Consider the following 49,517-nt stretch of genomic DNA (forward strand, 5'->3'; position numbering starts at 1 on the left):
GACGCCACCAGCAGCGCGGTCGCGCCGATGAATGTCTGCTCGGCCATGAGCCGGGCATCCGCCTCGTCGAACCCCTTGCCGATGGCGGCCTTGGTGAGTTCCTCAATGAGCAGGAACACATACGCCGGACCGGATCCGGAGATCGTGGAGAGCGCGTCGATCTTCTCCTCCGGCACCTCCAGCACGGCGCCGACGAGCTCGAAGAGCTGCCGCACGAGCGCCAGGTCGTCGGCCGTCGCAGCGGCGCCCGCAGCCAGGCCCGTGACGGCCTTCCCGACCGTGGCGGGAGTGTTCGGCATCGAGCGGATGACACGAACGCCGTCTCCGAGCCCCTCGGCGAAAGTCGCGAGCGTGACGCCGGCGGCGAGGCTCACGACGATTGCATCCTCACGCAGCGACGGAGCGATCTCGCGGAGCAGGTCGGGAACCATGGCCGGCTTGACGCCGACGAGGATGATGCGGGCGGATGCCGCGGCATCCGTGTTCCCGCTGGGGGTGTCCTCCAGGGCGATCGCGGTGACGCCCTCGAGGCCGTCGAGGCTCGCGGCCTTCTGGGCTGTGCGGTTGGTGGCGACGATGCCGCCGTCGACATGGATGCCGGAGGCGACAACACCATGCAGGATGGCGCCTCCCATGGATCCGGCGCCGAGGAATGCGAGGGACGGAAGCGATTCAGCCATGCGGCAATCCTATGCGCGGCATCCGAAAGCGCCGAGGATGCCTCCTGCAGATCACAGCCGCCGGAACTAGACTCGCGGCATGAGCGGATCTGCCAGCAAACACGACCTCGACCTGATCATGGATGCCGTCCTCGGCTGCTCTGACGTCGAGAAGCTCATCAGCCTCAAGACGTTCCAGATCGCAGACGACGAGCTGCTCGTCGCCGTGAAGATCGCCCTCCCGGCGGAGAAGACGGTGCGCGACGTCGCGGACGTCATCGGCGAGATCGACGGGCAGATCCGCAAGACGGTGCCGGCCGCGCGCGCGATCTACATCCAGCCGGACATCTACCGCCCGTCGCTCGATCCCGAGCCCTCGACGGACGTGTTCGTGCTGAAGTCCGAGGACTGACGCCGCAACGGACTCAGCGCCGCTGCTCGAAGAAGGCGCGGAGCAGGGCGGTCGCGGCATCCTCCGCCACTCCCCCGACGACCTCGGCGCGGTAGGGCAGCCGGCGGTCGCGCAGCACGTCGTACATGGAGCCTGCCGCGCCCGCTTTCTCGTCCCATGCGCCGAAGACGACGCGCCCGATGCGCGCCTGCAGGATCGCGCCGGCGCACATGACGCAGGGCTCCAGCGTGACGACGAGGGTGTGCCCTTCGAGATTCCATGAGCCGATGGATGCCGCGGCCCTCCGCAGCGCGACGACCTCGGCGTGGCCGGTGGGGTCGTGGGTCTCCTCGCGAGTGTTGCGCCCCTCGGAGACGATGGCGCCGGAGGCGTCGAGGACGACGGCACCGACCGGGACCTCCCCCGCCGCAGCCGCTTCCTCGGCGAGGGCGAGTGCGCGGAGCATCCCGTCGCTGTCTGCCTGGCGCATGTTCCGAGCGTATCCGGACGCGCGGCGCATTACCCTATGTGTATGCGTGTTCACGTCGCCGACCACCCTCTCATCACTCACAAGCTCACGGTTCTGCGCGACGAGCGCACCCCGTCGCCGGTCTTCCGTCAGCTGACAGAAGAGCTCGTGACGCTGCTCGCCTACGAGGCGACGCGGAACGTCAAGGTCTCGCCGGTCGAGATCCAGACGCCGGTCACCAAGACCATGGGCGTGAAGATCTCCGAGCCGCGCCCCATCGTCGTCCCGATCCTGCGCGCAGGTCTTGGCATGCTCGAGGGTCTCGTCAAGCTGCTACCGACCGCTGAGGTGGGCTTCCTCGGCATGGTCCGCGACGAGACGACCTTCGAGCCGACCACCTACGCCGAGCGCCTCCCCGACGACCTCAGCGATCGCCAGTGCTTCGCGATCGATCCGATGCTGGCGACCGGTGGCTCGCTCGCGGCGGCGATCCAGTTCTTCTTCGACCGCGGCGCGAAGGATGTCACCGCGATCTGCCTGCTCGGCACCCCTGAGGGGCTTGAGGCGATCGAGAAGCTCGTGGGCGACCGTGATGTGACGATCGTGCTCGGCGCTCTGGACGAGGGCCTCGACGAGAACCGTTACATCGTGCCCGGTCTCGGCGACGCGGGCGACCGCCTCTACGGCACCGTCTGACCCGGGCCCTGCGCGGCTACTGCCGCGCCCAGACCCCGAGCTCGTTCCCGCTCGGATCGGCGAAGTGCAACCGCCGCCCGCCGGGGAAGGGATACGCCTCCTGGACGATCGTGCCGCCGGCGCGGACGATCGCCTGAGCGGTCGCGTCGAGGTCGTCGGAGTACAGCAGTACGAGTGGGCCGCCTGAGGGGCGACGCTCCGGCGAGACCAGCAGCCCGCCGACCTCTTCTCCGCCGCCGTCGGGAGACGCGATGCCGGCGTAATCCGGCCCATAATCCACGAAGTCCCAGCCGAAAGCCGCCTCATAGAACGCGATCGCCGCGGCCAGATCCGTCACGGTGAGTTCGGTGTAGTTGAGCGTGTGGTGCTGGGGTTCCGGTGCCATGGGCGACACGGTAGCAGCGGGGTCGGACATCACTCCTCCCCTCGGGCGGCGTCAGTCGCGGTCGGCACCGACCAGACGTGCGAAGGCGCTCATGCGCGCCACTCCCTCCGGTGTGCGCGGCAGGTCGTCGAGCAGCGCCGGCGAGTAGATCAGGTATGCGGCGACCTGCGCACGAGAGATCGCCACGTTGAGCCGGTTCTGCAGCAGCAGGAACTCCGGCCCGCGCGGCGCATCGCGTCCACTGGATGCCGCGAGCGTGGTGATCGACACCGCCGCCTCCTTGCCCTGGAAGTTGTCGACGGTTCCGACCGGCACTCCGCCGAATCCCGCCGCGGTGAGCGCATCATGGACGAGCTGCTTCTGGGCGTTGTACGGCGCGACCACGATGATGTCCGACTCGACAAGCGGACGCGGCACCTGGCCGGGCTCGGTGAACTCACGCCCGATCAGGTCGCGCACGAGCCGTACGACCTCGGCGGCCTCCTCCGGCGACTGCGTCGCGTTGCCCCGGTGACGGAGCGGGACGACGTGGAGCCCGGCCTCGACGCCGTCGATCGCGCGGTGCTCGGTGCCGGATGCCGAGGCGAGCTGCCCCGCGTACGCCAACCGCGACACCGGGCTCGCGACCGCCGGGTGCATGCGCCAGCTGCGATCCAGGAAGTAGCCGTACTCGGGCCGGACGACGGCGTCGCCGTCCATCACCCAGCCGAGCGCCGAGGTGTCGACCGGTTCGGGGTGCGCGCCCTGACTGACCTGCGGCAGCTGCTGGGGATCGCCGAGCAGCAGGAGTCGCTGCGCCCCTGCCGCGACGGCGATCGTCGAAGCGAGCGAGAACTGCCCTGCCTCGTCGATGACGATGAGGTCGAGTCCGCCGCGCTCGACGCGTGCGGTGTTGCTGAAGTCCCATGCCGTGCCGCCGACGACCACGCCCTGCCCATCGCGCTCGGAGAGGAACGAGGCCATCCCCGTCTTCGGGATCGGGGTGTAGCTCGGTTCGCTCCCCTTCTCCTTGGGAGACTTCGCGACCTGCCCCGCGGGGACTCCGGCGGCGATGACGCGCTCCAGCAGGGTCTCGATGATCGCGTGCGACTGCGCCACGACGCCGACGCGGAACCCGTACTCGTTCACGAGCCGCGCGATGACGTGCGATCCGGTGTACGTCTTGCCCGTGCCCGGAGGGCCCTGGACTGCGAGGTAACTGCGGTCGAGGTCTCGCACGGCACGGACGATCGCATCGATCACGTCGCCGTCCGCGGGCGGCAGCCCGCAGCCGGAGACCGTGCGCGGCGGCAGCCGGCGCAGGATGTCGGTGGCGGCATCCGCCGGGAACGCCGGAGCGGCGTCGTGCACGGCATCCGCCCACTCATCGATCGCGCCCTGCAGGGAAACGACCCGCGGCGGGGCGGGCGGGGTGAGGGCGAGCGGGAACTCGTCCCAGGTCTGCCCGCCCACCGCGTTCTCGGCGATGACGTAGCCGTCGTCGAGCACCTCGACGATCGTCACCGTGCGCGGCACGTGCACCGCCCGCGACGGTGCTTCGACGTCGAACGGCGCGGGGAACGGGTACAGCGCGAACGGACTGGCGCCCTCGCCGAGCGTCGTCCCCGGTGAGATCTCGCCGCGGATCTCGATCTCGCGCGATGTGACTCTGCGGCCCTCTTCCACGCTCCAGTCGCGGCGCAGCACGGACGTGGCCGCATCCACTCGCACGACATCGCGCGTCTGATCCCACATCGAGACGGGTTCGCGCAGCCGCTGGAAGTGCCCGACCCAGAAGCTCTTCGCCTCTCGCGGGTAGTAGTCGATAGCCGCAGCCGCGACCCGGTGCGCCTCTCCGTCGCCGCCTGCCGTCACGTCGCGCTCGGCGTCGGCGAGCAGCGCCACGGAACGCGGAGACGGCTCGTAGATGAGCTCATCGGGCTGGTCGGGCGGCGCAGGGTTGACGCCCTTCGCCTTCGCGATCTCGATCAGCCAGTTGCGCAGTCGCCGCGTCGAGACGCAGTCGTAGCGGTTGTAGTCGGCGAGGTCGGCCAGCACGGCATCCGCCTCTGCGGTCTCGCCGGCGGCCGCGAGCTGGCGGGCGGCGACGTACTGCACGATCGAGTCGTCGCCCTTCTGCACGTCGCTCGTGCGCACCTCTTCGCCCATGTAGAGCGGCTCGAGCTTCTTGATCGAGTACGAGCGCGAGCCGACCCGCACGGTGCGCAGCACGAGCGGATACAGATCGACGAACACTCCTTCGCGCAACAGCCTGTCGACCTCGGCCTCGCGGACGCCGTGCCGCGACGCCATCGCCACCAGGTGCGAGGTCTCGTACGGCGCGTAGTGGTAGATGTGCATGTCGGGATGCGCCGTCCGACGCGCGTTCACGAAGTCGAGGAACAGCTCGAGCGCGCGCTTCTCGTCGGCGAACGTGTGCGCCCACAGCGGGGTGTACTGGTCGTCGTTGTCGACCCAGCCGAACAGGTAGTCGATGCCCCACTGCGCGTGACCTTCGGGCGCGGGCTCGGTGTAGAGCGGGTCGCCCTCGAAGTCGAAGAAGATGTCGCCGCGGCTCGGGCGCGGGAGCGTGTGGATCGCCTCGGGGTGGTACACGTCATAGGTCGGCTCGTCGTCGGAATCTGCACGCAGCTGCAGCCGCGCCTGTGCCCGCAGCGACTCGAACGTGTCGACGTTCATTCCGGCGGGGGCGCCGGCGGCCGCGGCGAGCGCGTCGATCGTCTCGATGCCGGCGTCGCGCAGGCGGGTGCGCTGCACCGGCCGCATGCGCGCGACCATGAGCAGGTCGCGCGCGGCATCCACCTGTTCGGTGCAGGTCGCACACCGGCCGCACGCGACGAGTCCGATATCGCCGCGCTCGTCGCCCCAGGCGAGCGGAGCGCCGGCCGGGCCGGACGTGACATCGCGATCGGCGATCAGGTTGCGCAGGCGTGCGCGGCGCACGTGGAACAGCGGGAGGAGGTCGTCGGCACGGTGCGTGCTGACGGAGCCGTCGCCGAGGATGAGGTCGACTTCGTCGGATCTCGGGATGCCGAGCCCGTCGAGCTGGTCGACATATGCCGCGAGCTGCATGAGCGCGGTTACGCGGGCGGTTCGAGCGAGCTTGGAGTCCTGCACGCGCCAGCGGCCGTCGTCTTCGCGCAGCAGGAAGTCGGCGAAGCCGACGAACTCATCGGTCGCGAACGCGGCCTGGAAAAGCAGCCGGGCGTCGGATCGCAGCGCCTGCTGGGTCTCGGCAACCACCGCGGCGAGGGCGTCGGCATCGGCTGAACTCGCCCGCACGACCTCGTGCACGGCGTCCGTCCCGAAGCGCTCGCGATACGCCGCGAGGACCTTCGCCTCGTGCACGTCACCGAGCCGTGCGGCGCGCTCGAGGGTGGCATCCGGCGGGTCTTCCACGGCCGGGACGCGGCCGAGCTTCGCGTCGATCGCCCGAGCCCAGGCGAACTCGCATTCGGCGGCCGCCTTCAGGTCGCTGGCGCTCCAGATGACGCGCTGCGCCTGAGTGTCGATCCGCATGTTTCGAGCGTAGCCGGGGGCTCGGACAGTACTGGCCGGAGGCCGACTTCGACTCGGGGACCGCCTTCGCTCAGCGCCACCAGTCGTCGTCGGGGGCGACCGGCAGGTGGCGCTTGTGCTCGGAGGCGATGTACCTCTGCTCGATGCGGGCGGCGGCGTCGGCATCCACCGGCTTGCCCTCGAGATAGTCGTCGATCTGCTCGTACGCGATCCCGAGCTCGTCCTCGTCGGAGCGTCCTGGCTGGTCGTCGAGAAGGTCGGCGGTCGGGACCTTCATCCACAGGCGATCCGGCGCGCGCAGCGCGCGCAGCAGCTGCTTGCCCTGGCGCTTGGTGAGCCCTGCGAGCGGCAGGATGTCGGCGGCTCCGTCGCCGAACTTCGTGTAGAAACCGGTGACGGCCTCGGCGGCGTGGTCGGTACCGATGACGAGGTGCCCGTCGTGACCTGCGAGCGCGTACTGCGTGACCATGCGGATGCGCGCCTTGATGTTGCCGCGGTTGAAATCCGAGATGGATGCTCCGGCGGCCTGTTCGATGTCCTTCTCGACGCCCTCCACGCCGTTCTGGATGTTGACCTCGACGACCCGGTCGGCGGCGACGAACTCGAGAGCGGCTTTCGCGTCATCCGCGTCGTGCTGCACGCGGTACGGCAGGCGGACGCCGATGAAGTCGACCGCTCCGCCACGCTCGCGCACGCGCTCGACGGCGAGCTGGGCGAGGCGTCCGGCGAGGGTGGAATCCTGGCCGCCCGAGATGCCGAGCACGAACCCCTTCGCGCGGCTCTTCTCGAGGTAGTCGACGAGGAACGTCACGCGACGTTCGATCTCTGCGGCCGGGTCGATCTCGGACTTCACACCGAGCGTCTGTGCGATCTCCTGCTGAAGTGTCATGCCTCCAGTATCGTCCCGTAACTGTTACGCCGGTATGACGCCGGGAACCGGCAGTCCGTTCGGTGGAGGCCGGCTTCGACTCGCTGCGCTCGCTCAGCCCGTTTCGGCTGCGGCGCTGCGCGCCTCCGCTCAACGACCCGCGATGGAAGCGGCACCCGGAGAGTTTGCGGGGCGTTGAGCGAGCGAAGGGAGACGAAACGGGGTGAGCGAGGAGCGAAGCGACGAGTCGAAGCCTCCGCAGCAGCCGCGCAACGCCGGAGTCGAAACCGTCAGGCCCGGATCCGACTCGGCCCCGCCGGCGTCTGCTCGACCACGAGCTGTGCGGGGATCTGCTCCTGCATCGACTCGACGTGGCTGATGACGCCGACCGTGCGGCCGCCAGAGCGCAGCTCGTCGAGCGTGCGCATGGCGACTTCGAGGGTGTCGGCGTCGAGCGAGCCGAAGCCCTCGTCGATGAAGAGCGTGTCGAGCTGGATGCCGCCCGCGCGAGCCGTGACGACCTCGGCGAGCCCGAGCGCCAGGGCGAGAGAGCTGAGGAAGGTCTCGCCGCCCGACAGCGACTGTGCGGGACGCGTCTGCCCCGTGAATGCGTCGAACACGACGATGCCGAGGCCGGATGCCGCCCCCCGCGACGCCAGCGCGTCGGAGTGCCGAAGTTGATAGCGCCCCGTCGACATGTCGCTGAGGCGACGGTTCGCTGCTTCGACGATCTCCTCGAGCTCCGCCGCCAGCACGAACGTCTCGAGGGTCATCTTGTGGGTGTTGCCTGCACGACCGGCGATGGTGTCAGCGAGCGCCCGGAGGACTTCGTGCTCAGCCTGCTGCTCTGCGCTGCGCGCGTGCTCGGATGCCGCGGATTCGATCAGGCTCGCGAGCTGCTCTGCGGTGGATTTTGCGCGGCCGGCGACATCCAATGCCGCCTTCCAGGCCGCACGCGCCTCGGCGGCCGCCGTCTCGGCAGGAGCGAGATCGATCGGCTCCTCAGGCAGGGTGCGCAGTTCGAGATCGAGGAGTGTGGAACGCTCCTTCTCCCGCTGCACGGCGTGGGCACTGATGCGCGATTCGAGCGCTTCCTGCTCGGCCGATGGGCGCATCGCCTCGCGCGCCGCCGCGACATCATCGAAGTCGGATGCCGCCAGCGCCGCATCCTGCTCGTCCTTCGCCGCGGCGTACGAGGTCTCGCTGCGCGCGCGCTCGGCGAGCGCGGCCGCGAATGCGCGAGCGACCGCGGCGCGCCCGACGACCTCTGCGATCCGCTGCGCGACCGTCTCGAACGTGCCTCTGGCCTCACTGATCTGGGCGGCCGCCTGCTGCTCCCGCTGCGTGGCGAGCGCCAGCGTCTCACGTGCTGCCGCCAGCATTGCCTCCGATTCCGCACGCTTCTCGGCAAGAGCGGCGATGGCTTCGCTGACCTGTCCGACCTGTGTCTCGAGGGCGGTGAGTTCGGAGGATGCCGCGGCAGCGTCGGCGTGCGCGCGCACGGCGGCGGCGAGCTCCTCCTCCGAGATCTCGGCCGTCCGGCCGTCCGCCACGGCCGCCGCAGCAGCCCGCTCGGCCTGCACGTTCGCCACTCGCTCCTGTGCCGCACGCTCGGCGAGCTGCGCGGCGTCGCGCACGGCCTCGGCATCGTCGATGTCGTCGGCCGACACCGGATCGCTGTGCTCGGCGGGCGCCGGGTGGTCGGTCGATCCGCACACGGCGCACGGCTGCCCGGTGACCAGGGCGGTCGCGAGCTCGCCGGCGAAACCGTCCAGACGGCGCTTGCGCAGCTGTGCGAGCGCGGTCTGCGCCTCGGCGAGCGTCGCGCTCGCATCGACGAGGCCGCGTTCCGCAGTGGCGAGCTCATCGTCGATCTTCGCGACGGCGACGGCGGCGTCGCGGCGGGACGTCGCCGCGACGAGAGCGCGTGCGAGGTCGTCGCCGCGATCGGCGTTCCGTCGGGCGTCATCCCGCTCGGCTATGAGCGCGTTCAGACGGTTCGGCAGTTCCGCGCGCTCGGCCTCGCCCGCATCGACGAGAGCGGATGCCGCCTCCACCTGCCCTCGCGCGTCTTCGACCTCTGCCCGCAGCCCGGACAGTCCCCTCTCCAGCTCCGCAGCACGCTCCCAGGCGCCGGCGTCGCGGGTGCGCGCGACGGCCCACGCCTCGAGCGCCTCGGTGGACAGCTCGTCGAGTTCGACACCCGTCGCGTCCCAGTCGGCGCGTGCGGCGGCCTCGGCCGTCACGGACGCATCGCGCACCTGCTCAGCGCGCGCCGTCGCCCCGAGGCTCGCGCGCAGCGCCTCGGCGGCACGCGCCCGCTGCAGGGTTGCCCTGGCCGCGTCGATCTCGGGCTGTTCGGCGTCCAGCTGTGCCATCGCGGCGCGCGCCCGGTCGCGCTCCTGCTGCGCCTTCCGCTCTTCTCTGAGGCCCGTCAGCGCGGCTTCGGCTGCGGCCAGGAGGTTCTCGGCATCGTCTCGCTCTGCCCCGCGACGCTCGACCCGGTACTCGGCGCGGGTGAGGGCCGCTCGCAACGCGTCGATGCGGTCCTGCGTCGAGGCGGTGGTCGGCTCGTCGCCGTGCTCGCCCCACAGTTCGGCGGCGGTCACGACGCGCTCCGCCTCGTCGAGCCGCGCGTCGACGGTGGCGTGGACGCCGGTGAGCGCGTTCTCGGAGGCGCGGCGGCGTTCATCGAACCGTGCCTGCACGTCTTCGAATCGCTCGGTGCTGAACAGCCGACGCAGCAGCACCTGCCGCTCCTTGCTGTCGGCGAGCAGGAATCGCGCGAACCGGTTCTGGGCGAGCAGGATCACCTGCAGGAATTGCTCTTTGCTCAGCTGCAGGATCTCGTCGAGCTCGTCGGCGACCCGCTTCTCCTTGGCCGCGAGCGTGACCCAGTCGACGCCCGGCGCGTCGAGGGTGTCCAGCTGCACGCCCGAGGCTTGCTTCGTCAGCCCTCCGCCGCGTTTGGCCGGGCGCAGGTACTCCGGCGAGCGCGTCACCCGGTATCGCCCGGAGCCGGTGCTGAACTCGACGACGACCTCGCTGCGGTCATCGGGCTCGCAGTGGTCGCTTCGCAGTCGCTTCTCACCGCCCTCGTACCGCGGCACAGAGCCGTACAGGGCGAAGCAGACGGCATCCAGGATGCTGGACTTGCCGGTGCCGGTGCGCCCGGCGATCAGGAAGATGCCGTCTTCGGCGAACCGATCGAAGTCGACGGTCTGCCGGTCGAGGAACGGACCGAACCCCTCGATCTCGAGACGGTGAAGGCGCACTAGACGAGCGCCTCGGCGACCACGCGCTCGTCGAGCACCTCGCGAATCAGTTCGCTCTCGCGCTCACTCGGCCCCTGACCCGCCCGGACGTGCTCGAGGAACGCCTCGATGCGCTCGGTGTCGGTCACAGCGGACTTCAGCCGGGCTGCGTACGAACGCTCCTCGCTCTCGGCGGTCAGGGTCGGCGCGTGCTGCACCATCGCACAGTGCGGGAGGCGTTCCTTGAGCCGGCGCATCGGCTCGGCCTGCGGCAGCGCATCGGTGTACACGGCGCACACCCAGTCGTCGGCGTGTGCTGCGACGTTCGCGGCTGCGAGGATCTCATCGAGAGTGCCCGTGAGCGTCACGAGTCGACGCGGCACCGGCAGCGCCAGCCACTCGACGTTCGCTAGCCCCGACGCATCGAGGTCGACGAGCCAGGAGCCGCGCTCCTTGTGCTGCTCGCCGAAGCTGTAGTGCAGCGGAGCGCCCGCGTAACGCACGCGCTCGCTGATGTTCTGCCGGCCGTGGATGTGCCCGAGGGCCACGTAGTCTGGCCCGTCGAACACCTCGAGCGGCACGACGTCGAGGCCGCCCTGGCGCACCTCGCGCTCGAGCCCGACGGTGGCGTCCACGCCCGCAGCGAAGCAGTGCGCGATCGCGACCGAGCGCCCGTCGTGCGACGCCATTCCGGCGCGCACCAGGCCCATGGCGTGGGCCATGGTCTGCGCCTGCGTGCGCAGCGCCACGCCTTCCCAGTGCTGGCGGACGATGGCCGGCTCGAGGTAGGGGATGCCGTAGAAGTGCACGGGACCGTCGGCGTCGTCGACGGTGATGGGCTCGCCGATCGATAGCGGGTCGGTGACCACGTGGATGCCGTCGCGCAGGAGCCGCGCCTGGAACCCGAGCCGGGCGGCCGAATCGTGGTTGCCGCTGGTCACGATGACGCGGGCACCGGTGTCATGCAGAGCTGCGAGCGTGTCGCCGAGCAACGTATAGGCCGGACCCGCCGGGGTCGCGGAGTCGAACACGTCACCGGCGACGATGACGACGTCCACCGAATGCTCCTGCACCTGGGCGGTGAGCGCACCGAAGACGTCGGCCAGCGCATCCATGGTCGAGTTGCCATGGAAGGTGCGGCCGATGTGCCAGTCGGAGGTGTGCAGGATTCGCATATTCACACCGTACGGACGCCCACCGACATTGCCTCCGAGGCGTGCCGCAGCACGCCTCGGAGAGCAAAGTTCAGTGCGCCAGGACCGGCGTCTCCGGCTCCGTCGAGCCCTGCGGCAGCAGGTCTTCCTTGCGTCCGCGCACCATCGTGATCGCGATCACGGAGGCGATCAGCATCCCGATCGCGGCGGCGATGAAGGTGGCGCTGTATCCGTTCGCCAGCACGTCGAGCGAGACGCTGCCCTGGGCGTGCGCCCCGACGACCGCCGCGTACACGGCGGTGAACACGGACAGGCCGATCGAGCCGCCGATCTGCATCGCCGAGTTCGTCACGGCCGAGGCGACACCGGCGTCGTGCGGCTTAACGCCGGTGAGCGCCACGTTCTGCAGCGGGATGAAGACGAAAGCCATGCCGAAGCCCATCACCAGCAGCGCGGGGGCGACCTGTACGAAGTAGTTGCCGCCCGGCGTGATGAGCGACATGTAGAACAGGCCCGCTGCGACGACGAGGGGGCCGCCGATCAGCATCGGACGCGGGCCGATCGAGCCGAGCAGCTTGGTCGCCAGCGGAGCGAGCAGCATGGTGCCCAGCGGCAGCGGAAGGCTCGCGATGCCCGATTCCAGAGCGCCCTGGCCGAGCACGATCTGCAGGTGGAAGGTGAGGTAGAGCGTGGCGCCGATCATGACGCTGCCAGCGACGGCCTGGATGAGGAACGCCCCGGCGCGGACCCGGTGGGTGACCACGCGCAGCGGCAGCAGGGGGTTCTCGACCTTCGTCTCGACCCACACGAAGACGGCCAGCAGGATGACGCCGAGGGCGAGGAACCCGACGGTGAGCGGGTTGCCCCAGCCGGTCTCGGCGAGGCTGAAGCCGTAGACGAGCGAGCCGAGTCCGAGGGTCACGAGCAGTGCGCCCCACATGTCGTAGCGGTTGTCGCCGCCCGCCTTGCTCTCGGTGAGGAACAGCGCGCCGCCGATCAGGCCGATCGCCACGAAGAAGAGGTTGACCAGCAGGCACCAGCGCCAGTCGAAGAACTCGGTCAGGAAGCCGCCGAGCACGAGGCCGACGGCGGCGCCCGCACCCGCGACCGTGCCGAACACGGCGAAGGCGGTGTTGCGCTCCTTGCCGGAGGGGAACAGCGTCGTCAGCAGCGCGAGCGCGGCAGGCGCCAGCATGGCGGCGAAGATGCCCTGCAGGCCGCGGCCCAGGATGAGCTCCCAGCCGGCGGTGGCGATGCCGGCATAGAGCGAGGCGAGGCCGAAGCCGATCATGCCGACCATGAAGGTGCGCTTGCGGCCCCAGTAGTCGGCGATGCGTCCGCCGAGCAGCAGCAGGGCGCCGAAGGCGAGAGCGTAGGCGGTGACGACCCACTGGCGCAGGTGGTCGTCCATCTCGAGGGCGACCTGCGCTTGCGGCAGGGCGATGTTGACGATGGTGCCGTCGAGGACGACGACGAGCTGCGTCAGCGAGATGACGAACAGCGCCCACCACTTGGCTTTGGGATGAGAACGCAGGGATGACATGGAAAAAACCTCCGGTGTCTGGTGAGGATGCCGGAGGTTTCAAGCCTCGGATCAGGCTCCGTTCAGAGGCTGACCGCCTCAGCGAACGGTGCTGAGCAGAGTTCCATTGTATCGGATCGATATCGGATGCCGTCGCCCGCAGCGTCAGCGACGGCGCAGCAGCCCCGCGTGTTCCGGGTTCTGCTCGAACCACTCCGCGACGTACCAGCACACCGGGTCGACCTTGCGGTCGCCGCGGCTCTCGATGTCCGCGACCGCGCCCTTGACCACGCACGCAGCGTAACCGTGGCCGCGGAAAGTCGGGATCGTGAAGGCCCTCGTGAGGGCGATCGTCTTGCCGTCGTCGCGGTAGTCCAGCGCGCTGACGAGGACTCCGTCGCGCGTGAGGGTATAGCGCGAAGCATCCTTCTCGTCAGTGACCAGGAACCCGTCGACCATCGTGGAATCCGTCATGTCCTCCACGGTAGGCCACGTCGTCACATCGGGACTCGTTTTGACACGAGGCGACATCATCAGACATAATCGCCCCCATGACCACCAACGCGCGCCCTTTGTCCGCCCAGGAGGCGAACAGGACTGCCGGGATGATGATGCCCGGCTGCGTTGGCATGTGTTGCCGAATGTGTCGCTGATCAATCAGCCACCCTGCCCAGCTCAGTCCTTCGCCATCTGCGAGGCGTGAGCCCCCGAGCACCTACCCGTGTGCTCGTTCTCGGCCCCCGGGTCATTCACGCAACACATCAGAGCCGTATCGGCTCACCCTTCCAAGGACTTCATCATCATGTCGAACATCGCACTCCTCGAGCGTCCCACTGCCCGCGCCCCGCACCTTCGCCCCGTTCCGCGGCTCGCCGAAACCGTCGCTCCGGCCGCACCTGCCGTGCCGGCCGATCTGCCCGCCACCCGCTCTCCTCGCGGCTTCGCCCTCTACGTCGGACTCGACGAGATCAAGGCCGCTGAGGCCGGTGTCAGCCTTCCGCTGCTCGTCGACGCCCTGCGCCGCACCCTGGCCGAGCTCGCTCCCGGCGCCGAGACGCACGCCACCGTCGCGCTCGCTCCTCATGGTTCCGGCGGACGCGACCTCGACGTCGTGCGCCTCGCCCTGCAGGAGCCAGGTGCGGTCGCCCGCGCCAAGGCCGCGACCGAAACCGAGGAGAAGGACGAGGATTACGGCGTCACGGTCGACATCTCGCGCAAGCGCGTGCTGATCGACGGCGAGTCCGCCGCGTTCACCTACAAGGAGTTCGAGCTGCTGCAGTACCTCGTGCTGCGCGAGGGTCGCACGATCGAGCGCTCCGAACTCGTCGACGCCCTGTGGCAGTCGCCCGACGACGAGACCCCGGGCGAGCGCACGATCGACGTGCACGTCCGTCGCCTCCGCGCCAAGCTCGGCCGCTACGAGGACATCGTGCGCACCGTGCGCGGTGTCGGCTACCGGTTCGACCGCCACGCCGACGTCGTCATCCGCTACGGACACGGCACGCCTTCGCCCGACCGCTTCTGAGTCGGATGCGGTTGCCTCTGCCGTCGGCAGGGGTCGCAAATGGTCGCCTGGAGCGCGGCGAAGCGACCATATGCGCCACCTCCCGAGGTCGGCACGCCGCGCCCCGTCACGCAGGCACGGGATGCCGCACGCCACTGTCAGCGCCCCGACGTAGGGTGTTCGCATGACCTTGACAGCGGATGCCGCGACCACAGCGCACACGCCGTCACCACGCACCGAACCGCTGCACGCGGTCTACCGCCCCGCGCATCCGCTGAACCTTTTCCGCACGGTCGGCATGCTCATCCGTGGGCCGAAGGATCCGACGATGCTCGTCGACGGAACCACGCTGTGGCGCGCGGCCCGCACCCCCGAAGGCATCGCAACGCTCGCGCTCAGGCAGAGCAGCGAAGGCGTGCACGCCACGGCCTGGGGACCTGGTGCCGACTGGGCGCTCACGCAGCTGCCTCGCCTGTGCGGCGCGGATGATGACCCCACCGGATTCGACGCGTCGTCGCTGACCGCTGCGGGGCATCCGCTGCTCGCCGACGTCGCCCGCCGCACGTCCGGCACGCGCCTGACCCGCACCGACCTAGTCTTCGACGCGCTCGCGAGCGCCACGATCGAGCAGAAGGTCACCTCCTACCAGGCGTTCGGTGCCTGGCGCGTCCTCATCACCCGGTTCGGCGAACGCGCCCCCGGCCCCACCCCGCGGCCCATGTTCGCACCACCGACGATCGACGGCTGGCACCGCATCCCGTCGTGGGCCTGGCATCGCGCCGGCGTCGAGCCGCCGCAGTCGCGTGCGATCGTCCGCGCCGCCGAACGCGGCCAGCGGATCGCCGACGCGGTCCTCGCCGCAGAGACCGGTGACGACCGGGAACGCGTGCTCACCAGCCTGCCCGGGATCGGCGCGTGGACGTCGGCGGAGACCCGCATCCGCGCGCTCGGCGACCCGGATGCCGTCAGCGTCGGCGACTACCACCTCGCCCATCAGGTCGGGTTCGCGCTGACCGGCTCGCGCGTCGACGACGACGGGATGCTGGAGCTCCTGGCCCCGTGGCGAGGTCACCGCCAGCGCGTCATCCGCCTCATCCTCGCCAGCGGAATCGCCGAGCCCCGCCGCGGTCCGCGCCTCGCTCCCGAAGACCACCGCCGCCGCTGAGCACCGGGCAGAGCCGGGCATCTAGGCTGGGGCCATGGCGGCATCCAAGAAGCAGCGCTGGACCTGGCTCGGCGGCACCGTGGTGCTCTTCATCCTCGGCGTCGTGATCGGACTGATCCTGCAGAACGTCTGGCTCGGGCTCCTGCTCGCGCTGATCGTCTCGGTCGTCTGGCTGATCGCGACCGAGTCGCGCAAGGGCGGCAACGCAGGCGTCAACGACGAGTCGCACGGCATCGAGCTGTAGCTCCGCGCCGCCGGCCTGCACTTCAGGTCGCACAGATCGCCGGTATGGCGCGCTCAGAACGGCAGAAATCGCGACCCGAACACCCGGGCCCCGGCGCGCGAGCTCAGTAGTACACGGCCAGCCGCCCGCGCGGACCGTCGACCACCTGCACCGGAGTCTCGAAGACGTCGCTGAGCACGGCATCCGTCATGATCTCGTCCGGCGTGCCGAACTGCACGACGCGGCCGTCCTTCACTGCGCAGATGTGATCGGCGTAGTGGCCGGCGAAATTGATGTCGTGCAGCACGATCACGATCGTCCGTCCGAGCTCGGCGGCGGCGCGGCGCAGGTGCTGCATCATCTGCACCGAGTGACGCATGTCGAGGTTGTTGAGCGGCTCGTCCAGCAGCACGTAGTCGGTGTCCTGCGCCAGCACCATGGCGACGTACGCGCGCTGGCGCTGCCCGCCGGAGAGCTCGTCGAGGTAGCGCCCCTCGAGCTCCGACAGCCCGAGGAAGTCGATCGCCTCGCTGATGACCCGCTCGTCCTCGACGTTCAGGCGTCCCTTCGAGTGCGGGAAGCGCCCGAACCCGACCAGCTGGCGCACGGTGAGGCGCGTGATGAAGTGGTTCTCCTGCCGCAGCACCGAGACGATCTTGGCGAGGTCCTTGGAGGGGGTGCGGACGACGTCGTACCCGCCGATCTCGATGGTGCCGGCATCCAGTCCGAGGAGCCGGCCGATCATGGTGAGCAGCGTCGACTTGCCGGCGCCGTTGGGCCCGACCAGCGCGGTCACTCCCCCGGCCGGGATCTGCAGGTCCACGGGTCCGATCGCGACCGTGTCGCTGTAGTCCTTGCGCACATCGGTGAGGTGGATCACAGCCGGCCCTTTCTGAGGATGACGATGAGGAAGAGCGTGCCGCCCACGAGCTCGATGATGATCGAGACGACACCCTGCGCGTAGAACAGGTTCTTCATGACGAAGTAGGCGCCGGCGAGGACGACGAAGCCGGTCAGCACCGCGATCGGAAAGATGTACCGGTGGTCGTATGTGTCGGCGAACTGATAGGCGAGCGTCGCCACCAGGAACCCGAGGAACGTCATCGGCCCGACCAGCGCGGTCGACACCGCCATCAGGACCGACACGAGCAGGAGCACGCGGATGAGCTCACGGCGGTGGTTCACGCCGAGCCCCGAGGTGATGTCCTTGCCGAGTGAGAGAAGGTTCAGCCGGCGGGCGTTCGCCCACAGCAGGATGCCGGCGGCGAGAGCCAGTGGGATCGCGATCGGCAGTTGATCGGGGTCGGCGTTCGAGACGCTGCCGAACATCTGCGCGGTGAGCACGTCGAACTCGCTCGGTGTCAGCAGGCGCTGCATGAACGCGGAGACCGACGCGAGGCCTCCGCCGATGATGATGCCGATGAGCAGCATGATCTGCAGGTTCGCGTAGCGCCCCGACAGCAGCCAGCCGTACAGCAGCACCGACAGACCGACCATGATCGCGATCTGCAGCACGAACTGGGCGTCGCCCTGCATCGCGACGATACCGGCGATGCCGAAGAAGTAGACCGATGCGGTCTGCACCGCCACGTAGAGCGCCTCGAACCCCATGATCGACGGGGTGATGATGCGGTTCTCGGTGACGGTCTGGAAACTCACGGTGGCGATGGCCTGACAGAACGCGACGACCGCCATCACGACGACGCTGATGCCGCGCATCTGCGCGATGCGCCAGAACCCGTCGGTGCCGACCGGCATCGGGTTGTCCCATGCGAGCAGACCGAACGCGAAGCCGACGGCGAGCACGATCAGGATGCCGAGGATGATGAAGTACTTCCGCCGCGCGGCACGCGTCGGAAGCGCACCTGCCCGGCGTTCGGCCGCGTGCGGCACGGGCTGCGCGAGAGACCTAAGCACGACGACGCTGCCTGAGCAGAAGGAGGATGAAGACGACGGCGCCGACGACTCCGAGGATCAGCGACACGGGCACCTCGAAGGGCATGATGATGGTGCGGCCGACGATGTCGCAGACCGTGACGATCGCGATGCCGAGCAGGCACACCCACGGCAGGTTGCTGCGCAGGTCGTCGCCGCGGATCATCGAGACGATGTTGGGCACGATGAGGCCGAGGAACGGCAGGTTGCCGACGATCACGGTGACGACGCCGGTCGCGACGGCGATCAGCCCCGTGCCCAGCAGCACGACTCGGTTGTAGTTGAGGCCGACGTTGGTGGAGATCTCCTCGCCGAGCCCGGCGACCGTGAACCGGTCGGCGACGATGAAGATCACGACGCCCACGATCGCGACGATCCACAGCGCCTCGTACTGTCCGCGCAGCACCGAGGTGAAGCTGCCCGCGAACCAGACGCCGAGGCTCTGCAGGGTGTCGGTCTGCAGGGCGAGGAAGGTGGAGATGGAGCCGACGACCGCGCCGAGCATGATGCCCACGATGGGGACGATGAGCGAGGAGCGCAGCGACACCCGCCGAAGGAACAGGAAGAAGACCATGGTGCCGATGAAGGCGGCGATGATCGCGCCGGTCATCTTGGGCACGATGCCCGCTGTGGGCGCGACGATCATGACGGCCAGCAGACCGAGCCCCGCCCATTCGGTGGTGCCGGTGGTGGTCGGCTCGACGAATCGGTTCTGCGTCAGCAGCTGCATGACGAGTCCCGACATCGCCATGGCGGCGCCGGCGAGCATGAGTGCGACCGTTCGCGGGATGCGCGTGATCGCGAACATCTGCGCGCCGTCGTCGGCGCCGAAGATGTCGTAGACGCCGACGAACAGCGAGGCGATCAGCAGGAGCACCGTGACGACGATCCCGATGATCAGCGCGGGGTCGAACAGTCGCCCCCGCGTGCGCGGCGGTGCTGTCGGGATCGTGCGTGTCATCTCAATTCATTCTTCCGCATGGATGGGGCCGGCCCGTCAGACCAGCCCCATCGCGACCGCTGTCAGCTGCGTGCTTCGAGCGCGTCGGCGAATGCGTTGAGGAACTCGGTGTAGGTCTGGATGCCCTCGTTCGTGTACGTGTCGGCGGGCATGTAGACGATGTTGCCCTCGGAGACGGCGGTGACGCCTGCGAGCGCCTCGGAGTTCTCCAGGATGTCAGCGGCGGGCGAGTAGCTCGGGTCGTCGGCGGCGACCGCGGCGTCACGGTCCATCACGAGGATCCAGTCCGGGTTCGAGTCGGCGATCGCCTCGACGGCGATGTCGTCGCCCTGGTGGTCGTCGGTGGCGTCCGAGACCTCGAGCGCCGGGGTGAGCTCGGCGAAGTCGAACACCGGGCCGAGCGTCCGGCCGACGGTCGGGGCGATGTAGCCGATCTCTCCGCCGGAGGTGGTGACGGCCATCACGGTCTCGCCGTCGTCGTAGGCGTCCTTGACGCGCGCGATCGCCTCGTCCAGAGCATCCGTCAGCTCCTTGGCCTCGTCCTGCTTGCCGAAGATCTCGCCGAGGACGAGCGTCTGCCGCTTGAGCTCCTCGTCGAAGGGCTCGCCGTCGCGCGGGTCGAGCTCGAGGACGAGCGCGTCCGGGGCGTAGGTGGTGAAGTCGTCGTGGTACTGGGCGAAGCGCTGACCATTGATGATGAGGTCGGGCTCGACGGCCACGACGGATTCGAGGTCGGGCTCGCGGTGGCTGCCGAGATCGATGATGGAGTCGTCCTCGGTGTACGAGATGGTGCTCGGCATCAGCGAGACGGCCGCCGCGGTCAGCTCGATGCCCCAGGAGTCGAGGGTCTCGAAGGTGCGGTTGTCGGTCGCGACGACGGAGGTCAGCGGCAGGTCGATCGTGTGGCTGCCGTTGTTGTCCTCGATCGTGACGGAGGTGGCTTCCGCCTCGGACGTGGGCTGCTCGGATTCCGCTGCGGGCGTCGACGCGCAGGACGCGAGCGCCAGTGCGGAGACGAGAACGACGGATGCTGCGGCGAACGGACGACGCGATGACATGAAGGCTCCTCGAGAGTCGGATGATGGTCGAGGTCTTTAGGTTAGGCAACCCTGACCTCGCCCTACGGAGGCTAACCTAACTTCATGGCCAATCCGAAATCGTCCTTCGCGCTGGAGCGCCAGCGACTCGACCTCCAGTTCCGCGCCGTCACGCTCACCGCGCGCGAGCAGCTCGCGCCGAACTACGTGCGGGTGCGGTTGGAGGGCGACGATCTGTTCGGCTTCACTTCGCTCGGCAGCGACGACCACATGCGACTGTTCTTCCCTGATGAGATGCCGGATTCGCTCGAAGAGCTGCGCGCCGCCCCCAGCCGCGAGTACACCCCGCTGGTGTGGGATGAGAACTGGCTCGAGGTCGAGTTCGCCGTCCACGGCGACGAAGGCATCGCAGCCCGCTGGGCGGCGACGGCACCGCTCGGTTCGCAGATCGGCGTGGGCGGACCCCGTGGTTCTGCGGTGATCACCGGGACGCCCGGCTCGTGGTTCCTCGCAGGGGACGAGACGGCGATCCCGGCGATCCGGCGCTTCGCCGCCCTGATCGGCGACCAGCCCGCGCGCATCGTCATCGAAGCGCACGGGTCCGAAGACGAGATCGAGATCGATGCGCCCGTGAAGGTCGAGTGGCTGCACCGCGGCGACGAGCCGGCCGGTTCCGCGCTGATCTCGTTCCTCGAGGGCCTCGGCGAGTCGGATGCCACAGGTTCCGACCCGTTCGTGTTCGTCGCGGCCGAGCAGTCGGTGGTCAAGCCCGGTCGCGCACTCCTCGCGCGCTGGAGCGTCAGCACCGACCAGGCGACGGTGAAGGGTTACTGGAAGCGCGGCGAGGCCGAGTACCACGCCCCGCACTGAGCGCCGGCGCGGGCCGACGACGCCCCTCGACGATCCAGCGGCCATCCGACAGACTGGTCCGCATGCCTGTCTTCGATCATCTCGGAATCACCGTCGACGACCTTCCGCGCGGTATCGCGCAGTTCGATCCCGTGATGGCAGCCCTCGGATTCGCTCGGAGCGACAGCGAGAACAGCGTCGCATGGGACCGCGACGACGAGACTGAGCTGATCCTCTTCCGTGCCCGAGAAGAGGACACCGGCCCGCATGAGCACGGCCGTGTCGGGTGGCAGCACCTCGCGTTCTCTGTCGACTCGAGGGCCGACGTGGACCGTCTGCACTCGATCGCGATGGATGCCGGCTGGACGGCCGTCCGCGAGCCCAAGGAGTATCCGCGATTCTCCGACCGGTACTACGCGTCGTTCGTCGAGGACGACTGCGGCATCCGGATCGAGTTCATGCACAACCCGCCGCGCGCGGCCGCAGGCTGAGCGGTCACATCGTCGCGGGCTGCTGCTCCGCCTCGGCCACCGTCCGGTCGGTGAAGGCCTGCTTCGGCACGAACACGAGCAGCACTGCCGCGGCCAGGGCGGTGACGCCGCACACGATCCAGACGGTGAAGTAGCCCTCCAGCGAGCCGGCGGTGCCTTCCGCTCCCCCGGCCGCAGAAGCGACGCCGTGCAGCAGCGCGATGCCGAACACGCACGAGGCGATCGCGCCGCCGACGGTCTTGACGGAGTTCGTGAGTCCTGTCGCGACGCCGGTCTGCGTCTCCGGAGCAGCGGATGCCGCAGCGGCCGGCAGCGCGGCGACGAGCGCCCCGGAGCCGATGCCGACGATCACCATGTTCGTGATCACCTGAAGGTACGCGTCGTGGAACGGCAGGAAGAGCAGGTACCCGACGGCGACGAATCCGGATGCGCCGATCAGGGTGATCCGCGGCGTCAGCACTCGCGCGATGACAGGGAACAGCAGCGCGCCCACGATCATGCCGATCAGGTAGATGCCGATGATGAGCGAGGTCGCAAAGCCGGTCGTGCCGAGCCCGTACCCGTAAACCTCCGGGTCGGTGCGCGAGAAGGTCGACAGCGGTGCCTGAGCGCCGAGCACGCTGACACCGAACAGCCCGGCGGTGAGGAACACCGGACCGAGCGCCGGCGAGCGGAACATACGCACGTCGATCAGCGGGTCGTCGTGGCGGAGCTCCCAGAGCACGAACGGCACGATCAGCAGCAGGCCGAGCGCGACAACGACCCACGACCACGGGTTGACCAGTCCGCCATCGAGGCGCAGCAGGCTGAGCCCGCCGGTGAAGCAGATCAGCGCCAGCGAGATCAGCACGAGCCCCACGGTGTCGAGCACACCGCCGGTCTGATCCGGCGACTCCTTCACCCCGAACAGGATGACGAAGAAGCACACCACGACCAGTAGGGCGGGGATCAGCAGCACGATCGTCAGCGGCAGCACGTCGATCAGTGCGCCGCCGACCAGCGCGCCGAGGATGGCGCCGGTCTCGAGAGCCGCGACGAGCAGGCCGGCAGCCCGGGCGGTGATCACGGAACGCCCCTCCATCCGCCGCGAACGCGACCAGATGAGGGCGATCTCCAGCGGCAGCCACACGACGTAGAAGCCCATCAGCGTCCACGCCACCAGGAACACCCAGAACGAATCCGTGAACGGCAGGGCGAGCGCGGCCGCTGCGGTGAGCGCCGTCGAGATCAGCAGCATCCGCTTGTGCCCGATCATGTCGCCCAGCTTCGCGAACGCCGGCACGACGAGGGCCGACAGCATCAGCTGGGTGCCCTCGAGCCAGTTCACGTCGGCGTCGTGGATCTGCAGGTGCCGCGCGATGTCCGAGAGCATCGGCGTGTAGTACCCCTGGAGCACACCACTGGTGAACTCGACGAAGGCGAGGAATCCGACGACGGCGGCGAGCGCCCCGAGGGTCGCGGTACGGGGCATCATTGCTCCATTCGGGTATGGAAATGTCGGGACGTCAGGTCAGGTGCTCGAGCAGCGCCCGATGGAACTTCTCACCCCGCTCGAGCGTAGCGATCTCGACGCTTTCATCGACGCCATGGATGGCGGCGCGTTGCGCGTTCGACATCTCCAACGGCGCGAACCGGTACACGGCAGGCGAGAACCGGTGGAAGTGGCGCGAATCCGTCGCGGCCATCATCACGTACGGCACCGGCCGGACCCCGGGAAACGCCTCTTCCAGCGCGCGACCGAGCAGCGCGAACTGCGCATTGTCGGTGGGCGACTCGGGTGAGGGCTCGCTGCCCTCCAGCACGTCGATCGACACCAGCGGATCGCGGATGCGGCGTCGCACCCGCGCGACGGCATCCTCGACCGTCTCACCCAGAGCGATGCGCAGGTTGACGGTGGCGGACGCCTGCGAGGGGATGACGTTCGCCGCCGTTCCTCCGGACTGCATGGTGGGCGCGAGCGTGGTCCGCACCATCGCCGCCGGTTCTCCCCCGAGCGCCGCGAAGACTCGAGCAGTGAGCGGCGGCGCGGCCGCGAGGACCTTCAGCAGCAGCCGCGAGGGGCCCGTCGCCTGCTCGGAGAACTGCGACAGCATCCGCGAGATGGCCTTCGGCGTGCGCAGCCGGAACGTCCCTGGGTCAAGGCGATTCACCGCTCGCGCGATGCGACGCACCGCGGTGAGGGTGGGCGGTGCCGATGCGTGGCCGCCGTCGCCGCGCGCGCTGAGCTTCAGCGTCAGCACGCCCTTCTCGCCGACGCCGATCATCGCAGCCCGCCCCTGCACGAACGAGAGCGGAGCGTCGACGACGGCACCGCCCTCGTCGACGACGAGCCACGGCACGATTCCCCGTTCCTGGAGCACTCGCGCGATCTCGACCGCGGCGGCGCCGAATGTCTCCTCGTTGCCGCCGAACGACAGATACACGTCGCGGGCGGGGGTGAATCCGGCCGCGAGCAGGTTCTCGACGGCCTCGAGAACGACGATGAGCGGACCCTTGTCGTCGAGTGCGCCGCGGCCGTACACGCGTCCGTCGGCGATCGTGCCGGAGAACGGCGGGTGCGTCCAGGGGTCGGACTCGTCGACCGGCACGACGTCGTAGTGCGCCATGAGGACCAGCGGCGCGGCATCCGAGGAGCCCTTCCAGCGGAACAGGAGCCCGAAGTCAGTGTGCCGCTCGAGCTCGAGCTGCTGATGGGTGAGCGGATAGAGCTCGGCGATGAGTGCCGTGAAGTTATCGAACGGCTGCATCCCGCGCTCTTCGAGCTCGGCGGAGACCGTCGGCAGCTGGATCATGCGGGAGAGCCGATCGGCGATACCGGGGCGTGCGACGACTGCGTCCATCGCCTCATGCTAACTCGCGCGCGGACCGCTGCCGGACCGCGGTGAACTGTGGCCGCCGCGCCCGCTCATGCACGACACTGAGAGTCGACAGCGAGAAGGGGAACACCGATGAAGATCGCCATCGCAGGAGGAACAGGTGTGGTCGGGACGCCGACCGCCGAGGCCGTCAGCCGTGCGGGACACGAGGCGGTGATCCTGACGCGATCGCGCGGTGTGGATCTCGTCACGGGCGCAGGCCTGGATGCCGCGCTCGAGGGCGTCGACGCGGTGATCGACACCGCGAACATCACCACCCTGAGCGCAGACGCCGCGACCGAGTTCTTCACGACGGCGACCGGGAACCTCGTCGGCGCCGCCGAGCGCGCAGGGGTGCGGCATGTCGTGCTGCTGTCGATCGTCGGGATCGACCGGATCCCGGTCGATTACTACGCAGGGAAGGTCGCGCAGGAGAAGGTGATGGAGGCGTCGCCGGTGCCGTGGACGATCCAGCGGGCGACGCAGTTCCATGAGTTCGCGGCGCAGATGTTCGCGCGGGCGAAGGCCGGCCCCCTGCACCTGGCGCCGCGCGCCCGCACCCAGCCGGTCGCTGCGGCCGAGGTGGGCGAGCGACTCGTCGCACTGGCCGCGTCGGAGCCGCAGGGGCGCGCCAACGACTTCGCCGGCCCGCGCGAGGAGGCGCTGGATGCCATGATCAAGACCTACGCGAAGGCGATCGGCTACCGCGGCTGGGTGCCGTCGATCAGTCTCCCGACCGCGCAGATGAAGGGCATGCGCGCGGGACTCGCGCTGCCCGACCCCGAGGCGGATCACGGTCACCAGACGTTCGCGGAGTGGGTGGCGACGCAACACCGCTGACGATTCTGCGAGAGCCCCTGATGGATTCCGCGAGAGAATGGATCAGTGAGTCTTTTCGCATTCGCCCCGTCCCGTGGTCCGCGGTGGCAGCTGGGGGTGCAGGCGGCGATCGGCATGACCGTGCCGATCACGGTGATGACTCTGTTGGGCTTCCCCATCCTGGGGTACATCGCCGCATCCGGCGCGTTCACCGTGCTGTTCGCCGGCGCCGCTCCGGTCGTGGAACGCGCCCGCGTACTGCCCTTCGTCGCGGCGGGACTCATCGCGAGTGCGACGCTGGGTGCGCTGGCCGGGGCGAATCTCGGGCTGGTCAGCATCGGCATCGTCCTGATCGCACTCGCGTCCGCCGGTCTCTCGTTCGGGTTCAAGCTCGGACCGCCCGGGCCGATCTTCTTCGTGCTCGCGTTCGGGCTGTCGGCGCAGATCCTCGGTCATGCCGCGATCGCCCCGCTGCTCTACATCGCCGCGTTCGCCTGCGGCTGCGCCTTCTCGTACGTCGTCGCGCTGTCGCCGTTGCTGATCCGCCGCGTGCGATCGCATCGGCCGCGTCCGCTGGGCGAGCTGTTCCCCGGGCCTGCATTCGATGCACCCTCGCGCTTGCTGCTGGTGCGCGTCGCGATCGTCGCGGTGATCGGCGTGCTCGTCGGACTCTTCGTCGACCCCGGCCGCAGCTACTGGATCGTCGGCGCCGCTGTCGCAGTGATCGGTGTCGCGGCCGACCGTCGAGCCGCGTTCCAGCGCGGACTGCACCGGATGGTGGGCACCATCGTCGGCGTCGGCGTCTATGCGCTGCTGACGCTGCTGCATCCGCAGGGGCTGTGGATCGCGCTGATCCTCGGCATCATGCAGTTCTCGGTCGAGCTCGTCGTGGTGCGCCACTATGCGCTCGCGCTGACGATCATCACACCGCTCGTCCTGCTGCTGACGGGAGCCGCGACCGGGCAGATCGGGTCGATGGACGTCGCGCTGGAGCGGGTGATCGACACCATCGTCGGCGCCGCCCTGGGCGCGGCATCCGGCGTCCTGCATCCCCGCAGCGACGCGGGACGATAGACCGACAAGGCCGGCCCGCGGGGGTCGCGCCTAGGACGTGGCGATGCCCACGGTGTCGGGCACCCGGTCGACGAGTTCCGCAGCGGTCGCGACGATCACCTCGCGCATCGCCGCGGCCGCGCGGGTGGGGTTGACGTCAGAGCGATGCGCGAGCCCGATCGTGCGGGCCAAGCGCGGCTCCACCAGTCGCACCGATTGGAGCCCCGGCCGATCGAGCAGCACCATCGCCGGCACGACCGCGACGCCGAGCCCGCGCTCCACGAATCGCAGCACGGCGTCCATCTCCGCCCCTTCCACGACCGGGGTCGGCGCAAGTCCCGCGGCTCGGAAGGCGGCATCCGTCGTGGCGCGAAGGTCATAGCTCTCCGCGAAGAAGACGAGCGGCAGACGAGCGAGTTCCGTCACATCGATGCCGACGCCCGCGGTCAGCGGCGGGTGCGCGGCCGACGCGACCACCACGAGATCCTCGATCAGCAGCGGAGTGCGCACCAGCGCGGAGTTCGTCACCGGCAGCTGGTCGGAGAGCGTGATCAGGGCCATGTCGAGCATCCCGCCCGCGAGTTGTTCGACGAGCACGTTGGAGCCGGCCTCGGTCAGCAGCAGCTCGACGCCGGGGTGCGCCTCGTGAAAGTCGGCCATGGCCTCGGCGACCAGGCTGATGCACAGCGTCGGGCTCGCCCCCAGGCGCACCTGCCCGCGCTGGAGTCCGGCGAGCTCCGCCATCTCGGAGCGGATCGCGTCGGCATCCGTCAGCATGCGACGCGCGCGCGGCAGCAGCGTCTCCCCGGCGGGAGTCAGCGAGATGTTGCCCCTGGCGCGGTGGAACAGCTCGGCGCCGAGCTCCTGCTCGAGGGTCGAGATCTGGCGACTCAGCGATGGCTGGGCGAGATGCAGCTTCTCGGACGCACGGGTGAAGTGCCCGAGTTCAGCCACCGCGACGAATCCTTTGAGCTGTTCCAGATTCATAGTTCCAGCGTATCGTCACGACGCCAACAATGCATTGGAGTTATCGTCGCCGGGTTCTTAGCGTGGAGATCATGCCTACTCGCGAACGACAGATCTCCACCACCGTCCTCGTCATCGGCACCGGCGGGTCGGGTCTGCGCGCCGCCATCGAGGTGGCGGAGCACGGCGTCGACGTCCTCGCCGTCGGCAAACGCCCCCGGAACGACGCGCACACGTCGCTCGCCGCCGGCGGCATCAACGCCGCGCTCGGCACGATGGATGCCGATGACACCTGGCAGCAGCACGCCGCCGACACGATCAAGGAGAGCTACTTCCTCGCCAACCCACACACGGTGGAGATCGTCACCCAGGGTGCGGAACGCGGCATCCGCGACCTGGAGCGCTGGGGCATGGACTTCGCGCGAGAGGACGACGGCCGCATCTCGCAGCGATTCTTCGGCGCGCACACGTTCCGCCGCACGGCGTTCGCCGGCGACTACACCGGGCTCGAGATCCAGCGCACCCTCGTCCGCCGAGCCGAGCAACTGAACGTGCCGATCCTCGACGGCGTCTACATCACCCGCCTGCTCGAGAAGGACAACGTCGTCTTCGGCGCCTACGGCTTCGATCAGGCCGACGGCACGCGCTACCTCATCCACGCGGATGCCGTGATCCTCGCCGCCGGCGGACACAACCGCATCTGGCGTCGCACCTCGTCGCGGCGCGACGAGAACACCGGCGACTCCTTCCGCCTCGCGGTCGAGGCCGGGGCACGGCTGCGCGACCCCGAGCTCGTGCAGTTCCACCCGTCCGGGATCATCGAGCCGGAGAACGCGGCGGGAACGCTCATCTCGGAGGCCGCGCGCGGTGAGGGCGGCATCCTGCGGAACGCGCTCGGCGAGCGCTTCATGGCGAAGTACGACCCGGAGCGGATGGAGCTGTCCACCCGCGACCGCGTCGCGCTGGCGGCCTACACGGAGATCGCCGAGGGCCGCGGAACCGAGAACGGCGGCGTCTGGCTCGACGTGTCGCACCTGCCGCGCGAGACGATCATGACCCGGTTGCCGCGCGTCTACCAGACCATGATGGAGCTGCAGATGCTCGACATCACCACCGACCCGATCGAGATAGCCCCGACCGCGCACTACTCGATGGGCGGCGTATGGGTGCGTCCGGACGATCACGGCACCGACGTCGGAGGGCTCTATGCGATCGGCGAGGCGTCCAGCGGACTGCACGGCGCGAACCGCCTCGGCGGTAACTCGCTGATCGAGCTGCTCGTGTACGGCCGCATCGTCGGGCAGGCCGCGATGGCGCACGCCGCGGGCCTCGAGGCGCAGAACCGATCCTCGGAGGCTGTGGCCGCTGCGCGCGCCGAGATCGACGAGCTGCTGGCCGCCGACGGACGGGAGAACGTCCGGGCGCTCCAGCGCGCGATCCGCAACACGATGACCGAGCACGCCGGCGTCGTGCGCTCCGAGGAGGGGCTGCGTACCGGGCTCGCCGAGCTCGAGACGATCGAGGGGCGGATGGCGGATGTCGGCATCCACCCGGACATCGCCGGATTCCAGGACCTCGCCCACGCGTTCGATCTGAAAGCCTCTGCGCTCGCGGCCCGGGCGACCCTCGAGGCCGCGCTCGAGCGGCGCGAGACCCGTGGATGCCACAACCGCAGCGACTTCCCGGACGAGGATCCGGCGCTGCAGGTGAACCTCGTGTGGTCGCCGACCGCGGGAGTGACCCGCGAGGAGATCCCGCCGATTCCGTCGGAGATTCTGGGTCTCATCCGCGACGTCTCCATCGAGGGCAAGCTCGTGGAGTAGCTCCTCCCTCGACCGAACCCATCCGGCATCGCCGAATCACGGGCACCCCATTGAGGATCGCGGCTTCGGAGCGCACACTGATTGCATTCGAGCAGCTCGACGAAGGAGTCACCGTGGCGAATCTCAACCCTTACCTGTCCTTCAGCGACTCCGCCCGCGAAGCGATGGAGTTCTACCAGAGTGTGCTCGGCGGAGATCTCGCCGTCAGCACGTTCGGCGAGATGCCCGACAGCGGCGTCGCCGAAGGCGAAGACGATCTCGTGATGCATGCGCAGCTGAACGCCCCGGGCGGGCTGGTGCTGATGGCATCCGACACCCCCACCGGCATGGAGTACGAGAAGCCGCAGGGAATCTCCGTCTCGCTCAGCGGCGGCTCGGTCGACACCGACTATCTGCACCGCGCATGGGAGGGACTGGTCGACGGCGGCACGGCCGTGATGCCGCTCGGTGAAGCGCCGTGGGGCGGCGAGTTCGGCATGCTCGTCGACCGCTTCGGCATCTCATGGATGGTCGCGATCGAGGACTCGTTCGCCTGAGCGCCGCGGCCCGGCCCGCCCGGCGCCCCGAGCAGCGATGCGGTATGAGTTCGGTCGGTCAAGGACGCTCAGAACTGGCTGAACTCATCCAGCATGCACGGGGCTACGCATCCATCCGCGCGAGCCAGTCGGTGACGAGGGCCTCGACCAGTGCGGGGCGTTCCAGGTGCACGTTGTGCCCGCCGGCATCCAGCACCGCGAAAGTGCCGCGCGTGTAGTGCGCGCGAAGCGCGAGCCCGTCCTCGAACCCGGTGACCTGATCCTGCCTGCCGAACACGTGCAGCGACGGCAGGTCGAACGGCTCCGGATGCTCCGCCTCGGGCTCGCGGTCGAGGGCGTAGTCCGATGCGATCCGTGCCATCAGATCCTCGTCCGCGGCACGGGCGGCCGGCGCGATGAGTTCCGCGTACGCGCGGGCAGAAGCAGCGGACTGCACGACGGCGATCTCCGCGTAGTCTGCGGCGGCGACTCCGGCAGCACGGCGGGCCTCTTCGTCCTCGCGCAGGATGAGACGCTCGGGAAGCGTGCGGTCGGCGGTGTACGGGACGAATGCGCCGACGAGGGTGGCGAGGCCGAGCATCTGGTCGCGCATCTCGTGCGCGACATGGCGGGCCAGCATCCCGCCGAACGAGTTGCCGAGAATCGCGAATGGCTCTTCTCCGAAGTGCCCTCGAAGCTCGGCGACCAATGCGTCGGCGATCTTCTGCGTGCTGTCCGGTGCACCCTCGGCGACCGGCGGAACCCACGGAAGGTCGACGTAGACCCGGCGCCATCCGGCGGCATCGACAGCCGCATCGAGCGGGGTCACGACCCGATGGTCGACGCCGAATCCATGGACCAGGACGAGCGCGCGACCCGAGCCGTTCTCCTGAGCGATCATCCGCTCACGCTATCGCGAGCATCGCTAAGCGGGCACCGGTCAGCGGGCGATCAGGTCGGCGGCGAGGCGGAGATCCTCCACCAGCGCGTTGAAGGCGCTCTCCCGGTCTGCCGAGTCGCGGACGCGCAGGATGCTCGACGGGTGCGCGGTGACGACCACCGGCGACGCGAATCCGGCCGGAGGTTCGAGCACCCGTCCCCGCACCTCGCCGATCTTGACGGTCCGCCCCAGCACCGATCTTGCTGCGGTCGCGCCGAGGGCGACGAGGACCTCGGGCGTGACCGCCGCCACCTCTGCCTCGAGCCAGGGATGACAGGCGACGATGTGGCCGACGGCGGGCTTGTCGTGGATGCGTCGTTTGCCCCGGCGCTCGAAGCGGAAGTGCTTGACGGCGTTGGTCATGTACACGTCGTCCTCGGCGAGATCCGCCGCGGTGATCGCTTCGACGAGGATCTGCCCGGCGGGACCGATGAACGGCTCGCCTTCGAGATCCTCGCGGTCTCCCGGCTGCTCGCCGACGAGCATGATCGCAGCTCCCGCCGGTCCGCGCGAGAAGACGACCTGGGTCGCATCCCGCCACAGCTCGCACCCGCGGCAGTCTTCGGCCGCGCGGCGGAGGTCGTCGACCGCCGCGTGGGGCGGCACCCACTGATCGGCTCCCGGTTGCTCGGCCGTCTTCGACATGTTCGGAGGATAGACCGATGCCCCCTGACCCGCCATGGCCCTTGCGGCCGGGAGTCAGGGGGCTTCGGTCAGCGGAGCTTGCGGCGGTAGACCGCGACGGCGACGCCGTAGCTGACGACGAGGACGCCGACGAGCCACGCGAGCGCGACCCAGATGTCGTCGCCGACCGGGTGACCGGCGAACAGCGCCCGGATGGTGTTCACGATCGACGTCACCGGCTGATGCTCGGCGAACCAGGCGACCGGCCCCGGCATCGACTCGGTGGGCACGAACGCCGAGCTGATGAACGGCAGGAAGATGAGCGGGTAGCTGAACGCGCTCGCGCCGTCGACCGTCTTCGCCGACAGCCCGGCGATCACCGCGAGCCAGGTCAGTGCGAGCGTGAACAGCAGCAGAATGCCGATGACGCCGAGCCAGGCGCCGAACGACGCACCGGTGCGGAACCCCATGGCGAAGGCGACCGCGATGACGATCGCGACCGAGAGGATGTTCGCCACGGCCGAGGTGAGCACGTGGGCCCACAGCACGCTGGAGCGGGCGATCGGCATGGACTGGAAGCGCTCGAAGATCCCGCCCTGCATGTCGAGGAACAGCCGGTAGGCCGTGTACGAGATGCCGGAGGCGATCGTGATGAGCAGGATGCCGGGCAGCATGTAGTCGATGTAGGAGCCGTCGCCGCCGGTGTCGATCGCACCGCCGAAGACCCACACGAACAGCATGAGGAGCGCGATCGGCGTGATCGCCGTGGTGATGATGGTGTCGGGACTACGCAGGATGTGACGCAGCGAGCGCCCGGTGAGAACACGGGTGTCGCTGAGGACGTGACTGGTCATCAGTTGTCCTTTCCGCTTTCGGTGGGGCCGACGAGGGCGAGGAAGACGTCCTCGAGACTCGGCTGCTTTTCGACGTACTCGACCTGGGCAGCAGGCAGCAGCCGCTTGAGTTCGGCGAGGGTGCCGTTCTGGATGATCGTCCCCTCGTGCAGGATCGCGATGCGGTCGGCGAGCTGCTCGGCCTCGTCGAGGTACTGGGTGGTGAGCAGCACGGTGGTGCCGGCATCCGCCAGTTCTCGCACGGTCTGCCATACCTCGATGCGGGACTGCGGATCCAGACCCGTGGTCGGCTCATCGAGGAAGATGATCGGAGGCCTGCCGACCAGGCTCATCGCGATGTCGAGCCGGCGGCGCATGCCGCCGGAGTAGGTGCCGGCGCGGCGATTGCCGGCATCCGTCAGCGAGAAGCGTGCGAGCATGTCGTCCGCGATCGCGCCCGGGTCGTCGAGGTGGCGCAGCCGGGCGACGAGAATCAGGTTCTCGCGGCCCGTGAGCACCTCGTCCACGGCGGCGAACTGGCCCGTGAGGCTGATCGACTCGCGCACGTCGCCAGGCGCGTCCGCCACGTCGTGCCCGTTGACGATCGCCGTCCCGGCATCTGCCTTCAGGAGCGTCGACAGGATGCGGATGAGGGTCGTCTTGCCGGCGCCGTTCGAGCCGAGCAGGGCGACGATCGACCCGGCATCCACCTCGAGATCGACGCCCCGCAGCACCGGGAGATCCTTGAAGGACTTGGTGATGCCGTGCGCGTGGATCATTATCGCTCAGCCTCCGGTTCTTGTTCGACGGCAGCGTCGATCGCGTCGGCGAGGCGCTTGCGCTCCTTGTCGACCCAGTGCCTGCCGGCGTACGCCTGGGCGAAGGTGTCGGCGAACTCGGAGGGGTTCTCTCCCACGATGTCGCGCACCGGAGTGCGATCGGCTGCAGCCTGCTCCCAGAGGTCGGCGAAGTCGTCGAACATCGTGATCATGGTGTCGCCGTCGACGATCCCGCCGGAGACCATCAGGTACCGGTGCAGCGCCATGGCGGTGCTGCGATAGGGCGCGGGCAGGGCGTCGATGCGCGCCATGCTCTGCTTGTACTGCTTCTTCTGCTCGAGCGATCCTGTGAGCGCTTCGAACCACTTCGCGGCCATGTTCATTCTCCTTCGTTGCTGTGCGACTCGTTGCGGTGGAGGTGTTCGATGCGCTCGGCGAGGAAGCTCCACGTCTTCCAGAACTCGCCGAGTTGTGTGCGGCCCTGCCGGTTGAGCGAGTACACCTTGCGCGGCGGACCCTTCTCGGAAGGAACCTTCTTGACGTCCACGAACCCGCGCTGCTCGATGCGGACGAGCAGGGCGTAGACGGTGCCCTCGACGAGGTCGGTGAAGCCCTCGTCGCGCAGCCGCGACGTGATCTCGTAGCCGTACGCCGGACGATCGGCGAGGATCGCGAGGACGATCCCCTCGAGCGTGCCCTTGAGCATCTCGGTCATCTGACTGGCCATCGATCTCTCCTTCTACTCAGTGACGTTGAGTACCGGTACAAAGTAACACTGAGTACCGGTACTTGGCAACACCAAGTACCAACTTTCTCGGCAGGTTCGCTCACACCGGGCATTCAGGGCGCACGGAGGTTCCATCCAGAGACCGTGATGCAGAATCGTTACCTTGTGCGCTCGGCCCGAGGGCGCACGCGCCGCCCCGAAGCGGCTCAGCTACGTCAAAGGATCGTTACGTTCGTCATGCCCGAAACTCAGACTGTCGCCCCTGCCCGCCGCCGCGTCATCGCGCTCACCCTCGTCGCCGGAGCCGCCCTCGGCCTGCTCACCACAGCCGGACTCACCACAGCCGCACCCGCCGCCGCCGACATCTCCGGACGCGCCGCCGTCATCGACCGCGGCGAGCTCCGCACCGAGATGGCGGATGCGACGGCCGCACTCGAGGCGGCCCGCACCGCGCTCACGAACGCCGCCACCACCGTCACCGAAGCGGAGGCCTCGGGCCTCGACCTGGGCGAAGAGGGCACAGCCATCGACAGCACCGCGCTGCTCGGTGCGATCGACGCCCTCGCGGACGACGAGGTCACCTCACTGGTGCGACCCGACCTGACCGCCGACGCGGTGAGCCAGACCGAGACCATCACCGAGCAGACCGCTTCGCTGCGCGAGCGCCTGGATGCCGCGGTGGAGAAGAAGAAGGCCGAAGAGGCTGCCGCGGCACGCATCGCCGCCATCGCAGCGGCGAACACCCCGAACGGTGCCCGCGACGTCGCAGCGAGCATCGCCGCCGAGAAGTACGGCTGGGGCGCCGATCAGTTCTCCTGCCTGAACTCGCTGTGGCAGAAGGAGTCGGGCTGGAACTATCAGGCCTACAACCAGAACGGCGGGGCGACCGGCATCCCGCAGGCCCTCCCGGGCAACAAGATGGCCACCTTCGGCTCGGACTGGGCGACCAACGCCAGCACGCAGATCCGCTGGGGACTGGACTACATCTCGCGCGCATACGGCACGCCGTGCTCGGCGTGGGGCCACTCGCAGTCCGTCAACTGGTACTGAGCAGCGTCACGAAGAGCCGTTCCGGCGCGTGATTGCGCGGAGTATGGTGGCGCCAGGAGGTGGTGCACATGCGACCGAACATGGGCGATCACATCATGCCCCACCACGTCCCGCAAGCGGGCGAGCCGAGCTTGCCGGAACTCGAGGAGGACGAGACCATCGCGCCGCGTCCTGAGGAGGAGATCGCCGACCTGTTGCGTGCGAAACCTGATCTCGAAGACCACAGTCGCCGTCGAGGATGAGGTCGGGAACAGCACCAATTTAGTTTCCGCGGGAACAATATTCTTTCGGATGCTGTTTCCCGAGATGTGACTTCACGGACTGCCCGCCTCCCGCTCTCGTCGACCGCCCGCTGGATCATCGGCCTGAGCGCCGCAATCGTCGTCGCCGGCGTCATCGTCGTCTGGTGGGCGATCGTCGCCCAGAATGGCGCAGCGCAGGATGCCGCGGCATCCGATTCGCCTGCGGAGACCACCGAGCCTGCGACGACCGGGGCACCGACGCCGTCGGGCGTGCTGCCTGCCGAGACCGAGATGGGCGTCGTCACGATCGCGGCGCGCGACCTCGACACGATGACCCGGTACTACCGCGACATCGTCGGGCTGACGGTCCTCGAGGAGTCCGACGAGGCTGCCGTGCTCGGTGTCGACGGGCCACTGATCCGCCTGGAGAGCACGGATGCCGGCGCCGACGATCCGCGCAGCGCCGGGCTCTATCACTCGGCGATCCTGTTCGACGATGCGCCGTCACTGGCGCGCACCCTGGTGAACATCGCCCAGCTCGCGCCCGAGTCGTACCAGGGCAGCGCCGACCACGCCGTGAGCCTGGCGTTCTACGCGGTCGATCCCGAAGGCAACGGCGTCGAGCTGTACGTCGATCGGCCTCGCGAGGAGTGGGTCTGGGAGGACGGCAAAGTCGTGATGGGCAGCGCGATGCTCGATCCGAACCAGTTCATCGACGAGAACCTGGACGGCGACGCATCCGGCACCGCGACCATGGGTCACGTGCACCTGCGGGTCGGCGACCTCGACACTGCCCGTGCCTTCTACTCCGACGTGCTCGGGTTCGACGTCACGGCCGAGGCTGACGGCGCGCTCTTCTACTCGGCCGGCGGCTACCACCATCACCTCGCCACGAACACCTGGCAGAGCGCGGGGGCGGGAGCGCGAGACGAGAGCGCGGGGCTGCGCGGGATCACGGTCGCGGTGCCGGCGGCATCCGATCTCGACGCGCTTGTCGTCAGGCTGACGGATGCCGGCATCGAGCACTCCGCCGCCGAGGGCAGCGTCGTCACCGCCGACCCATGGGGGAACGCGGTGCGGTTCGTACTGGGTTGACGGGGCCTCGCGAAGATCGGTCGCCTGATCGGATGTGCAAACTTTTCGTTACCTGACCGTTGCATTCGTTACCTCGCCGTTATACAGTTATCGCACGGTGAATGTTTGCTGTGGCATCCACCGCATGTGATTGCAGGACACTCTTGGTGCAAGGGACAAGGGCCGGTCGGAAGCCTCTCCGACCGGCCCTTCACCGTTCCACTACTCTTGTTTCTCATGACAGACCGGAAGCTCGCGCTCGAAGCGTGGGAGGGCCTGTTCCGCGCGCAACACGAACTGTTCACGGCCATGAGCGCGGACTTCGAGAACACCCCGATCACCCAGAGCGAGTACGACGTGCTCCTAACCGTCGCTCGCGCGCCTGGCATGACCGCGCGACTGCGCGACGTGACGACGAACATGCTGATCAGTCAGCCGAGCGTCTCCCGGCTCGTCGACCGCATGGTCGCGCGCGGACTCATCACCAAGGGCGCCGACCCGGAGGACGGGCGCGGATCGATCCTCACCGCGACGGATGCCGGCGCGCGCAGTTTCCGTGAGGTCGCCACCGCGCACAGCCGCTCGATCGTCGAGCGCATGTCCGCGCTCGACGAGGAAGAACTGCGCCACCTGCGCCGGCTGACCGAGAAGCTCCGCGCGCACTGACCGCGGCATCCCACCCCGCTCGACTCATGCCATCTCTGGCATAGTCGGGTGTGCAGATCCCGCACACGCGGGTTGCGAGGGAGGGAAGTTACATGGAGATCGCCGGAGCCGTCGGAATTCTGATCCTCGTCGGCATCGCCGTCGTCGTCCTGATCGTGGTGGGCCTGATCGTGCTGCTGTTCGCACGCAGCTGGATCAAGGTCGCCCGCGCCGATGAGGCGCTGGTCATCTCGGGACGCAAGCAGAAGGTGCAGCGCGCCATCGTCAGCGCGGACGGGAGCAGCAGCTCCGAGATCGTCGATTCGCCGGTCACCGTCATCGTCAACGGCAAGTCGCTGGTCAACCCGATCACGCAGCGCCACGAGATCATCTCCCTGCGCTCGCGCCAGGTGTCGCTGAACGCCGAGGCGCAGTCGCTCGACAGCGTGACCCTGAACGTCGACGGCGTCGCGATCGTCAAGATCGGCTCGGACCCGCTGTACGTGCGCCGCGCAGCCGAGCGCTTCGCCTCGCAGGATGCCGCGATCGAGCAGTTCACGACCGAGCAGCTCGAGGGCGCGCTCCGAGGAATCGTGGCGACCCTCTCGGTCGTCGAGCTCATGCGCGAGCGCAAGAAGTTCTCCGACCAGATCGCCGCGGACGTCTCGCAGGAGCTCGCCGAGCAGGGCCTGATCCTCGACTCGTTCCAGATCAAGGGCATCACGGATGCCGTCGGCTACATCCAGTCGCTCGGTGCACCCGAGATCCAGTCGAAGCGTCAGTCCGCCGAGATCTCGCAGACCAACGCCGACCGTGCGATCAACCAGAAGATCATCGCCAACCAGGAATCCAACCTGGTCGAGCAGACGGCTCTCGACACGAACACCGCCAACGCGAACGCCGGCATCGGCCGCGCTCGCGCCGAAGCCGAGCAGGCCGAACACCTCGCTCGCGCCCAGGCGGAGCAGGCCGTCCTCCAGCAGAACGCCGAGAACCGTCAGGCTCAGCTGGATGCCGACGTCAAGCGCGTCGCGGACGCCCAGCGCTACGAGGCTGAGACCCGCGCGCAGGCAGACCTGTACACGCGCGAGCGCGCGGCAGAGGCTGCGGCGATCGAGCAGGTCAAGCAGGCAGAGGCCCGCACCCGCATCGCCGAACAGCAGGCCGAGGCCGACCGCGCCCGCGCCGCAGGTGAGGCAGCAGCCGCCGAGGCCAAGGCAACCGGTGAGGCCAACGCGCTGCGCGCTCTCGCCGACGCCGAGGCCGAAGCACGCCGTCTGCGCGCGAACGCCGAGGCCGAAGCCATCCGCGCCGAGGGTGAAGCGCGGGCTGCCGCGACCGAGGCGGAGGCGAAGGCCATCGCGTCGAACCAGGAAGCGTTCCTGTCGCAGCGAGTGCTCGACGTGCTCCCCACTGTCATGGGCGAGTTCGCCAAGGGATACGCCACGATCGGCAGCGTCTCGATCATCGGCGGCTCCGGCGAGGACGGCGCATCGAACGTGGTGGGCGCCGACAGCGCGAAGGCGCTCAAGTCGGTGTTCGACAGCGTGAGCTCGGCGACAGGCCTCGACCTCGCCGCCATCATCCAGGGGCAGGCCGTCGGACGCGGCATCGGCGAGAGCATCGCGAACGCGCAGCCGGCAGCGCCGGCGTCCGCGCCGGCCGCCGCGTCTGCGCCGGCCAAGCGCTCGCGTGCGAAGGAGGAGGGCTCCACGCCCCCGCCGCCTGCTTCGGCAGAGTGATCCTTCTGAAGGGCGCCGGACGGACACCTGTTCCGTCCGGCGCCTTCGTCGTTCCCTGCGGCTCCGCCTGGCGGCATCCCGATGTCCGAGAACTTGCGGGTGCGCAGTACCGTCACCCGCAACAACCCGGACGCGTTGGGCGAGCGCCACCCGTCCGCGGGAGGATGGAGAGGTGAGCACCTCCGCGTTCGACATCGCCGCCATCGGGGATGGGCTCGCCTTCGCGGCCGCACTCGGTGACCTGGATGCTGCGCTCGAGAGCTCGGCCGTCGTCGTCAGCGCGCCGCCGGGCACCGGCAAGACCACGCTCGTGCCGCCCGTTCTCGCCAACCGCTCCACGGGCCGTGTGATCGTGACGCAACCGCGTCGGGTCGCCGCACGCGCCGCCGCTCGCCGCTTGGCCCAGCTCGACGGATCAGCGGTCGGCACCCGGATCGGCTTCACGGTCCGCGGTGAGCGCCAGGTCGCCTCCGACACTCGCATCGAGTTCGTCACGGCGGGCGTGCTGCTGCGCCGCCTGCTCTCGGACCCGGGACTCGACGGCGTCGACGCCGTCATTCTCGACGAGGTTCATGAGCGCGCGCTCGAGACCGACCTTCTGATCGGACTCCTCGGCGAGGTGCGCGAGCTCCGCGACGACCTCGCCCTCGTCGCCATGTCGGCCACGCTGGATGCCGAGAAAGTGGCCGCCGTGATCGGCGCGGATGCCGCGCCCGCTCCCATCGTGACCCAGACGGTGCCGCAGCATCCGCTCGAGGAGCGCTGGGCGCCGAGCCCCGCACCTCGGCTCGACGAGCGCGGAGTCACCCGAGGCTTCCTCGACCATGTCGCGGGCGTCGCGGCATCCGCGGGTCTGGATCTGTTCCGCGCGGATCCGGACGCCGACGTCCTCGTCTTCGCACCCGGCGCGCGCGAGGTGTCCGAGATCGCCCGCCGGATCCAGCAGATCTCCGACGAGGTCGACGTCCGTGAACTGCACGGTCAAATGCCCGCCGCAGCGCAGGACGCCGTGATCCGCGGCCGCAGTGTCCATGAGCCCCCGCGCATCATGGTCACGACCTCGCTCGCCGAGTCCTCCCTCACGGTTCCGGGCGTGCGACTCGTCGTCGACACCTGCCTCTCCCGCTATCCGCAGCGCGATGCCGCCCGCGGCATGAGCGGACTCGTCACCGGCCCCACCTCTCGCGCCTCGGCCGTTCAACGCGCCGGGCGCGCGACGCGCCTGGGGCCCGGAACCGTCATCCGCTGCGTCGACGAACGCACGTTCGCGGCGGCTCCGGCGCGGCCGACTCCCGAGATCGCGACGACCGATCTCACAGATGCCGCGCTGCTGCTCGCGTGCTGGGGTGCACCGGGCGGGGCAGGTCTCTGCCTCCTCGACCCGATGCCCGCCGACAACCTGCGCGACGCCCTCAGCGTGCTGCGCGGTCTCGGCGCGATCGACGACGACGGCCGTGCCACAGCTGAGGGACATGAGCTCGCGCGTGTGCCGGCCGACCCGCGCCTCGGCCGCGCGCTGCGCGACGGCTCTGCGCTGGTGGGTGCGAGGTTCGCCGCCGAGGTGGTCGCGCTGCTCAGCGGCGAGGCCCGCATCGCCGACGGGGATATCGGGTCCGCGCTCGTCGCCATGCGGAACGGCCGCACACCGGATTCTCGGAGCTGGACGCAGGAGGTCACCCGCCTCCTCCGCTCCGCGCCCGCCGCGCCAGCAGGACCGACCGCGCCGACCACCGACGACGTCGGCCTCGTCGTCGCCCTCGCGTTCCCCGACCGGATCGCCAGGCGCGTGGACCGCTCGGCGCACGGAGCGACCTTCCTGCTGGCATCCGGCACCCGCGCCGGGGTCAGCGGTCCTCTCGCCGATGCGGAATGGCTGGCGGTCGCGGATGTCTCGCGCGCGCAGGGGCGCGCGGCAGGCGGCACCGGAGCCGTCATCCGCGCCGGCGCCGCGATCTCCGAGGAACAGGTCGAGCAGGCGGCCGGCCACCTCATCACCGACCGGACAGAGGCCGACTTCGTGGACGGACGCGTCATCGCACGTCGCGAGCGACGCGTCGGCGCGATCGTGCGTTCCTCGGTTCCCGTGCGCGCCCAGGCCGGCGACGGCGGTCACGATGCCGTGCGCCGGGCGATCGAGCAGAAGGGCCTCGGAGTCTTCACCTGGTCGGATGCCGCGGACGAGCTCCGCCGTCGGCTCGCGCTGCTGCATCGCGAGCTCGGGGCGCCGTGGCCCGACGTGTCGGATGCCGCGCTGCTCGACGACCTGGACACCTGGCTCGGGCCGGAACTCGATTCGCTGGCGAGCGGCGCCCCCGCCGCGCGCATCGACCTCACCCCTGCGCTGCGCCGGCTGCTGCCGTGGCCGGCCGCCTCAGAGCTCGATGCCCTCGTCCCCGAACGCCTCGAGGTGCCGAGCGGCTCGCGCGTTCGCGTCGTCTACCCGCCGCTCGACGATCCGGCAGCGCGGCCGGTGGTCGCGGTGAAGCTGCAGGAGTGCTTCGGGTGGGCCGAGACGCCCCGACTGGTGGGCGGACGGGTGCCGGTGCTGTTCCATCTGCTCTCGCCGGCGGGGCGTCCGCTGGCTGTCACCGACGACCTCGCGTCGTTCTGGTCTGGACCGTACGCGCAGGTGCGCGCCGAGATGCGGGGACGGTACCCGAAGCATCCGTGGCCGGAGGATCCGTGGGATGCGGTGCCGACCCGGCACACGAAGAGTCGGGCAGGGCGGGAGTGAGCGGTGCGTCGGGATGATAGCTTCGACTCGCTGCGCTCGCTCAACCCGTTTCGTCTTCGGCGGCTCCGCCGCCTCCGCTCAACGACCCGCGGGTGGGCGGCGTCCGCTCAACGAGCCGCGGCGTGTCGTCCGCATGACGAACCACGGGGCGGGCCGGCTAGCGGGTGCGACGGCGCAGGGTGAGTGAGGCCAGCAACAGAGCGCCGACGGCGAAGGCCACGACGATGAGCAGCGGCCCGAACACGTCCCACCCCTCATCCCCCGCCGCGACCGCATTGATCGTGTCGATCGCGTAGCTGAGCGGCAGCCAGTCCGAGATCGCGTGCAGCACGTCCGGCATCTGATCGCGCGGCATGAACAGTCCACCGAGGATGATCTGTGGGAACACCAGCAGCGGCATGAACTGCACGGCCTGGAACTCGGTCTGCGCGAACGCACTGGCCAGCAGGCCGAGGGCCGTGCCGAGTAGTGCATCGACGACGGCGACGAGCCCGAGCTGCCACAGCGGTCCTTCGACCTCGAGCCCGCAGACCCAGACCGCGAAGGTCACGGTGATCACCGCCTGCAGCAGCGCCATCAGCCCGAATGCCAGTGCGTACCCGAGGATGAAGTCCGGCTTCTCCAGCGGCGTCGTCATCAGCCGTTCCAGCGTTCCCGAGCGCCGCTCCCGCAGCGTAGTGATAGACGTGATCAGGAACATCACGATGAACGGGAACAAGGCGAGGATGGCCCCGCCGAACTGGTCGAACACGCCCTCCTGGTCGCTGAACAGCCACGCGAACAGCCCGACGAGCAGGCTCGGCGCGATCAGCATGAGCGCGATCGAGCGCGGGTCGTGCCGCAGCTGGGCGAGCACGCGTCCGGCGGTCGCCAGCGTCCTACGGCCGTTCATTCTCCGGCTCCTACTTCGTGCTCGCGTGCTTCGCGCCGCGACCTGCGGGTGTCGCCGGACGCCGATGCAGGCGGCGATGCGGATGCTTCGCGGTCGCGCTCGATCAGGGCGAGGAAGGCGGCCTCCGGGTCTGCGGTGCCGGTGTCCGTCAGGAGCGACGACGGGGTCGTGTCGGCGATGATCCGGCCCTCGCGCATCAGCAGCAACCGGTCGCAGCGCTGCGCTTCGTCCATGACGTGGCTCGAGACGACCATCGTCACGCCGCGATCGACGAGCCCGCGGAACAGCTGCCACAGATCCGAGCGCAGCACCGGGTCGAGACCGACGGTCGGCTCGTCGAGCACGACCAGCTCCGGCGCGCCGATCAACGCCATCCCGAGCGACACTCGGGTGCTCTGCCCGCCGCTCAGGGAGTCGACCAGCTGCCCCGCCTGTCCCTGCAGTCCCACTTCGTCGATGACGCGGTCGACGTCCCCCTTCGGCGCCTTCAGCAGCGAGGCGACGTAGCTGAGGTTCTGCCGCACGCTCAGGTCGCCGTACACGGCCGCGCCCTGCGTGCCGTACGCCACGCGGTGCCTGAGCTGTCGCGACCCGCCCGGCTCGCCGAGGACCGTGACGTCACCGGATGCGATCTTCTGCACGCCGACGATCGATCGCATGAGCGTCGTCTTGCCGCAACCCGACGGCCCCAGCAGGCCGGTGATTTGGCCTCGCGGGATCGTGAGGTCCACGCCGTCGAACACGCGCACAGCACCGCGGCGCACGTGCAGGCCCGTGATCTCGACAGCGGAATTATTCATCATGTGATGAATAATGCACCCGTGGCCTTCACCGGTCAAGGGCGTGCGGATCAGCCGAACAGGTACCGCTGGATGGTGGGTCCGATCCGCGCCACGAGTTCGTCGACGGAGGCCTCAGCCATGGCGGGGAGCTTGACGACATGCCGGGCGATGATCAGTCCCGCGATCTGAGATGCGACCAGCGTCGCGCGCAGATCGGCATCCGGGGCATCCAGTTCGGCGGCGATCCGCGGCAGCAGTTCGCGCGCGAGGAAACCGGTGACCAGCGGCCCCGTCAGCTTTCCGCTGATGGCGGTGCGCAGCACCATGACGCCGCGCTTTCGCACATCCGGACGCTCGAACGACTCCAGCACGAAGCGCACGATGCGCTCCCCTGCGTCGCCTGGGCGCTCGCGCAGGATGGCGGGGACCTCGAGGTCGGGGCGGACGGGGAAGCCGGCGACCTCCGCGAACAGATCCGCCTTGCTCCCGAAGTAGTGGTGCACCAGCGCCGCATCGACGCCTGCGCCCGCTGCGATCGCGCGCATGGTGGCGCCGTCGTAGCCGTGCTCACCGAACTCGTGCATCGCTGCCGCGGCGATCCGCTCGCGGGCGTCAGAGTCACCGGGCGGCCGTCCTCGGCCGCGTCTGCTCACCATGCGGACAGCCTACGACCGGTCAGCACTCGATGACGTTGACCGCGAGGCCGCCCTCGCTGGTCTCCTTGTACTTCGTCGACATGTCGGCGCCGGTCTGCCGCATGGTCTCGACCACGGCATCCAGAGACACGTAGTGTTCGCCGTCACCGCGCAGCGCGAGCCGCGCGGCGGTCACCGCTGTGGATGCCGCGATCGCGTTGCGCTCGATGCACGGGATCTGCACGAGCCCGCCGATCGGGTCGCAGGTGAGACCGAGGTGGTGCTCCATCGCGATTTCCGCGGCGTTCTCGATCTGCCGGTTCGTGCCGCCCATGACGGCAGTGAGTCCGCCGGCGGCCATGGCGCAGGCCGAGCCGACCTCGGCCTGGCATCCGCCTTCGGCTCCCGAGATGGAGGCGTTGGCCTTGAAGAGCGACCCGAGCGCGGTGGCGGTGAGCAGGAAACGGCGGATGCCGCGGCGGCGGTTGGCCTCGGCGATGAGTTCGGGGGATGCGTCGCTTTCGACTCGCTCCGCTCGCTCAAGCCGTTTCGTCTCGCTGCGCTCGCTCAACGACCCGCGGTCGGCCCCTGAGCCTGTCGAAGGGTCCGACACCCCACCGGAGCTGAACCCGAGGAGGGCGCTGCCCACGAGCTCGCCGTAGGGCGTGACGGCATTGCCGGAGCCGAGCCCGGACTCGGCGAGGAACCGCCACCAGTACATCGCGACGGCGGGCAGGATGCCGGCGGCACCGTTCGTCGGAGCGGTGACCACTCGCCCGCCCGCGGCGTTCTCCTCGTTCACGGCGAGCGCGAACGCACCGAGCCACTCGCCGGGGATCGCAGGGGTGCCGTCGGCCTCGATCGCGTCGAGCTGCTCGCGGATCGCACCGGCCCGGCGCTTGACCTTGAGGATCCCGGGGAGCACCCCGTCGGCGTGCAGGCCCGCGTCGACGCATCCGGCCATGGCATCCCAGATCGCATCGAGACCGGCAGCGACCTCGGCCTCCGGCCGCAGCGCCATCTCGTTTTCGCGGGCGACGTCGGCGATCGTGATGCCGCGCTCGTCGCAGAGTGCGATCAGCGACGCGGCATCCGTGTAGTCCAGGGGGAAGCCGCCGGCGGCGATCTGCGCCTCCTCACCGTCGCGGCGGATGAACCCGCCGCCGATCGAGTAGTACGTCTCCTCCACCATGACATCGCTGTCAGCGCCGTGCGCGCGGATCGTCATGGCGTTCGGATGCCCCGGCAGCCGCGTCCGCGGCGCGAACTCGATGTCATCCTTGGCGAACGGCACGGCGTGCGTACCCGCGATGAGCAGGTTCTCACCTGCGGGGAACGATGCCCATGCGGCGCGGACGTCGTCGGGATCGCAGGTCTCGGGCGCCAGCCCGCGCAGGCCTGCGACGACGGCATCCGGCGTCCCGTGTCCGATTCCGGTGGCGCCGAGGGAGCCGTACAGCGTGCAGGTCACGCGCGCGACCTCGCCCAGGCGTTCGTGCGCCGCGAGTCGCTGCGAGAAGTCGAGGGCCGCCCGCATCGGGCCCACGGTGTGTGAGCTCGATGGCCCCACGCCGATGGAGAACAGATCGAAGGCCGAGACGTACGCAGTCACCCCTCCAGGCTACGCTGGCGTGCGGACTGGAGGCGCGTTCCGGCCGGAAACGAGACGAGCCCCGCCGCTTTCGCGACGGGGCTCTACTGTCTCAACACAGTGTGCGCCACAAGGGACTCGAACCCCTAACCTTCTGATCCGTAGTCAGATGCTCTATCCATTGAGCTAGTGGCGCATTCTCCGGCCTGTTTCAGCGGAACGGGCCTCAGCAAGAATACATGACGGAGCACGCGAACGCGAAACCGGCGGTCAGGAGGCCGCTTCTCGCTTGCGCTTGGCGCGCTGCCGCGACGACAGCGCCTGCAGATCGACGAGCCTGAGCGCCTGCATCCGCGCCTCCCGCATCGTCGCGTAGTCGGGATCCTGCTCCGGGCGCATGCCCTCGACGACCAGCCGTCGGTCGAGGTTTCCGCGCACTTCGGCCCACGCGGCCTGGCGGGCGTCCTCGACGAGCACGCCGAGCTTCTCGGGGTCTTCGGCCATTGCCTTGAGTCGTTCGGCGACGCCGGTGTACTGCTTGGCCCTGCGGCGGAGGTTGCGCACATCGCGGTCGCGGTAGTCGTGGGTGCCGGCGGGGTCGGAGTGGCGCCCTCGGGCGCGTTTGCGGAGCCTGGCCATTGCGTCGGCGGCCTGCTCGGATTCGACGGCCATCGCCAGAAGGGCTCCGCGGGCGTCTTCGACGTACTTGTCGGGGTCGAAGACGCCGCCCTTGGCGATCGTTCCGACGAGGATCTGGTTCTTCAGCGTCAAGCGCGCGGCGGCCGTCGCGATCGCGACGCCTTCCGCGATGGCATCCGCTGTTCGTCCCACCAGGACCTCCTCATCCGATCGTATCGTCCCCCACCGACGCGAGTCTCGGCCAGAATGGAACCAGACAGGTTCTCCCCACCTGCAATGACGCGAGGCATGGACCCGACCGTGCCATGAGGAGGATGCATGCGACGACTCACCCTCGCCGGCAGCACCACAGTGATCACGGGCGCCGCCAGCGGCATGGGCGCGGAGATCGCGCGGCAGCTCTCCGCCGCGGGCGCGCATCTCGCGCTGCTCGATCACAACGCCGACGCGCTCGCCGCCATCGCGGCCGAACTTCCCGGCACGGTCACCACGCACGTCGTCGATCTGAGCGACGACGCGGCCGCCTTCGCCGCGATCGCCGAAGTGACCGCCGCGCATCCCGCCGTCAACGCGCTGATCACCTGCGCCGGATCCTCGATGCTCGGCAGCTTCGAGCAGCTGACGATGGAGGAGATGCGCTGGCTGATCGATGTGAACCTGTGGGGCACGGTCTCCGTCACGAAGGCGCTGCTGCCCACGCTCAGGGCAGCGCCTGCCGCTCACATCACGCACATGTCCAGTGTCTATGCGCTGGCCGCGCCTGCCGGACGCATCCCTTACTCGATGAGCAAGTTCGCGGTGCGCGGCTTCTCGGAGGCGCTGCGTCACGAGCTGGAGGGAAGCTCTGTGACGGTGGGTGCGCTCTACCCAGCGGGCGTGCGCACCGGGATCATCCTGCATGGCCGGTACGCGGCCGCGATCGACCCCGCGGTCGCCGCACGTGCCGCCTCGGCACAGGCCGCGATGTATCACACCGAACCGCAGGATGCCGCGGCGCGCATCATCCGCGCCACCGAGCGTCGGCGCGCACGCACGATGATCGGACGCGAAGCCCGGCTCATCGACGTGATCGTGCGGCTCTCACCGGTCAGGTACTGGCGTGCGATGCGCGGCACGCTGCGCGAGGCGACCGACACCACGACGCCCGTGGCGTGACGTCACCCGGTCGACGTCGACTCTGTTCCGAAGCGTCGTTCGGCCGCGGCAGTGCCGGCGGCGAGGTGCTCGGCGAGAAGGCGCCGCACGAGCTCGACATCACGAGCCTCGATCGCCTCGAAGAGCTCTCGATGGGAAGCCGCCATCCCCTGCAGGTCCTGGTGCAGCCCGAAGATCCACTTCAGACGAGTCGCGAAGACACCGGCGAGCTCGGTGAGCACATCATTGCTCGCGAGCACGGCCATGTAGGCATGGAAGTCTCCCGCCGCCGCCCGCGACGCGGCCTGGTCGCCGTCGCGCGCCGCCTGCTCTTCGCGCTCCAGCACCCGGCGCAGCCCCTCGAGGCCCGCCTCGTCGTGGCGCTCGGCCGCGTACACGAAGAGCATGGTCTCGATCGGCCCGCGGACCTCCGCGAAGTCGCGCACGTCGCCCAGCGTGTACTCACGGACCACCGCCCACGTCCGGGGACGCGCGACGACGATGCCCTCCGTGACGAGAGCACGGATCGCCTCTCGGACGGGAAGACGCGACACGTTGAGCTGCGCTGCGATGTCACGTTCCACGAGCCGTGATCCTGGGCGCCGGCGGCCGAGCACGATGTCGTCGCGCAGCTGACGTGCCACCCGCGCAGACTCCAACTCCGAAGGCCTCTCCCCCATTCGAGTAATTGTGCCACTCATCTGCGCGTTTTCACCGGTTTGGTATACCGGCCGCGCACTCCGGGTTTTCCGGCACTCACGCGCGCGTCAGCCGACCGGCGGGCAGTGTGCCCACCGCGACGGGGCGCCCGCGAGTGTTCGCCCACTGGCTCCACGACCCCGGGTAGACCCGGACCGGGATGCCGGCATGCTCCAGTGCGAGCGCCGCGTGCATCGCAGCGACGCCCGAGCTGCAATAAACGGCGACCTCGGTCGCGGCATCCACCCCTGCCGTGGCGAAGAGGCGCTGCAGCGCCTCTGGCCGGTGGAGGCGCCCGTCGCCCGCGACCGTCGCCATGGCGGGAAGGTTCACGGCACCGGGAATGTGCCCGCCGACCGGATCGCTGGTGTTGTGGGCACCGCTGTACTGCTCCGGGGTACGGACGTCCAGCAGCACACCGCGTGCGACGAGACCTTCGACGTCGTCGATCCCGGCGGCGTCCGCGGCTGCACCAGGCACGAGGGTCACGCCGCCGGGCTGCGGCCGCACGTCGCCGTGCTCGAGCGGGAGATCCTCGGACGTCCATGCTCTGATGCCGCCGTCGAGCACCCTCACGTCCACCCCGACGCGGCGCAGCAGCCACCACAGCCTGGCGGCCGGAACGCTGCGATTGTCGTCGTACGCCACGACGACGTCGCCGTCGTCGAGTCCCCAGCCCCGCGCAGCGCGCTGCAGATCGTCGAGCGCCGGCAGCGGATGCCGCCCCTCCTGCGGCTGCCCCCGACGAGCGAGCTCGCGCTCGAGATCCACGTACACGGCACCGGGAAGGTGCGCGCGGACGTATTCCGGGCGTCCCTCCGGCCGGTCGAGCCGCCAGCGCACGTCGAGCAGCCGCACGGGCGGGCCGGTGCGGTGCTCGGCGATGCGCTGCAGGTGCAGCAGCTGCGCCACGCTGACCAGGTGACTCATGCCTTCAGCATCCGCATCCGCGGAAGCGTCGGCATCCCTCGTCGACACAGTCATTCACGGGGCGACACAGAACTTCACGGGGCGACACGCGGGGTAATGCGTCGTCCTGTCTTGGTCAGGGGAGCCGGTTGGCGCGGGCGAGGTTCTCGGTCAGCTCGGCGGCGTTCTGGCGGACGACGTAGGCGGGGCGGTCGCGTTCCACCCGCCATGACTCGCTCAGCGGTCCGACGTTCACGGTGTCGAACCCGAGCTCGTCGTAGAACGAGGTGACGAACTCAACGGCCTCGTCGAAGTCACTCGCCGTGGCGAGGGCTCGGCGATCCTCCGCGCCGGCGGGCGCGCCGTCGGTGGTGATCTCGCCGGAGCGGATGTGGTTGAACGCCTTCACGACCTTGGACGTCGGCAGGTGTTCCTGAAGCATCTGGGAAGTCGTCGTCTCGCCGTTGTCCAGCGCTTCGATGTGGCCGTCGCGCTCGTAGTAGTAGTTGTTCGTGTCGAGGACGATCTTTCCGGCAAGAGGCTCGACCGGCACCTGCGAGAGCGCATGCAGCGGCACCGTCACCACGACCACATCGCCTGCGGCTCCTGCCTCGGCCGATGTGGCCGCGCGTGCCCGCGGCCCGAGCTCGGCGACGAGATCGCTCAGCGTCTCCGGTCCTCGCGAGTTCGAGATCACGACGTCGTAGCCGTGCGCCACGGCCGCGCGTGCGACCTGGCTGCCGATGTGTCCTGCACCGATGATTCCGAGAGTTGTCATGCGAGGGACAACAGGCCCGCGGCGCGCGTATTCCGTCAGCCGAGCTTGCGCAGGGCGTCCTCGGCTGCGACCCACGCGAGCATCGCGCACTTGACTCTGGCGACGTAGCGCGAGACGCTGCCGAGCGCCGCGGCATCGCCGAGCAGCTCCTCGTCGGGCTCGATCTTGCCGCGCGAGCGCATCGCCTCGCGGAACACGTCGATGCGCTTCTCGATCTCGGGCACGGTCATGCCCTCGACGAGTTCGGCGAACAGCGACGCCGATGCCTGCGAGATCGCGCAGCCGTGCCCCTCCCACGCGATCGCCTCGATCGCGCCGTCTGCGCCCGGGTGCACCTGCAGGGTGATCTCGTCACCGCAGGTCGGGTTCAGCTGGTGCGACTGCGCGGTGACCTCGTCGCGCAGTCCGAATCCGTGCGGGGTGCGCGAGTGATCGAGGATCAGCTCCTGGTACAGATTCTGCAGATCGCTGGATGTCATGAGCGCACTCCGAAGAAGTCGATGGTGGCGGCGACGCCGTCGAGGAAGGCGTCGACCTCGGCCTCGGTCGAGTACAGATACGTGCTCGCCCTGGTGGATGCGGTGACGCCGAGCCGGCGATGCAGCGGCTGCGCGCAGTGGTGGCCGACCCGCACGGCGATGCCGCGGTCGTCGAGGAACTGCCCGACGTCGTGCGAATGGATGCCGGGGATGTCGAAGCTCGCCAGCCCGACCCGTGGCAGGGCGATGCCCGCGCCGAGCACCCGGACGCCGTCGATCGCGGTGAGCCCGTCGACGAGCCGCTGCCCGAGCGCTGCCTCGTGGGCGGCGATGCGCGGCATCCCGACCTCGCTCAGGTAGTCGATCGCGGCGGCGAGCGCGACGGCCTGCGACACCCGCTGGGTGCCGGCTTCGAAGCGCTGCGGCGGGGGGAGATACTCGGCCCGCGTGGTCGTGACCGTGGTGATCATGGACCC

The 49,517-nt window shown here is 69.3% G+C and carries 50 protein-coding genes and 1 tRNA gene; 18 read left to right on the top strand and 33 right to left on the bottom strand.

All coding sequences use genetic code 11. From position 1 onward, the window contains the following. The coding region (locus MAE01_RS14705) for a pyrroline-5-carboxylate reductase family protein (RefSeq protein ID WP_147040653.1) at positions 1-680 on the bottom strand (680 nt) is incomplete at its 3' end. A gap of 79 nt (positions 681-759) precedes the next feature. Between MAE01_RS14705 and MAE01_RS14710 the strand changes: the two genes are divergently transcribed. Then, positions 760-1,071: a cation diffusion facilitator family transporter gene (locus MAE01_RS14710; protein ID WP_147040655.1), complete on the top strand. Its 312-nt coding sequence runs from the start codon at positions 760-762 to the stop codon at positions 1,069-1,071. A gap of 13 nt (positions 1,072-1,084) precedes the next feature. Here MAE01_RS14710 and tadA read toward each other — a convergent pair whose 3' ends face one another. Continuing rightward, positions 1,085-1,540 carry a tRNA adenosine(34) deaminase TadA gene (tadA, locus tag MAE01_RS14715; protein WP_229718079.1) on the bottom strand — a complete coding sequence of 152 codons (456 nt, stop codon included), beginning with the start codon at positions 1,538-1,540 and terminating at the stop codon, positions 1,085-1,087. Positions 1,541-1,582: 42 nt separating this feature from the next. Here tadA and upp point away from each other — a divergent pair, with 42 nt between their 5' ends. After that, positions 1,583-2,215, top strand: a complete 633-nt coding sequence (gene upp, locus MAE01_RS14720; protein ID WP_147040657.1) for a uracil phosphoribosyltransferase — start codon at positions 1,583-1,585, stop codon at positions 2,213-2,215. Between the two features lie 16 nt (positions 2,216-2,231). Here upp and MAE01_RS14725 read toward each other — a convergent pair whose 3' ends face one another. The 7 genes from MAE01_RS14725 to MAE01_RS14755 all read right to left on the bottom strand — a co-directional run bounded on the left by MAE01_RS14725 (position 2,232) and on the right by MAE01_RS14755 (position 13,391). Then, a complete protein-coding gene (locus tag MAE01_RS14725) occupies positions 2,232-2,600 on the bottom strand; it encodes a VOC family protein (protein ID WP_147040659.1) in 369 nt (122 codons plus the stop codon). Positions 2,601-2,651: 51 nt separating this feature from the next. Continuing rightward, a complete protein-coding gene (locus MAE01_RS14730; RefSeq protein WP_147040661.1) occupies positions 2,652-6,119 on the bottom strand; it encodes a TM0106 family RecB-like putative nuclease in 3,468 nt (1,155 codons plus the stop codon). A gap of 70 nt (positions 6,120-6,189) precedes the next feature. After that, on the bottom strand, positions 6,190-7,008 hold the full coding sequence (gene nadE / locus MAE01_RS14735) for an NAD(+) synthase (protein ID WP_147040663.1): 819 nt from the start codon (positions 7,006-7,008) through the stop codon (positions 6,190-6,192). A gap of 269 nt (positions 7,009-7,277) precedes the next feature. Then, the gene (locus MAE01_RS14740; protein WP_147040665.1) at positions 7,278-10,262 is read right to left on the bottom strand and encodes an AAA family ATPase; all 2,985 of its coding nucleotides are present in this window, start codon (positions 10,260-10,262) and stop codon (positions 7,278-7,280) included. Then, the gene (locus tag MAE01_RS14745; RefSeq protein WP_147040666.1) at positions 10,262-11,416 is read right to left on the bottom strand and encodes an exonuclease SbcCD subunit D; all 1,155 of its coding nucleotides are present in this window, start codon (positions 11,414-11,416) and stop codon (positions 10,262-10,264) included. Before MAE01_RS14745 ends, MAE01_RS14740 begins: the two co-directional genes overlap by 1 nt. Positions 11,417-11,486: 70 nt before the next feature. Beyond that, positions 11,487-12,938 carry an MFS transporter gene (locus MAE01_RS14750; RefSeq protein WP_147040668.1) on the bottom strand — a complete coding sequence of 484 codons (1,452 nt, stop codon included), beginning with the start codon at positions 12,936-12,938 and terminating at the stop codon, positions 11,487-11,489. Positions 12,939-13,082: 144 nt separating this feature from the next. After that, positions 13,083-13,391 (bottom strand): GNAT family N-acetyltransferase, encoded by a 309-nt coding sequence (locus tag MAE01_RS14755; protein WP_147040670.1) that lies wholly within the window; start codon positions 13,389-13,391, stop codon positions 13,083-13,085. Positions 13,392-13,719: 328 nt separating this feature from the next. On the opposite strand from MAE01_RS14755, the gene MAE01_RS14760 reads away from it, so the two are divergent. The 3 genes from MAE01_RS14760 (at position 13,720) to MAE01_RS14770 (ending at position 15,830) form a co-directional block, all read left to right on the top strand. Further along, the gene (locus tag MAE01_RS14760; RefSeq protein WP_147040672.1) at positions 13,720-14,442 is read left to right on the top strand and encodes a winged helix-turn-helix domain-containing protein; all 723 of its coding nucleotides are present in this window, start codon (positions 13,720-13,722) and stop codon (positions 14,440-14,442) included. A gap of 163 nt (positions 14,443-14,605) precedes the next feature. Further along, positions 14,606-15,586, top strand: coding sequence for a DNA-3-methyladenine glycosylase family protein (locus MAE01_RS14765; protein ID WP_147040674.1), 981 nt, complete (start codon positions 14,606-14,608; stop codon positions 15,584-15,586). A 34-nt stretch (positions 15,587-15,620) separates the two neighbouring features. Further along, entirely contained in the window at positions 15,621-15,830 is a 210-nt protein-coding gene (locus MAE01_RS14770; RefSeq protein WP_147040676.1) for a hypothetical protein, read from the top strand. Positions 15,831-15,933: 103 nt separating this feature from the next. On the opposite strand, the gene MAE01_RS14775 is transcribed toward MAE01_RS14770, so the two are convergent. The 4 genes from MAE01_RS14775 to MAE01_RS14790 form a co-directional block, all read right to left on the bottom strand. Further along, the gene (locus MAE01_RS14775) at positions 15,934-16,689 is read right to left on the bottom strand and encodes an iron ABC transporter ATP-binding protein (protein WP_147040678.1); all 756 of its coding nucleotides are present in this window, start codon (positions 16,687-16,689) and stop codon (positions 15,934-15,936) included. Next, positions 16,686-17,726, bottom strand: coding sequence for an iron chelate uptake ABC transporter family permease subunit (locus MAE01_RS14780; RefSeq protein ID WP_186806263.1), 1,041 nt, complete (start codon positions 17,724-17,726; stop codon positions 16,686-16,688). Before MAE01_RS14780 ends, MAE01_RS14775 begins: the two co-directional genes overlap by 4 nt. Next, positions 17,719-18,705, bottom strand: coding sequence for an ABC transporter permease (locus MAE01_RS14785; RefSeq protein WP_147040679.1), 987 nt, complete (start codon positions 18,703-18,705; stop codon positions 17,719-17,721). The genes MAE01_RS14780 and MAE01_RS14785 overlap by 8 nt, the downstream gene beginning before the upstream one ends. Positions 18,706-18,767: 62 nt before the next feature. Continuing rightward, positions 18,768-19,763 (bottom strand): siderophore ABC transporter substrate-binding protein, encoded by a 996-nt coding sequence (locus MAE01_RS14790; RefSeq protein ID WP_147040682.1) that lies wholly within the window; start codon positions 19,761-19,763, stop codon positions 18,768-18,770. Between the two features lie 84 nt (positions 19,764-19,847). Between MAE01_RS14790 and MAE01_RS14795 the strand changes: the two genes are divergently transcribed. After that, on the top strand, positions 19,848-20,612 hold the full coding sequence (locus tag MAE01_RS14795; protein WP_147040683.1) for a siderophore-interacting protein: 765 nt from the start codon (positions 19,848-19,850) through the stop codon (positions 20,610-20,612). Positions 20,613-20,674: 62 nt separating this feature from the next. Continuing rightward, a complete protein-coding gene (locus MAE01_RS14800) occupies positions 20,675-21,082 on the top strand; it encodes a VOC family protein (protein ID WP_147040685.1) in 408 nt (135 codons plus the stop codon). A gap of 4 nt (positions 21,083-21,086) precedes the next feature. Here the strand turns inward: MAE01_RS14800 and MAE01_RS14805 are convergent, their stop codons facing one another. Beyond that, complete coding sequence (locus MAE01_RS14805) at positions 21,087-22,553, bottom strand: MFS transporter (RefSeq protein ID WP_147040687.1); 1,467 nt, start codon at positions 22,551-22,553, stop codon at positions 21,087-21,089. Positions 22,554-22,587: 34 nt separating this feature from the next. Then, entirely contained in the window at positions 22,588-23,922 is a 1,335-nt protein-coding gene (locus MAE01_RS14810; protein WP_147040689.1) for a M20/M25/M40 family metallo-hydrolase, read from the bottom strand. Between the two features lie 108 nt (positions 23,923-24,030). Between MAE01_RS14810 and MAE01_RS14815 the strand changes: the two genes are divergently transcribed. After that, the gene (locus MAE01_RS14815) at positions 24,031-24,777 is read left to right on the top strand and encodes an SDR family oxidoreductase (RefSeq protein ID WP_147040690.1); all 747 of its coding nucleotides are present in this window, start codon (positions 24,031-24,033) and stop codon (positions 24,775-24,777) included. A 45-nt stretch (positions 24,778-24,822) separates the two neighbouring features. After that, complete coding sequence (locus tag MAE01_RS14820; RefSeq protein ID WP_147040692.1) at positions 24,823-25,830, top strand: FUSC family protein; 1,008 nt, start codon at positions 24,823-24,825, stop codon at positions 25,828-25,830. 30 nt (positions 25,831-25,860) lie between these two features. Here the strand turns inward: MAE01_RS14820 and MAE01_RS14825 are convergent, their stop codons facing one another. Continuing rightward, positions 25,861-26,796: a LysR family transcriptional regulator gene (locus MAE01_RS14825; RefSeq protein ID WP_147040694.1), complete on the bottom strand. Its 936-nt coding sequence runs from the start codon at positions 26,794-26,796 to the stop codon at positions 25,861-25,863. Between the two features lie 71 nt (positions 26,797-26,867). Here MAE01_RS14825 and MAE01_RS14830 point away from each other — a divergent pair, with 71 nt between their 5' ends. Together MAE01_RS14830 and MAE01_RS14835 are read left to right on the top strand one after the other, a co-directional pair. Beyond that, complete coding sequence (locus MAE01_RS14830; protein ID WP_147040696.1) at positions 26,868-28,598, top strand: L-aspartate oxidase; 1,731 nt, start codon at positions 26,868-26,870, stop codon at positions 28,596-28,598. A 113-nt stretch (positions 28,599-28,711) separates the two neighbouring features. Next, positions 28,712-29,134, top strand: a complete 423-nt coding sequence (locus tag MAE01_RS14835; protein ID WP_147040698.1) for a VOC family protein — start codon at positions 28,712-28,714, stop codon at positions 29,132-29,134. Positions 29,135-29,237: 103 nt separating this feature from the next. Here the strand turns inward: MAE01_RS14835 and MAE01_RS14840 are convergent, their stop codons facing one another. The 6 genes from MAE01_RS14840 to MAE01_RS14865 are packed head-to-tail and all read right to left on the bottom strand — an operon-like array spanning position 29,238 to position 33,016. After that, on the bottom strand, positions 29,238-30,014 hold the full coding sequence (locus tag MAE01_RS14840; RefSeq protein ID WP_147040700.1) for an alpha/beta fold hydrolase: 777 nt from the start codon (positions 30,012-30,014) through the stop codon (positions 29,238-29,240). A 39-nt stretch (positions 30,015-30,053) separates the two neighbouring features. After that, positions 30,054-30,734 carry a UdgX family uracil-DNA binding protein gene (locus MAE01_RS14845; protein WP_147040702.1) on the bottom strand — a complete coding sequence of 227 codons (681 nt, stop codon included), beginning with the start codon at positions 30,732-30,734 and terminating at the stop codon, positions 30,054-30,056. 32 nt (positions 30,735-30,766) lie between these two features. Then, on the bottom strand, positions 30,767-31,531 hold the full coding sequence (locus MAE01_RS14850; protein ID WP_147040704.1) for an ABC transporter permease: 765 nt from the start codon (positions 31,529-31,531) through the stop codon (positions 30,767-30,769). Next, positions 31,531-32,289, bottom strand: coding sequence for an ABC transporter ATP-binding protein (locus MAE01_RS14855; RefSeq protein ID WP_147040706.1), 759 nt, complete (start codon positions 32,287-32,289; stop codon positions 31,531-31,533). The genes MAE01_RS14850 and MAE01_RS14855 overlap by 1 nt, the downstream gene beginning before the upstream one ends. Then, a complete protein-coding gene (locus tag MAE01_RS14860; protein ID WP_147040708.1) occupies positions 32,289-32,666 on the bottom strand; it encodes a DUF1048 domain-containing protein in 378 nt (125 codons plus the stop codon). The genes MAE01_RS14855 and MAE01_RS14860 overlap by 1 nt, the downstream gene beginning before the upstream one ends. 2 nt (positions 32,667-32,668) lie before the next feature. Next, entirely contained in the window at positions 32,669-33,016 is a 348-nt protein-coding gene (locus tag MAE01_RS14865) for a PadR family transcriptional regulator (protein WP_147040710.1), read from the bottom strand. 237 nt (positions 33,017-33,253) lie between these two features. On the opposite strand from MAE01_RS14865, the gene MAE01_RS14870 reads away from it, so the two are divergent. From MAE01_RS14870 to hrpB, 6 genes are all read left to right on the top strand, one after another. Then, a complete protein-coding gene (locus tag MAE01_RS14870) occupies positions 33,254-34,066 on the top strand; it encodes an aggregation-promoting factor C-terminal-like domain-containing protein (RefSeq protein WP_147040712.1) in 813 nt (270 codons plus the stop codon). 68 nt (positions 34,067-34,134) lie between these two features. Beyond that, positions 34,135-34,308 (top strand): hypothetical protein, encoded by a 174-nt coding sequence (locus tag MAE01_RS16055; RefSeq protein WP_186806264.1) that lies wholly within the window; start codon positions 34,135-34,137, stop codon positions 34,306-34,308. Between the two features lie 66 nt (positions 34,309-34,374). Continuing rightward, on the top strand, positions 34,375-35,403 hold the full coding sequence (locus MAE01_RS14875; RefSeq protein WP_147040714.1) for a VOC family protein: 1,029 nt from the start codon (positions 34,375-34,377) through the stop codon (positions 35,401-35,403). A 216-nt stretch (positions 35,404-35,619) separates the two neighbouring features. Beyond that, positions 35,620-36,048 (top strand): MarR family winged helix-turn-helix transcriptional regulator, encoded by a 429-nt coding sequence (locus tag MAE01_RS14880; protein WP_147040715.1) that lies wholly within the window; start codon positions 35,620-35,622, stop codon positions 36,046-36,048. 92 nt (positions 36,049-36,140) lie between these two features. Beyond that, positions 36,141-37,769: an SPFH domain-containing protein gene (locus tag MAE01_RS14885; protein WP_147040717.1), complete on the top strand. Its 1,629-nt coding sequence runs from the start codon at positions 36,141-36,143 to the stop codon at positions 37,767-37,769. Positions 37,770-37,941: 172 nt separating this feature from the next. Further along, entirely contained in the window at positions 37,942-40,503 is a 2,562-nt protein-coding gene (gene hrpB / locus MAE01_RS14890; protein ID WP_147040719.1) for an ATP-dependent helicase HrpB, read from the top strand. Positions 40,504-40,660: 157 nt separating this feature from the next. Here the strand turns inward: hrpB and MAE01_RS14895 are convergent, their stop codons facing one another. The 6 genes from MAE01_RS14895 to MAE01_RS14920 form a co-directional block, all read right to left on the bottom strand. Further along, on the bottom strand, positions 40,661-41,395 hold the full coding sequence (locus tag MAE01_RS14895; RefSeq protein WP_147040721.1) for an ABC transporter permease: 735 nt from the start codon (positions 41,393-41,395) through the stop codon (positions 40,661-40,663). Continuing rightward, on the bottom strand, positions 41,392-42,198 hold the full coding sequence (locus MAE01_RS14900; RefSeq protein WP_147040723.1) for an ABC transporter ATP-binding protein: 807 nt from the start codon (positions 42,196-42,198) through the stop codon (positions 41,392-41,394). The genes MAE01_RS14895 and MAE01_RS14900 overlap by 4 nt, the downstream gene beginning before the upstream one ends. A 47-nt stretch (positions 42,199-42,245) precedes the next feature. Beyond that, positions 42,246-42,833, bottom strand: coding sequence for a TetR/AcrR family transcriptional regulator (locus tag MAE01_RS14905; protein WP_147040725.1), 588 nt, complete (start codon positions 42,831-42,833; stop codon positions 42,246-42,248). A 19-nt stretch (positions 42,834-42,852) separates the two neighbouring features. Continuing rightward, positions 42,853-44,424 (bottom strand): L-serine ammonia-lyase, iron-sulfur-dependent, subunit alpha, encoded by a 1,572-nt coding sequence (locus MAE01_RS14910; protein WP_147040727.1) that lies wholly within the window; start codon positions 44,422-44,424, stop codon positions 42,853-42,855. Positions 44,425-44,526: 102 nt separating this feature from the next. After that, positions 44,527-44,599: transfer RNA gene (locus MAE01_RS14915), tRNA-Arg, on the bottom strand. A 74-nt stretch (positions 44,600-44,673) separates the two neighbouring features. Further along, positions 44,674-45,234, bottom strand: a complete 561-nt coding sequence (locus MAE01_RS14920; RefSeq protein WP_186806265.1) for an asparagine synthase — start codon at positions 45,232-45,234, stop codon at positions 44,674-44,676. Positions 45,235-45,360: 126 nt separating this feature from the next. Here MAE01_RS14920 and MAE01_RS14925 point away from each other — a divergent pair, with 126 nt between their 5' ends. Next, a complete protein-coding gene (locus MAE01_RS14925) occupies positions 45,361-46,197 on the top strand; it encodes an SDR family NAD(P)-dependent oxidoreductase (RefSeq protein ID WP_147040729.1) in 837 nt (278 codons plus the stop codon). A 2-nt stretch (positions 46,198-46,199) separates the two neighbouring features. On the opposite strand, the gene MAE01_RS14930 is transcribed toward MAE01_RS14925, so the two are convergent. The 5 genes from MAE01_RS14930 to MAE01_RS14950 form a co-directional block, all read right to left on the bottom strand. Beyond that, entirely contained in the window at positions 46,200-46,820 is a 621-nt protein-coding gene (locus MAE01_RS14930; protein WP_229718081.1) for a GntR family transcriptional regulator, read from the bottom strand. A gap of 112 nt (positions 46,821-46,932) precedes the next feature. Further along, the gene (locus tag MAE01_RS14935) at positions 46,933-47,805 is read right to left on the bottom strand and encodes a sulfurtransferase (RefSeq protein WP_147040733.1); all 873 of its coding nucleotides are present in this window, start codon (positions 47,803-47,805) and stop codon (positions 46,933-46,935) included. Between the two features lie 115 nt (positions 47,806-47,920). Next, positions 47,921-48,562 carry an NADPH-dependent F420 reductase gene (locus MAE01_RS14940; RefSeq protein ID WP_147040735.1) on the bottom strand — a complete coding sequence of 214 codons (642 nt, stop codon included), beginning with the start codon at positions 48,560-48,562 and terminating at the stop codon, positions 47,921-47,923. Between the two features lie 35 nt (positions 48,563-48,597). Continuing rightward, positions 48,598-49,041: a Fe-S cluster assembly sulfur transfer protein SufU gene (gene sufU, locus MAE01_RS14945; protein WP_147040737.1), complete on the bottom strand. Its 444-nt coding sequence runs from the start codon at positions 49,039-49,041 to the stop codon at positions 48,598-48,600. Next, positions 49,038-49,517: aminotransferase class V-fold PLP-dependent enzyme (locus MAE01_RS14950; protein ID WP_147040739.1), on the bottom strand; the 480-nt coding region annotated here is incomplete at its 5' end. The genes sufU and MAE01_RS14950, both read right to left, overlap by 4 nt.

The organism is Microbacterium aerolatum (assembly GCF_007988825.1).
Classification (GTDB): Bacteria; Actinomycetota; Actinomycetes; order Actinomycetales; family Microbacteriaceae; genus Microbacterium; species Microbacterium aerolatum.

Coding starts and splice junctions, on each gene's coding strand:
- MAE01_RS14710 (WP_147040655.1), top strand. CDS start 760: ATGAGCGGATCTGCCAGCAAACACGACCTCGACCTGATCATGGATGCC.
- tadA (WP_229718079.1), bottom strand. CDS start 1,540: ATGCGCCAGGCAGACAGCGACGGGATGCTCCGCGCACTCGCCCTCGCC.
- upp (WP_147040657.1), top strand. CDS start 1,583: ATGCGTGTTCACGTCGCCGACCACCCTCTCATCACTCACAAGCTCACG.
- MAE01_RS14725 (WP_147040659.1), bottom strand. CDS start 2,600: ATGGCACCGGAACCCCAGCACCACACGCTCAACTACACCGAACTCACC.
- MAE01_RS14730 (WP_147040661.1), bottom strand. CDS start 6,119: ATGCGGATCGACACTCAGGCGCAGCGCGTCATCTGGAGCGCCAGCGAC.
- nadE (WP_147040663.1), bottom strand. CDS start 7,008: ATGACACTTCAGCAGGAGATCGCACAGACGCTCGGTGTGAAGTCCGAG.
- MAE01_RS14745 (WP_147040666.1), bottom strand. CDS start 11,416: ATGCGAATCCTGCACACCTCCGACTGGCACATCGGCCGCACCTTCCAT.
- MAE01_RS14750 (WP_147040668.1), bottom strand. CDS start 12,938: ATGTCATCCCTGCGTTCTCATCCCAAAGCCAAGTGGTGGGCGCTGTTC.
- MAE01_RS14755 (WP_147040670.1), bottom strand. CDS start 13,391: ATGACGGATTCCACGATGGTCGACGGGTTCCTGGTCACTGACGAGAAG.
- MAE01_RS14760 (WP_147040672.1), top strand. CDS start 13,720: ATGTCGAACATCGCACTCCTCGAGCGTCCCACTGCCCGCGCCCCGCAC.
- MAE01_RS14765 (WP_147040674.1), top strand. CDS start 14,606: ATGACCTTGACAGCGGATGCCGCGACCACAGCGCACACGCCGTCACCA.
- MAE01_RS14770 (WP_147040676.1), top strand. CDS start 15,621: ATGGCGGCATCCAAGAAGCAGCGCTGGACCTGGCTCGGCGGCACCGTG.
- MAE01_RS14785 (WP_147040679.1), bottom strand. CDS start 18,705: ATGACACGCACGATCCCGACAGCACCGCCGCGCACGCGGGGGCGACTG.
- MAE01_RS14790 (WP_147040682.1), bottom strand. CDS start 19,763: ATGTCATCGCGTCGTCCGTTCGCCGCAGCATCCGTCGTTCTCGTCTCC.
- MAE01_RS14795 (WP_147040683.1), top strand. CDS start 19,848: ATGGCCAATCCGAAATCGTCCTTCGCGCTGGAGCGCCAGCGACTCGAC.
- MAE01_RS14800 (WP_147040685.1), top strand. CDS start 20,675: ATGCCTGTCTTCGATCATCTCGGAATCACCGTCGACGACCTTCCGCGC.
- MAE01_RS14805 (WP_147040687.1), bottom strand. CDS start 22,553: ATGCCCCGTACCGCGACCCTCGGGGCGCTCGCCGCCGTCGTCGGATTC.
- MAE01_RS14810 (WP_147040689.1), bottom strand. CDS start 23,922: ATGGACGCAGTCGTCGCACGCCCCGGTATCGCCGATCGGCTCTCCCGC.
- MAE01_RS14815 (WP_147040690.1), top strand. CDS start 24,031: ATGAAGATCGCCATCGCAGGAGGAACAGGTGTGGTCGGGACGCCGACC.
- MAE01_RS14825 (WP_147040694.1), bottom strand. CDS start 26,796: ATGAATCTGGAACAGCTCAAAGGATTCGTCGCGGTGGCTGAACTCGGG.
- MAE01_RS14830 (WP_147040696.1), top strand. CDS start 26,868: ATGCCTACTCGCGAACGACAGATCTCCACCACCGTCCTCGTCATCGGC.
- MAE01_RS14840 (WP_147040700.1), bottom strand. CDS start 30,014: ATGATCGCTCAGGAGAACGGCTCGGGTCGCGCGCTCGTCCTGGTCCAT.
- MAE01_RS14845 (WP_147040702.1), bottom strand. CDS start 30,734: ATGGCGGGTCAGGGGGCATCGGTCTATCCTCCGAACATGTCGAAGACG.
- MAE01_RS14850 (WP_147040704.1), bottom strand. CDS start 31,531: ATGACCAGTCACGTCCTCAGCGACACCCGTGTTCTCACCGGGCGCTCG.
- MAE01_RS14855 (WP_147040706.1), bottom strand. CDS start 32,289: ATGATCCACGCGCACGGCATCACCAAGTCCTTCAAGGATCTCCCGGTG.
- MAE01_RS14860 (WP_147040708.1), bottom strand. CDS start 32,666: ATGGCCGCGAAGTGGTTCGAAGCGCTCACAGGATCGCTCGAGCAGAAG.
- MAE01_RS14865 (WP_147040710.1), bottom strand. CDS start 33,016: ATGGCCAGTCAGATGACCGAGATGCTCAAGGGCACGCTCGAGGGGATC.
- MAE01_RS14870 (WP_147040712.1), top strand. CDS start 33,254: ATGCCCGAAACTCAGACTGTCGCCCCTGCCCGCCGCCGCGTCATCGCG.
- MAE01_RS16055 (WP_186806264.1), top strand. CDS start 34,135: ATGCGACCGAACATGGGCGATCACATCATGCCCCACCACGTCCCGCAA.
- MAE01_RS14880 (WP_147040715.1), top strand. CDS start 35,620: ATGACAGACCGGAAGCTCGCGCTCGAAGCGTGGGAGGGCCTGTTCCGC.
- MAE01_RS14885 (WP_147040717.1), top strand. CDS start 36,141: ATGGAGATCGCCGGAGCCGTCGGAATTCTGATCCTCGTCGGCATCGCC.
- MAE01_RS14895 (WP_147040721.1), bottom strand. CDS start 41,395: ATGAACGGCCGTAGGACGCTGGCGACCGCCGGACGCGTGCTCGCCCAG.
- MAE01_RS14900 (WP_147040723.1), bottom strand. CDS start 42,198: ATGATGAATAATTCCGCTGTCGAGATCACGGGCCTGCACGTGCGCCGC.
- MAE01_RS14905 (WP_147040725.1), bottom strand. CDS start 42,833: ATGGTGAGCAGACGCGGCCGAGGACGGCCGCCCGGTGACTCTGACGCC.
- MAE01_RS14925 (WP_147040729.1), top strand. CDS start 45,361: ATGCGACGACTCACCCTCGCCGGCAGCACCACAGTGATCACGGGCGCC.
- MAE01_RS14935 (WP_147040733.1), bottom strand. CDS start 47,805: ATGAGTCACCTGGTCAGCGTGGCGCAGCTGCTGCACCTGCAGCGCATC.
- MAE01_RS14940 (WP_147040735.1), bottom strand. CDS start 48,562: ATGACAACTCTCGGAATCATCGGTGCAGGACACATCGGCAGCCAGGTC.
- sufU (WP_147040737.1), bottom strand. CDS start 49,041: ATGACATCCAGCGATCTGCAGAATCTGTACCAGGAGCTGATCCTCGAT.